The sequence below is a fragment of the Neorhizobium alkalisoli genome (genome assembly GCF_007829835.1).
Lineage (GTDB): Bacteria > Pseudomonadota > Alphaproteobacteria > Rhizobiales > Rhizobiaceae > Neorhizobium.
In genome coordinates, this window is the sequence record NZ_VIWP01000016.1 from 1 (window position 1) to 56,013 (window position 56,013).

56 protein-coding genes are annotated in these 56,013 nt (G+C 59.9%); 39 read left to right on the plus strand and 17 right to left on the minus strand.

All coding sequences use genetic code 11. From position 1 onward, the window contains the following. Positions 1-82: 82 nt before the first annotated feature. Together FHW37_RS30740 and FHW37_RS30745 are read left to right on the plus strand one after the other, a co-directional pair. Positions 83-331, plus strand: a complete 249-nt coding sequence (locus FHW37_RS30740; RefSeq protein WP_145643374.1) for a gamma-glutamylcyclotransferase family protein — start codon at positions 83-85, stop codon at positions 329-331. 203 nt (positions 332-534) lie between these two features. Further along, complete coding sequence (locus tag FHW37_RS30745; RefSeq protein WP_145643375.1) at positions 535-1,872, plus strand: LLM class flavin-dependent oxidoreductase; 1,338 nt, start codon at positions 535-537, stop codon at positions 1,870-1,872. Between the two features lie 35 nt (positions 1,873-1,907). Here the strand turns inward: FHW37_RS30745 and FHW37_RS30750 are convergent, their stop codons facing one another. The 3 genes from FHW37_RS30750 to FHW37_RS30760 are packed head-to-tail and all read right to left on the minus strand — an operon-like array spanning position 1,908 to position 3,809. Continuing rightward, positions 1,908-2,336 (minus strand): DUF6314 family protein, encoded by a 429-nt coding sequence (locus tag FHW37_RS30750; protein ID WP_145643376.1) that lies wholly within the window; start codon positions 2,334-2,336, stop codon positions 1,908-1,910. 43 nt (positions 2,337-2,379) lie between these two features. Further along, positions 2,380-3,024, minus strand: coding sequence for a pyridoxine/pyridoxamine 5'-phosphate oxidase (locus FHW37_RS30755; protein WP_145643377.1), 645 nt, complete (start codon positions 3,022-3,024; stop codon positions 2,380-2,382). Then, complete coding sequence (locus FHW37_RS30760; RefSeq protein ID WP_145643378.1) at positions 3,021-3,809, minus strand: class I SAM-dependent methyltransferase; 789 nt, start codon at positions 3,807-3,809, stop codon at positions 3,021-3,023. Before FHW37_RS30760 ends, FHW37_RS30755 begins: the two co-directional genes overlap by 4 nt. A 151-nt stretch (positions 3,810-3,960) precedes the next feature. On the opposite strand from FHW37_RS30760, the gene FHW37_RS30765 reads away from it, so the two are divergent. Then, positions 3,961-4,848 carry a LysR family transcriptional regulator gene (locus FHW37_RS30765; protein ID WP_145643379.1) on the plus strand — a complete coding sequence of 296 codons (888 nt, stop codon included), beginning with the start codon at positions 3,961-3,963 and terminating at the stop codon, positions 4,846-4,848. A 69-nt stretch (positions 4,849-4,917) separates the two neighbouring features. Here FHW37_RS30765 and FHW37_RS30770 read toward each other — a convergent pair whose 3' ends face one another. After that, a complete protein-coding gene (locus FHW37_RS30770) occupies positions 4,918-5,400 on the minus strand; it encodes a GAF domain-containing protein (RefSeq protein ID WP_145643380.1) in 483 nt (160 codons plus the stop codon). Positions 5,401-5,518: 118 nt separating this feature from the next. Between FHW37_RS30770 and FHW37_RS30775 the strand changes: the two genes are divergently transcribed. After that, complete coding sequence (locus tag FHW37_RS30775; protein WP_145643381.1) at positions 5,519-5,926, plus strand: NUDIX hydrolase; 408 nt, start codon at positions 5,519-5,521, stop codon at positions 5,924-5,926. Positions 5,927-6,282: 356 nt separating this feature from the next. Continuing rightward, the gene (locus FHW37_RS30780; RefSeq protein ID WP_145643382.1) at positions 6,283-7,659 is read left to right on the plus strand and encodes a PLP-dependent aminotransferase family protein; all 1,377 of its coding nucleotides are present in this window, start codon (positions 6,283-6,285) and stop codon (positions 7,657-7,659) included. On the opposite strand, the gene FHW37_RS30785 is transcribed toward FHW37_RS30780, so the two are convergent. After that, positions 7,654-8,526 carry a metallophosphoesterase family protein gene (locus tag FHW37_RS30785; protein ID WP_186458486.1) on the minus strand — a complete coding sequence of 291 codons (873 nt, stop codon included), beginning with the start codon at positions 8,524-8,526 and terminating at the stop codon, positions 7,654-7,656. The genes FHW37_RS30780 and FHW37_RS30785 overlap by 6 nt on opposite strands. A 224-nt stretch (positions 8,527-8,750) precedes the next feature. On the opposite strand from FHW37_RS30785, the gene FHW37_RS30790 reads away from it, so the two are divergent. From FHW37_RS30790 to FHW37_RS30835, 10 genes are all read left to right on the plus strand, one after another. Then, complete coding sequence (locus tag FHW37_RS30790) at positions 8,751-9,839, plus strand: hypothetical protein (protein ID WP_186458487.1); 1,089 nt, start codon at positions 8,751-8,753, stop codon at positions 9,837-9,839. Between the two features lie 53 nt (positions 9,840-9,892). Then, positions 9,893-11,227: a sugar ABC transporter substrate-binding protein gene (locus tag FHW37_RS30795; RefSeq protein ID WP_145643455.1), complete on the plus strand. Its 1,335-nt coding sequence runs from the start codon at positions 9,893-9,895 to the stop codon at positions 11,225-11,227. Positions 11,228-11,243: 16 nt separating this feature from the next. Next, complete coding sequence (locus FHW37_RS30800; RefSeq protein WP_186458488.1) at positions 11,244-12,173, plus strand: carbohydrate ABC transporter permease; 930 nt, start codon at positions 11,244-11,246, stop codon at positions 12,171-12,173. Next, positions 12,170-12,994, plus strand: coding sequence for a carbohydrate ABC transporter permease (locus FHW37_RS30805; RefSeq protein WP_145643386.1), 825 nt, complete (start codon positions 12,170-12,172; stop codon positions 12,992-12,994). Before FHW37_RS30800 ends, FHW37_RS30805 begins: the two co-directional genes overlap by 4 nt. Positions 12,995-12,999: 5 nt before the next feature. Beyond that, positions 13,000-14,148 (plus strand): ABC transporter ATP-binding protein, encoded by a 1,149-nt coding sequence (locus tag FHW37_RS30810; protein WP_145643387.1) that lies wholly within the window; start codon positions 13,000-13,002, stop codon positions 14,146-14,148. Between the two features lie 149 nt (positions 14,149-14,297). Further along, positions 14,298-15,449, plus strand: a complete 1,152-nt coding sequence (locus FHW37_RS30815; RefSeq protein WP_145643388.1) for an ABC transporter ATP-binding protein — start codon at positions 14,298-14,300, stop codon at positions 15,447-15,449. Continuing rightward, positions 15,446-16,339: a carbohydrate ABC transporter permease gene (locus tag FHW37_RS30820; RefSeq protein WP_246691014.1), complete on the plus strand. Its 894-nt coding sequence runs from the start codon at positions 15,446-15,448 to the stop codon at positions 16,337-16,339. Before FHW37_RS30815 ends, FHW37_RS30820 begins: the two co-directional genes overlap by 4 nt. Then, the gene (locus tag FHW37_RS30825) at positions 16,336-17,169 is read left to right on the plus strand and encodes a carbohydrate ABC transporter permease (RefSeq protein ID WP_145643390.1); all 834 of its coding nucleotides are present in this window, start codon (positions 16,336-16,338) and stop codon (positions 17,167-17,169) included. The genes FHW37_RS30820 and FHW37_RS30825 overlap by 4 nt, the downstream gene beginning before the upstream one ends. A 24-nt stretch (positions 17,170-17,193) precedes the next feature. Beyond that, the gene (locus FHW37_RS30830) at positions 17,194-18,462 is read left to right on the plus strand and encodes an ABC transporter substrate-binding protein (protein ID WP_145643391.1); all 1,269 of its coding nucleotides are present in this window, start codon (positions 17,194-17,196) and stop codon (positions 18,460-18,462) included. 65 nt (positions 18,463-18,527) lie between these two features. After that, entirely contained in the window at positions 18,528-19,592 is a 1,065-nt protein-coding gene (locus FHW37_RS30835; protein WP_145643392.1) for a hypothetical protein, read from the plus strand. A 20-nt stretch (positions 19,593-19,612) separates the two neighbouring features. Here the strand turns inward: FHW37_RS30835 and FHW37_RS30840 are convergent, their stop codons facing one another. Genes FHW37_RS30840 through FHW37_RS30860 form a run of 5 tightly spaced genes read right to left on the minus strand, consistent with a single transcriptional unit; the run spans position 19,613 to position 25,380 of the window. Continuing rightward, complete coding sequence (locus FHW37_RS30840) at positions 19,613-20,464, minus strand: metallophosphoesterase (RefSeq protein WP_145643393.1); 852 nt, start codon at positions 20,462-20,464, stop codon at positions 19,613-19,615. 3 nt (positions 20,465-20,467) lie between these two features. Continuing rightward, complete coding sequence (locus FHW37_RS30845) at positions 20,468-21,289, minus strand: ABC transporter permease (RefSeq protein WP_145643394.1); 822 nt, start codon at positions 21,287-21,289, stop codon at positions 20,468-20,470. After that, on the minus strand, positions 21,286-22,221 hold the full coding sequence (locus tag FHW37_RS30850; RefSeq protein ID WP_145643395.1) for an ABC transporter permease: 936 nt from the start codon (positions 22,219-22,221) through the stop codon (positions 21,286-21,288). The genes FHW37_RS30845 and FHW37_RS30850 overlap by 4 nt, the downstream gene beginning before the upstream one ends. After that, the gene (locus FHW37_RS30855; RefSeq protein WP_186458489.1) at positions 22,218-23,831 is read right to left on the minus strand and encodes an ATP-binding cassette domain-containing protein; all 1,614 of its coding nucleotides are present in this window, start codon (positions 23,829-23,831) and stop codon (positions 22,218-22,220) included. The genes FHW37_RS30850 and FHW37_RS30855 overlap by 4 nt, the downstream gene beginning before the upstream one ends. Before the next feature lie 19 nt (positions 23,832-23,850). Beyond that, positions 23,851-25,380, minus strand: coding sequence for an ABC transporter substrate-binding protein (locus tag FHW37_RS30860; protein ID WP_145643397.1), 1,530 nt, complete (start codon positions 25,378-25,380; stop codon positions 23,851-23,853). Between the two features lie 147 nt (positions 25,381-25,527). On the opposite strand from FHW37_RS30860, the gene FHW37_RS30865 reads away from it, so the two are divergent. From FHW37_RS30865 to FHW37_RS30905, 9 genes are all read left to right on the plus strand, one after another. Then, complete coding sequence (locus FHW37_RS30865; protein WP_145643398.1) at positions 25,528-26,514, plus strand: LacI family DNA-binding transcriptional regulator; 987 nt, start codon at positions 25,528-25,530, stop codon at positions 26,512-26,514. Positions 26,515-26,980: 466 nt separating this feature from the next. Beyond that, positions 26,981-27,484: a helix-turn-helix domain-containing protein gene (locus tag FHW37_RS30870; RefSeq protein WP_246691015.1), complete on the plus strand. Its 504-nt coding sequence runs from the start codon at positions 26,981-26,983 to the stop codon at positions 27,482-27,484. Positions 27,485-27,547: 63 nt separating this feature from the next. Continuing rightward, complete coding sequence (locus tag FHW37_RS30875) at positions 27,548-27,976, plus strand: helix-turn-helix domain-containing protein (protein WP_145643456.1); 429 nt, start codon at positions 27,548-27,550, stop codon at positions 27,974-27,976. A gap of 4 nt (positions 27,977-27,980) precedes the next feature. Then, a complete protein-coding gene (locus tag FHW37_RS30880) occupies positions 27,981-29,810 on the plus strand; it encodes a hypothetical protein (protein ID WP_145643400.1) in 1,830 nt (609 codons plus the stop codon). A gap of 13 nt (positions 29,811-29,823) precedes the next feature. Continuing rightward, on the plus strand, positions 29,824-30,042 hold the full coding sequence (locus FHW37_RS30885; protein WP_145643401.1) for a hypothetical protein: 219 nt from the start codon (positions 29,824-29,826) through the stop codon (positions 30,040-30,042). Positions 30,043-30,051: 9 nt separating this feature from the next. Beyond that, positions 30,052-31,224: a YcaO-like family protein gene (locus tag FHW37_RS30890; protein ID WP_145643402.1), complete on the plus strand. Its 1,173-nt coding sequence runs from the start codon at positions 30,052-30,054 to the stop codon at positions 31,222-31,224. After that, positions 31,221-31,913 carry a TfuA-like protein gene (locus FHW37_RS30895; RefSeq protein WP_145643403.1) on the plus strand — a complete coding sequence of 231 codons (693 nt, stop codon included), beginning with the start codon at positions 31,221-31,223 and terminating at the stop codon, positions 31,911-31,913. Before FHW37_RS30890 ends, FHW37_RS30895 begins: the two co-directional genes overlap by 4 nt. Positions 31,914-32,030: 117 nt before the next feature. Further along, positions 32,031-32,258: a hypothetical protein gene (locus FHW37_RS30900; RefSeq protein ID WP_145643404.1), complete on the plus strand. Its 228-nt coding sequence runs from the start codon at positions 32,031-32,033 to the stop codon at positions 32,256-32,258. Between the two features lie 28 nt (positions 32,259-32,286). Next, positions 32,287-32,577, plus strand: coding sequence for a hypothetical protein (locus FHW37_RS30905; protein WP_186458490.1), 291 nt, complete (start codon positions 32,287-32,289; stop codon positions 32,575-32,577). Here the strand turns inward: FHW37_RS30905 and FHW37_RS34735 are convergent. Genes FHW37_RS34735 through FHW37_RS30925 form a run of 4 tightly spaced genes read right to left on the minus strand, consistent with a single transcriptional unit; the run spans position 32,574 to position 35,431 of the window. After that, entirely contained in the window at positions 32,574-32,873 is a 300-nt protein-coding gene (locus FHW37_RS34735; protein ID WP_186458491.1) for a glucokinase, read from the minus strand. The genes FHW37_RS30905 and FHW37_RS34735 overlap by 4 nt on opposite strands. Further along, positions 32,857-33,384: a flavin reductase family protein gene (locus tag FHW37_RS30915; RefSeq protein WP_145643407.1), complete on the minus strand. Its 528-nt coding sequence runs from the start codon at positions 33,382-33,384 to the stop codon at positions 32,857-32,859. Before FHW37_RS30915 ends, FHW37_RS34735 begins: the two co-directional genes overlap by 17 nt. Next, a complete protein-coding gene (locus FHW37_RS30920; protein WP_145643408.1) occupies positions 33,384-34,274 on the minus strand; it encodes an aldo/keto reductase in 891 nt (296 codons plus the stop codon). Before FHW37_RS30920 ends, FHW37_RS30915 begins: the two co-directional genes overlap by 1 nt. Continuing rightward, positions 34,274-35,431 (minus strand): LLM class flavin-dependent oxidoreductase, encoded by a 1,158-nt coding sequence (locus FHW37_RS30925; RefSeq protein ID WP_145643409.1) that lies wholly within the window; start codon positions 35,429-35,431, stop codon positions 34,274-34,276. Before FHW37_RS30925 ends, FHW37_RS30920 begins: the two co-directional genes overlap by 1 nt. Positions 35,432-35,534: 103 nt before the next feature. Between FHW37_RS30925 and FHW37_RS30930 the strand changes: the two genes are divergently transcribed. From FHW37_RS30930 to FHW37_RS30955, 6 genes are all read left to right on the plus strand, one after another. Next, on the plus strand, positions 35,535-36,239 hold the full coding sequence (locus FHW37_RS30930; protein ID WP_145643410.1) for a GntR family transcriptional regulator: 705 nt from the start codon (positions 35,535-35,537) through the stop codon (positions 36,237-36,239). A 210-nt stretch (positions 36,240-36,449) separates the two neighbouring features. After that, positions 36,450-37,526 carry an ABC transporter ATP-binding protein gene (locus FHW37_RS30935; protein WP_145643411.1) on the plus strand — a complete coding sequence of 359 codons (1,077 nt, stop codon included), beginning with the start codon at positions 36,450-36,452 and terminating at the stop codon, positions 37,524-37,526. 59 nt (positions 37,527-37,585) lie between these two features. Then, positions 37,586-38,824, plus strand: coding sequence for an ABC transporter substrate-binding protein (locus tag FHW37_RS30940; protein WP_145643412.1), 1,239 nt, complete (start codon positions 37,586-37,588; stop codon positions 38,822-38,824). 117 nt (positions 38,825-38,941) lie between these two features. Then, positions 38,942-39,865, plus strand: a complete 924-nt coding sequence (locus FHW37_RS30945) for a carbohydrate ABC transporter permease (protein ID WP_145643457.1) — start codon at positions 38,942-38,944, stop codon at positions 39,863-39,865. A 3-nt stretch (positions 39,866-39,868) separates the two neighbouring features. After that, positions 39,869-40,723 carry a carbohydrate ABC transporter permease gene (locus FHW37_RS30950; protein ID WP_145643413.1) on the plus strand — a complete coding sequence of 285 codons (855 nt, stop codon included), beginning with the start codon at positions 39,869-39,871 and terminating at the stop codon, positions 40,721-40,723. Positions 40,724-40,728: 5 nt separating this feature from the next. Next, positions 40,729-42,717: an alpha-glucosidase gene (locus tag FHW37_RS30955; RefSeq protein ID WP_145643414.1), complete on the plus strand. Its 1,989-nt coding sequence runs from the start codon at positions 40,729-40,731 to the stop codon at positions 42,715-42,717. Between the two features lie 92 nt (positions 42,718-42,809). On the opposite strand, the gene FHW37_RS30960 is transcribed toward FHW37_RS30955, so the two are convergent. After that, positions 42,810-43,826: a YeiH family protein gene (locus FHW37_RS30960; protein WP_145643415.1), complete on the minus strand. Its 1,017-nt coding sequence runs from the start codon at positions 43,824-43,826 to the stop codon at positions 42,810-42,812. Between the two features lie 107 nt (positions 43,827-43,933). Between FHW37_RS30960 and FHW37_RS30965 the strand changes: the two genes are divergently transcribed. The 9 genes from FHW37_RS30965 to FHW37_RS31010 all read left to right on the plus strand — a co-directional run bounded on the left by FHW37_RS30965 (position 43,934) and on the right by FHW37_RS31010 (position 54,046). After that, positions 43,934-44,821 (plus strand): LysR family transcriptional regulator, encoded by an 888-nt coding sequence (locus tag FHW37_RS30965; protein ID WP_145643416.1) that lies wholly within the window; start codon positions 43,934-43,936, stop codon positions 44,819-44,821. Between the two features lie 403 nt (positions 44,822-45,224). After that, positions 45,225-46,718 (plus strand): DUF4153 domain-containing protein, encoded by a 1,494-nt coding sequence (locus FHW37_RS30970; RefSeq protein ID WP_145643417.1) that lies wholly within the window; start codon positions 45,225-45,227, stop codon positions 46,716-46,718. A gap of 42 nt (positions 46,719-46,760) precedes the next feature. Next, a complete protein-coding gene (locus FHW37_RS30975) occupies positions 46,761-47,465 on the plus strand; it encodes a response regulator transcription factor (RefSeq protein ID WP_145643418.1) in 705 nt (234 codons plus the stop codon). Between the two features lies 1 nt (position 47,466). Beyond that, positions 47,467-48,474, plus strand: a complete 1,008-nt coding sequence (locus FHW37_RS30980; protein ID WP_145643419.1) for a sensor histidine kinase — start codon at positions 47,467-47,469, stop codon at positions 48,472-48,474. 485 nt (positions 48,475-48,959) lie between these two features. Next, positions 48,960-50,042, plus strand: coding sequence for a hypothetical protein (locus FHW37_RS30990; protein WP_145643420.1), 1,083 nt, complete (start codon positions 48,960-48,962; stop codon positions 50,040-50,042). A 436-nt stretch (positions 50,043-50,478) separates the two neighbouring features. After that, on the plus strand, positions 50,479-51,459 hold the full coding sequence (locus tag FHW37_RS30995) for a LysR family transcriptional regulator (protein ID WP_145643458.1): 981 nt from the start codon (positions 50,479-50,481) through the stop codon (positions 51,457-51,459). Positions 51,460-51,602: 143 nt separating this feature from the next. Beyond that, complete coding sequence (locus FHW37_RS31000; RefSeq protein ID WP_145643421.1) at positions 51,603-52,358, plus strand: SDR family NAD(P)-dependent oxidoreductase; 756 nt, start codon at positions 51,603-51,605, stop codon at positions 52,356-52,358. Between the two features lie 58 nt (positions 52,359-52,416). Next, complete coding sequence (locus FHW37_RS31005; protein ID WP_145643422.1) at positions 52,417-53,418, plus strand: alcohol dehydrogenase catalytic domain-containing protein; 1,002 nt, start codon at positions 52,417-52,419, stop codon at positions 53,416-53,418. Between the two features lie 274 nt (positions 53,419-53,692). Beyond that, positions 53,693-54,046 (plus strand): putative quinol monooxygenase, encoded by a 354-nt coding sequence (locus FHW37_RS31010; protein WP_145643423.1) that lies wholly within the window; start codon positions 53,693-53,695, stop codon positions 54,044-54,046. A gap of 27 nt (positions 54,047-54,073) precedes the next feature. Here the strand turns inward: FHW37_RS31010 and FHW37_RS31015 are convergent, their stop codons facing one another. Together FHW37_RS31015 and FHW37_RS31020 are read right to left on the minus strand one after the other, a co-directional pair. Beyond that, positions 54,074-54,946, minus strand: a complete 873-nt coding sequence (locus FHW37_RS31015) for an AraC family transcriptional regulator (protein ID WP_348642854.1) — start codon at positions 54,944-54,946, stop codon at positions 54,074-54,076. A 182-nt stretch (positions 54,947-55,128) separates the two neighbouring features. Further along, positions 55,129-55,989: an AraC family transcriptional regulator gene (locus FHW37_RS31020; protein WP_246691017.1), complete on the minus strand. Its 861-nt coding sequence runs from the start codon at positions 55,987-55,989 to the stop codon at positions 55,129-55,131. Positions 55,990-56,013: the final 24 nt, after the last annotated feature.

A 56,013-nucleotide genomic window follows, 5' to 3' on the forward strand; every position in this document is an offset into this window, starting at 1 on the left:
GTCAGCGACAATCAGCGTGATAACTTGATCCCGACCGCGACCTAAGAATCTCATCCAGATTGTCGCCCGCGTCTTATCCTGATTGCCGCGCTATAGCTTCCGCAGAGAGCTGGTTGAGATTACCGACCCTGATGTTCTTGAAAGAAGCGGCGAACGATTTCATCCGATTGTGATGCCGTCCTCGAACAATGATGACGCAGTGACCGGCAAGGTTTTCAAAATCACCAGCGACGAGCTGGCCGCCGCCGATGCCTATGAGGTTTCCGACTATAAGAGGATCGAGGCCAGGCTCAGGTCCGGTGCAAAAGCCTGGGTCTATGTGAAGGCGTAACCGGGAATGCCGTCTGCCGGCGACCGTCCTCAAATCAACATGCGGCTATAGGCTCGCCCCGTGGGGTGTTGCATTTTTTGCAATCATCCATCCAATTATTGATGTTTGAAGTTCACGCTAGTGATCTGCATTGATGCATTCCGGGACGAGGATCGCCGTAACCACACGGTGCTCTCGATCAATGTGCAAGCGAGGAACCGGATATGTCTCAAAAGCAGCTTCGACTGGCCATGTTCCTCTTTCCCGGCTACCACCTCGGTGCATGGCGGCTGCCGAATGCGATCCCGGAGATCGATCTCGGTATCGACCATCTCGTTCGCGCAGCGCAGCTGGCCGAGACGGCCAAGCTCGATGCAATCTTCTTCGAGGATCAGGCCGCAGTCCGCCGCAGCAACGATATTCTCAACGGCGACAGCTACGGCGCGGCCAACCCGCGCTCCATCCACTTCGACCCGATGGTCGTGCTACCGGCACTGGCCATGGCAACCACGCACCTCGGTCTTGCCGCCACCTCCACCGCGACCTTCAACGAGCCCTATAACCTTGCCCGGCGGTTCTCATCGATCGATTTCATCAGCAAGGGCCGGGTCGGCTGGAACCTCGTGACGTCCTTCAACGAAGATGAGGCCCAGAATTTCGGCCTGGATACGCATCTTCAGCATGCCGACCGTTATGAGCGGGCAAGCGAGTTCGTCGATGTCGTGACGGGCCTGTGGGACGGATGGCACGCCGATGCGATTGTCCGCGACAAGGAGAGCGGTGTCTATTTTGACGTTTCCAAGATGCGGTTTCTGCAGCATGACGGCAAACATTTCAAAGTACGCGGCCCGCTGACTACCGGGCGCAGTCCACAGGGGCGACCGGTCATCTTCCAGGCGGGTTCATCCGAACCCGGACGTGTGCTTGCCGCTCGAACCGCCGACGTCGTCTTCACCCTGCAGTCGGATATGGCGAAGGCGCGCGCATTCCGAGACGACATTCGCCGCCGCGCCGTCGAGTTCGGTCGCAGCCCGGACAAGATCAAGATCCTTGTCGGCATGACTCCGATCGTCGGCGACACGGATGATGACGCGCGTGCGCTCGCGCGCCAGATGATGGATCTGATCCCTGAGGACATGGCGATCAGCAACCTGATCCCGCTCTCGGGCGGGTTCGACTTCCGCCAGCATGATCTCCATGGCCCCATGCCGGATCTGCCGGAATCGAATGCCGGCAAATCCCATCGCGCGGCGATCATGTCCGTTGCCCGCCGGAACGGGTTCTCGATCCTCGAAACCGCGCGCTATTTTGCCGAGGGCAGTTACCTGAAAATGGTCGGCGCACCGCAATCCATTGCAGATACAATGCAGGCATGGCTGGAGGCAGACGCATGCGACGGGTTCCTTGCAGTGCCGACGCATTTTCCAACGGGCGTGGAGGATTTCACCGGCCGTGTCGTGCCGGAACTCCAGCGGCGCGGAATTTTCCGCACCGAGTACACAGGCACGAAGCTGCGCGAGCACCTGGGCGTGGAACTTGAGGGCGAAATGGCAGGCCGATAGGACTGGACGGCTATGGGCTTTATCAGCTACCTCGCCTAGTCTCGGCGATATCGAGCGATGCTGCGGTAACTCTTTCTCGGTCCAACCACGTCCCAGCTTTCCATCCAGAAGGCGTGCGAGCTGAACAGCAACCGTCCCTGATAATCGTCTTCACCGCAAAGGTGCCGGACTCGCTGCAATGGGCTCGCACCAAGGCGAATGAACTCTCGACCATCCGGAAACTGAACGATGACCTCCGCATCTGCTAAGCTGATTTTGTAGGCGCGGCGGCTTCGAGATCTGTGGCCGTTGATCAGCGTTTCGCCATGCTCTTCAAAATGATCTGGGCCAATCACCGCCTCACCTTCGAATGTTATTCGTCCAAGGCCCAGCCGATCATGGATCGATCGCGTCACCTGCCACCGGCCGTAAAACGCCTCGATGAGGTTATTACACGCATTGGATATGAGGGGTATCTGGTTCATGATCACCCATTATAGCGGGATAGTCTTCGGCAACCAGGCAAGTTCATGGCCAAAGGCGCGTATGCGACCATACATCCTGCCGCAATGTATAGGAGACGCGGGAATGGCGCCTGTCTTCCGCGCCTTGCCAGAACTCGACCGCATGCGCGGCGACAACGAAGAGCGACCAATGATCGGCGATCATATCAGGCTGCTCGGCAATCCGGAGCGCCTGCTCGGCGAGCGCCCCGTCGAGATCCTTGACTGAAGTGAGCGGTTGGCTTTGTCGTCCGACCAAGACATTGGCGCGGGCATCGATAGAGCGAGCGAGAAAGTCGGCATCACGCTCACCTCGATCCGCCTTCGCCGCTACCCCGCGGATACGCACCTGTCTTCCGAGTGGAGACCAATAAAAGGTCAGAGCGACATTCGGGTTTTGCGCAATCTGCCTGCCCTTCGGTCCTGCATCCACTGTCGCAAAGTGCCAGCCGCGTGCGTCGACATTCTTCAGGATGAGCACGCGGGCATCAGGCGCACCATCCTCACCCACCGTTGAAACAACCATCGCATGCGGTTCACGGATCCCTGAATCAATTGCGTCCCGTAACCATGAGACGAACAATTCATTGGGATCATCCGGCAAAACCTCCGTGTCGAAAACTGGCAAGGGACCGGGAAGTGATGGCAGTTTCCGCAATTCCTCTTTCATGACTGGCTCTCCGGCTGCGCCACAATCAGGCGCAAGGAGCCCTCGAAAAAAGGCTGCGTGCGCAGGAAACCGTATCGGGCGTCCCAGGTACCGTCAGCCAGGTCCCGTCCGAGCTCGGCGACGAACCGCTCACCGACGCTTGCATCGACAAAGCTCCATGCCGAATTTGCAAGCCGGGCACCGGGTTCCAGGATGCGTTCCGGGCGGCCATAATAGGCTTCGCCAAAACCGTCGATACATTGCAGCGGTATCGGTACGGAGAGAATAGACACCTGCCCGCCAAGCGCGTTGCTGATTGCGCCCATCGATGGATAGCGGCGCGCTTCGACCGCAATCATCTGCGGCGCATATTCATTGAGCCAGCAGAGGGAGAGTGCATCGGGATCGCAGGACAGGATGACGACAGGTCCGCGGGTAACACGGCGCATCTCGGCAAGCCCGGCTTCGAGATCCGACCATTGATGAACCGAGAAGGTCGCCATGCTCGCATCAAAGCTCTGGTCTGGAAAGGGAAGCTTTTCCGCAACTGCGTCGATGGCCACGGGAAGATGGGCCGGGCGTTGCGCACGCATGGAGGCCGACGGTTCGACAGCCGTCACCTCACGATCGACCGGTTCGTAGGAGCCGGCCCCTGCCCCGACATTCAGCACCGTCCTTGCATCACCCAGCGACCGGCGAATGAAATCGGCGATATGCGGATCGGGCTGACGATAGTTCGTGTATCCTAGCCCGATAAGGCCATAGTTCGCGTCGCCGGCACTGCCGTCCGTATGTCTCTCGCTCATCGCTTTGCTACCTCTGTGCATTTCATCAATAGATCACAGACCCATGCCATGTTCATGAATGACACGTTCCGCTCGCTCGACCTCGATAAGAACTATTTTGGTGCGGCATGAAAAACGATATGATCGAACACTCATTGTTCGGAATTCTCACATGGCAAGACAGATCCCATCACTGAACGCCTTGCGCGCCTTCGAGGCAGCCGGCCGTCACGGCCGCATGACGCTTGCGGCAGGCGAACTCAACGTCACCCACAGTGCGGTGAGCCGCCAGATCCAGCATCTGGAAGCTTTGCTGGGTGTGCCCTTGTTCGAAGGTCCGAAGAACAGGCTCCGGTTGACGGAAGCCGGAACCACATTGCTTGCCGGTCTCGGGACGGCATTTGACCAGATCGATGCATCGGTGCGGGCCGTCGCCGATACGACCGAGGGGCCGCTTGATGTCTCCTGCCCCGGAACATTCACGATGCGCTGGCTTATTCCGCGCCTTTACCGCTTCCAGCATGACCACCCCGAGATCGAGGTACGGTTGACGGCATCGTCAAAGCCAGTGGATTTCGGGCGCGATGGCTTTGATGTGGCGATCCGCGTCGGCGACCCTCCCTGGCCCACCGGCGCCGAGATCATACCGTTGTTTCCGGAACAGATCGGCCCGGTCCTTGCCACCAGCCTGTCCGACGAGCGAGGCGGACGGGTCGACGGCCTCCCCACCCTGCACACCCGAACGCGACCGGAGGCGTGGAACGATTGGCTTTCCCGTTCGCGGTGGCCGTTTTCCTCGGGGCCAAAGGTCGACTACGAGCACTTCTATTTCATGCTCGAGGCCGCCAAGGGCGGGCTGGGCGTGAGTGCGGCACCATGGCCTTATGTCGTTGATGACATCAAAGCGGGCCGGTTGGTGGCCCCCTTCGGATTCGTCGACAGCGGCCACCATTACGTGGCTCTCAGGCGGGCACGGCGAAACCAGAAAGCCAGCCTGTTTTGCAGGTGGCTGGCCGCAGAGGCGCAGGATTTTCAGGCGTCGCATCCGGCACCGCGTTGACAGCAAACGCATCAAAGGGACAGGCCTACCCATCGCTGACGGCACGTTCCTACAGGCATCCGATGACGGTCAGAAGGATGCGGCGAAAATTTCCGCGAGCCGCTCAATCCCGGCCTGATCGTCCATATCGAAACGTGACGGCCGGGGGCTGTCGAGGTCGATAACGCCAATCACCTCGCCGTGACGGAAGATTGGGACCACCAGCTCCGAACGAGAGGCTGCATCACAGGCAATATGGCCGGGAAAGGCATGGACATCCTCGACCAGGATCGAGGCCTTGCGCTCAACGGCCGTGCCGCACACACCACGGCCGACCGGAATGCGAACGCAGGCGGGCTTTCCTTGGAACGGTCCTAAGACAAGTTGCTCGCCTTTCAGGAGATAAAGGCCCGCCCAGTTCAGGTCCGGCATCATTTGATAGATCAAGGCTGACAGATTGGCCGCATTGGCGATCATGTCCGTTTCGCCGTCAAAAAGGCCTTCCGCCTGCTGGGCCAGCTGCCGGTGAAACTCCACCTTGTCTGCAGTGTCGATCGTCGATGCCTCAAACATGCTTGCTCCTCCGCTATGGGCCTCCAGCCTATCTAGTTTGTCGAGGCTGCTATGCCAATCGCCTCATGCACCTCATTTCGATTGCCGCGTCCTGGCGAATCCGATCTTGATCGCCTTCATGGAAAAGACCATCCCTATCGTTGCCGCCCTCATTCTTCGCCCGGACGGGCTGGCGCTTGTCGTTCGCAAGCGCGGAACCACCGCCTTTATGCAGGCCGGCGGAAAGATCGAGCCCGGCGAGACGGCCGAGGCCGCCCTCGCCCGAGAACTCTACGAGGAGCTGACGCTGACCGTTCCCGTCGATGCATTCATTGCCATGGGACAGTTCGAAGCACCCGCCGCAAACGAGCCGGGACACAAGGTCGTGGCCGATGTGTTTCGCATCGATCTCGACGATCGGCCGATCGCGCCGGCCGCCGAAATCGAGGAAATTCGCTGGATCCTTCCGGCTGAACCGGGGAATGTCGTTTTGGCTCCTTTGACGGCGAATGAAATCTTCCCGGCCTATCTCGCCGGTGTAAACTAAAAGACGGGCAGTAGCTTTGGCGCCATTGTCTAATTTCATATTCCTGTTTTGCGCTTAGATTGTTGGTTGGGGAGGCCTAAACGGATCGAGGCCTGCAGATTTCTCCGCTTTTGAAGGAATGTGAACCATCGCTCGCGCAGCATCCTAGCCATGTAACTGTTTAGGCTGGCACTTGATACACAAGTGGGATGTCGCACCTCCTGATGCATCATGATGATGCTTCGGCATGCTCCATGTAAACAACACAAGCTACGCAATCAGTTTATCGGCGCTGTCATCCTCCTGAAACACGCCTTCACTAAGTCACGCCATCGTCCTCAGTGTGCGAACCGCTGACTATTGCGAAGGGGCACTAGATGTCGTTTCAGGTCGATCGTGGAACCGCCCGGCCTCTTGCCGAACAGATTTGCAGGTCCATCGAGGCGCGCATCTTAAATGGCTCGTACGGACCGGGGCAACGCCTGCCCTCGACGCGCCAACTCGCCCTGGAACTCGGCGTTTCTCGCAGCACGGTTTCGGATGCCTTCGACATGCTGATGGCCGAAGGCCTGATCATCGGCGTTACTGGCTCGGGCACGTTCGTCAATTCGGTCCGTTATCTCGAACAACGCCGCAGTCTTTCCAAGGATGTCGCCCCCATTGCAGAACTACCGGCAGCGGCACGTACCGTCGTCAATGCCTTATCCTGGGGGCCAACTCTCGATTATTTCCCGTTTGATGTCTGGCAAAAGATCGGCACGGAGCAGGCGGCGCGGGTCCGTGAACTGCTGAGCGAAGGCGATCCATCCGGCTTTGCGCCGCTCAGGGCGCAGATCGCCACCTATCTGAAACGGCGGCGCGGGCTTGTCTGCGATCCCGACCAGATCGTCATCACCTCCGGCATGACGCAAGGGCTCGACCTCGTCGCGCGGACGCTGCTGCGCAGCGGCGATATTGCGCTGATGGAAGACCCGGCAGAAATGCGGGTGCGCACGACATTGACCCTTGCCGGAGCCAATGTGATGCCGCTTGCCGTTGACGATGAAGGCCTGCGGATCGACGCGGCGCCTGAGCGATTCCGGTTGGTTCACCTGTCGCCCGTCCGGCAATTCCCCTCCGGCGTGATGCTGAGCAGCGACCGGGAGAAGGACATCCGGCGGCGCGTCGAGATAAACGGCGCGCATATCGTGGAAATGGACAATACGGCGCTTCTGCCCGAGCCGCGCGCGCCGATCTTTGCCGACGAGGCGAGCCGCGACCACACGATCTACCTTTCCACCTGGAGCTGGACGATGTTCCGCTCTCTGCGGATCGGTTATATCGTCGCCGAGCCCGCGATGATCGAGCGACTGGTCGCAACCCGTGCGGCCATGGATTTCCGGCCGCCGCTGATCGAGCAATATATGCTGGAACAGTTCATGCGCGAGGGACATCTCGACCGCTATATCGACCGGATGCGCGCCGTGCTTTCGGTGCGCCAGCAGTCGCTGATGGGCTCCTGGCCGGCGGCCATGCCGGAAGGCGTCATCCTGTCGCCGGAACCGGGCGGCCTCGGCCATATGCTGACTTTGCCGGGTGGAACCGATGTGGAGCGCCTGCTGCGGCAGGCAGCGGCGCGCGGACTGGAGCCGCGCAATATCTCGGCATGGTTTGCCGACCCGCAGCGCCGCGCGCTTTTGCTCGGCTTTGCCTATGCCGGCGAGTTCACCACGATCAAGGGCATGCGCGACCTCGCCGACATCCTGAAATCATGACACGGCTGCGGCCGCCATGGCCTTCTTGCGCATCTCGTGAAAATTGCCATGCGGCTGCGGCCAGCGCTGGGCCGTCGAGGCCGCATCGATCTCGAAACCGAAACGCTGGCGGCCGAAGGCCGACCAGCGCAGCATGTCGCCCAGTTCCAGCACGCCCCAGGCTTCGGCGGCTTCTGGCACGGTGGTGAAGGTTTCGGTCAGCGACTGCAGCGTCACATGCGGAACGCCGTCGACAAAGGTGACCGTATTCCAGTGCACATGGCCGGAAATGCAGATGAGCGGCATTTTGGCTGTGCGCAGCACGGCCTGGATCTCGGGCGTTTCCGGATAGGCGGCAATGCCGGGATTGTTGTCGAAATAATAATTGCTGGTCTGCGACTGGCCGCCAAGCGGCACATGCGTCGCGATCACCGTCGGCTTGGCGAGATCCTTCAATTGGTTCGCCAGCCAGTCGAGATCGCCCTCGGCAAGCCGGAAGGTCGAATGGCTCTCGAGCCGGTGGATATGGGTATCGGCCCGCCACAGGATCACCTGCCATTCGCCGAGATCGACGACCTGATGGCCGAGGCTTTGGCCCAAGATTTCCTCATTGTCCGAAACGCCGAGGAAATCGCGATCGTGATTACCGTTGAGATGAAAGACCGGCACGTCGATCGCCTTGAAACCTTCGGCCACTTCGCGCTCCAGAACGAGGTCGCGCTCTCGGTTTTCATCGGAAATACGGTCACCGAGATCGATGACGATATCGGGCTGGTTTTCGCGCACGAAATCGGCGAACCGTGCAAGCAGGGGCAGGCCGAGCGAGCTCTTTTTCGTCATCACGTCCCGCCCGTGATGAATATCGGCGATGAAAGCAATCCTGGTCATCCGCATCTCCTGAACCACGTTCCGGCCAAGACATTAGCGCCGCGGCGACGCATGTCCGAAGGGCCACTTCGATCATGCGGCCATGCCAATTGTCACATAATGGCGGCTGCACGGAGGTTTTGTGACAATTGGCCGGGTGACGGCCGAAAAGTGGCCCTGTCGGGGAATGGTGCGCCGGTTTTAGAACGGCGATGGCGGACCTCTCACACGACACAGGACAAGACATGCAGCCGCTCTCGACACAGATCGTTGGAAGCTACGTTAAGCCGCAATGGCTGGTGCGGCACGGGCACGAGCATCACCATGACGGCAGCTGGTGGCGGCCGGAGCCCGGCGTGCTGGCGGATGCGATGGACGATGCCGTGCTTCTGGCGATCGCCGAACAGGAGCGCGCCGGCCTCGATGTCGTCACCGACGGCGAGATCCGCCGCCAGCATTACGACCGGCATTTTGTCACCGGGATCGGCGGCATCAGCCTTGAGACCATCCGCGACAAGGAATTCACCAGCGAACTCAAGAGCAAGACCGCCCGCACTGATCTCGGTGATCTCTGGCAGAATTTCCGCCTGTCGCCGACGATCACCGGCCCGCTGGAATGGGTTTCCTCTCCCGCGATCGACGAACTGCGTTTCCTCAAAAAGTACGCGCGCCGGCGTGTAAAAGCTCCGATCGTCGGCCCGATGACGCTTTATGACCGCCTGGCCGATGACCATTACGAGCGCCCCGAGGACGGTATCATGGCGCTTGCCGGCGTTTTGAACCGCGAGCTGAAGGAACTGGAGGCAGAGGGCACGGACCTGTTGATGGTCGCCGACCCCGCCTTGCATTTCAAGCTCAGCCGCTCGCGCGAAATCGGCAAGGCAGTGATCGAACGCCTGCTCGAAGGGGTAATGACCCCGGTCGTCCTGCATGTCTGTTACGGCTATGCGAAATATTCGACCTCCAAGACCATCAATCCATCTTATCCCGAAGTGCTGCGCCTCCTGTCGGAGACGCCGATCCAGGCGATGAGCATCGAATACGAACAGCCCGGCCATACACCCGATCTGCTGAAGGAGGCCGGCGACAAGCATGTTCATCTCGGCCTGATCGGTATGGGCACCCATGAGATCGAGACGCCCGAGCATATTGCCGAGCGCCTGCGCGCGGCACTGAAGGTCGTGCCGCCGGAGCGGCTGCATCCCTCGACGGATTGCGGCATGTGGTTCCTGCCCCGCGCCGTCGCCCGCGGCAAGATCGAGGCTCTCGTCAAAGGCACGAATATCGTGCGCCGCGAGCTCGGGCTCGACATTCCCGAATACGCAATCCGCTGACACCGCCAGACCGATCCGACGACCTCAGGTGACGATCACAAGGGACGAGACCGATGACCAGATCCGCACTCCATGCCGAACCGAACCGCCGCGATCTCCTGAAAGGCCTTTCCGCAGGCGTCGCTGCAGCGGCCCTTGGCGGCCTTTCGCCGGCTTTTGCGCAGAGCAATCCCTATGCCGGCCTGAAGGGCGAGCCACTGGAACTGCTGATCTGGGATGGCGGCGCTTTCGTCGACAATATGATGGCAAGCGTCCAGGCAAAATGGAGCGCGGTCGGCGGCGGCACGCTGAAATTCCGCAAGGTGCCTTTCGGTGATCTCGATCGTGCCGTCCGTTCCGCCAATCAAGGTGGTGCCGGACCGGATGTTTTTCTCGCCAACGCGCCCAATGTCATCACCTACAAGAAGCTCGGCCTGATCGAACCGGTCACCGACATGTTCAGCAAGGAGGATCTCGAGGATTTCTTCCCGACGGTCAGGCTCGGCAGCGAGATCGATGGCGAATTCTATGGGCCTTCCACCAACGAGAACGGCCAGGCGCTTTATTACGACCGCCAGCTGACCGACCGCTACGGCATAAAGCTGCCGGAAACCCTGGCCGATGCCTGGACATGGGACGAATGGCTGCGCGTCTTCAAGGAGATCCAGGCGGGCGAGCGCAAGCGCCGCGGCAATGAGCAGTTCTTCGCGCTTTATCCGAACATGGGCAATACCGGCCTGTTCTTCTCCGGCATCTTTCCACGCAGCGCCGGCGGGAAGGGCTCGAATGCCTGGAAGATGGTCAGCGACGACGGGCTGAAGAGCAGCGGCTACCTGAATTCCGCGGAAGCGCTGCAGGGCCTGCAGCTCATCCAGGACATTCACCACAAGCACGCGATTGCGCCGGTCTCGACGCAGAAGGACATGTTCTACAATGATCAGGTCGCCTTTTTCTGCGGCGTGCCGCTCTATCTGGCGCCGATCAAAAAGGCCCGGCCGGATATCGATCTCGCCACAGCCCCGGTTCCCTTTATCAAGACGCCGATCATCCATACCGGCTCCTTCGCCTGGCTTGTCAATCGCCAGACGGCAAAGATGGGCGATGCGAAACTCTTCGTGAAATTCATGGGCTCGCCCGAAGGCAATGACGTCGTCGCTCGCGGCTGGACCTCGCCGCCGATCCGCAAGTCGATGGTCGCCGACCGGCCGGAATTCAAGACGAAGCCGATGGCGCTGTTCATCGACAGCATCACCGAATGGTCGGTGCCGCGCCCCAAGGTTCCAGGCTTTTCCGAACTCGACACGATGTGGAGCCGGCTCGAAGCCGATATCGTCAGCGGCGGCGACGTGAAGGCGCTTGCCGACGATGCCGCGCGGCGCATCGACGCTCAGTTGCGGCGCTACGCCTGAAGGACATCGCGATCGCATGCCGCATCCCACAGCCGCTTCAGGGCGGGACATTTCCAGGCGAAACCGGTCCGCGGCCTTTCTCGAAGGCTGGGGGCCGGCGCTTGTCTTTCTCTGCCCCGCCCTCGTCATGCTCTGCCTGTTCAAGCTCTGGCCGATCGCCGAGGCGATCCATACCAGCACCGGCACGTTCGATCCCGGCGGTCAGCGGATCGACACGGCGGGCTTCGACAATTTTGGCTTCGCGCTGTCCGACAGCCGCTTCCAGTGGGGGCTGTGGCTCAGCCTCGCCGCAGCAATCGTCAAGGTGCCCGTACAGCTGGCGCTCGGCCTTGCGGCAGCGCTGATGCTGCGGGCCAATACCGGCGGCAATGCCCTGGTGCGAGCCATGGTCATCTCACCGATGTTTTTCGGCTTGCCGGTCACGACCTTCGTCTTCGCCTATCTGTTCGATGCCAATGTCGGCGCGATCAACGCCATCCTTTCCGGCATCGGCCTGCCGCGCGTCGCCTGGCTTTCGACGGAAGCGCCGGCCCAGCTGCTCGTGCTCGGGCTTTCGGTCTGGCGTGATGTCGGCGTTACCATGCTGGTCTTCCTCGCCGGGCTTTCCGCCATCCCGCCACAGATCGCAGCCGCCGCAAGACTTGACGGGGCGGGTCCGCTCGCCCTGTTCTTCACCATCACCCTGCCGCTTCTCGCCAGAAGCTTTCAGTTCGCCGTCGTGCTCGCCACGCTCGCCTCCTTCCAGATCCTGGTTCCGGTCCTGATGCTGACCAAGGGCGGCCCGACGGGCGCCACAGACCTTGCCAGTTTCCAGATCTACGAAACCGCCTTCAGCTATTTCGATCTCGGCACCGCCAGCTCCATGTCGCTTCTCCTTCTGGTCGGCCTGATCGTCGTCATTGCACTCGAATTGCGCTGGCTTGCCGTGAAATGGACCTATGAATGAACCGCTTTTCCAGCCTCACACTCCGGTTCCTCCTCGCGGCAATCTTCGTCGCGCCGATCCTGCTCGCGCTCGCGGCGTCGTTTCGCGACAATAGCGAGATGTATCGGCATGCCGGCAGCCTGTCGTTCTGGACTTTTCTGCCATCCGAGCCAACGCTCGACGCCTATCGCCGCGCCATTGCCCTGCCGCGCCTGCCGATGCAGCTTTTCAACACCGTTCTGCTTGGTTTCGTCATGGCGACGGGAACCGCGGTTTCCAGCCTGCTTGCCGGCTACGCGCTGTCGCGCTTTCGGTTCCGCGGCCGCGAGGCGCTTTTCCTTCTGATGCTGTTCACGCTGTTCATCCCCGTCGACGTCATCCTGCCGCCGCTCTTCTTCGTCATCCGCGATCTCGGCCTGATCGACAGTTTTTGGGGCCTTGCCCTGCCCTTCATCTTCTCGCCGGTCGGCGTCTATCTAATCCGCCAGGCGATCGAGGAAGTGCCGCGTGAACTCGATCATGCCGCCTCGCTCGACGGCGCCGGTCTCTGGGAAGTGCTGCGAACCGCGATCCTGCCCAATATCCGCGGCGCTGTGATCGCCTGCTGGCTGATGCATTTCGTCTTTGTCTGGGAATGGTATCTCTGGCCGCTCACCGCCATGCGCCGCGATGATGGCCAGCTTGCCCAGGTGGCGATCGCCGGCCTGATCGACCCCTTGCGCTCGACCGATTACGCGCTTGTCTTTGCCGCCGCCATCCTCACCATCGTGCCGGCTTTCATCGTTTTTGCCCTTCTTCAGCGCTTCCTGACGTCCAGCCAAGCAACAACAGGCGGAAAATGATCGCCATGCACAAGCTCGTCCTCCGCTCCGTCACCAAAAGTTATACCAAAGGCACCACGGTCCTAAAACCCTTCGACCTCGTCGCCCAGAGCGGCGAGCTGATCGTTCTGGTCGGGCCTTCGGGTTGTGGCAAGTCCACATTGCTGAAGCTGATCGCAGGGCTGGAAAAGCTCGATGACGGCCAGATCCTGCTCGGCGATCGCGACATTACCGATGCCGAGCCCCGCCAACGCAAGATCGCCATGGTGTTCCAGAACTATGCACTCTACCCGCACCTGACCGTGCGCGAAAACCTCGCCTATCCGCTGCGCCGCCAGAAGCTACGCATGCCCGCGATTACCGAAAAGGTCGCCATGGTCGCGCGGCAATTGCGGCTGGAGGAATTGCTGGATCGACGGCCGTCACAACTGTCCGGTGGCCAGAAACAGCGCGTCGCGATGGGCCGGGCGATCATCCGCGAACCCGATCTCTTCCTGCTGGACGAACCGCTCTCCAATCTCGATGCAGCGCTTCGCACCCATGTGCGCGGCGAGATCCGTGACCTGCAGCGGCGGCTCGGCACGACGATGATCTATGTCACCCACGATCAGGTCGAGGCGCAGACCCTGGCCGATCGCGTGGTGATCCTGCGCGATGGAGAGGTGCAACAGATAGGTCCACCACAGGAAATCTATGCACGCCCGGCCAATATATTCGCCGCCGCGTTTCTGGGCGCTGCTCCACCCAATTTTCTCGCCGGCCGTGTCATCAATGGCAGGATCGATGTCGGACAGGCATCGCTGCCGTTTAGTGATCTGCCCGGCGAATGCCGCACCGCGCTCGCCGGCCGCGAACAAGTCTATCTTGGACTGCGGCCCGAACTGCTTCGAGCAGCAGATGACCACTACGGCGACCATCTTGTCCTTCACGGTGCGGTCAGCAGCCGGGAGATCGTCGGCAATACGCAGAACGTCTATTTCCGTACGGATACAGCCTGCGCCGACATGACAAGACTTTCCGCTCTGGCGGGACGATATCTGACGGACGAGCTTGTCTGGACGACGGAAAATTCAAACACCGGCGACACGGTGAAACTTGCCATCCGGCCCGAAGACATCCTGTTCTTCGACGCGGAAGGACAGGCGATCGGCACCCACGGCAGCGACACGCTCTGACCTCATCGAAACCGGTCTTGCCGCCACGCCGCTGCACGACCGAATTGTGACAAGTGGCTGGGTGGAGCCGCTGGCAGTGGCTCTGTCTTGACGATTTCGGCCTGCCTAAGGTCGCGCCGGTTCCAAGGCAGGTTTCGGGCTTACGCGACATGGCATCCATCACGGTCAGCGACATCAGCAAGGCATTTTCGGGCCAGCCGATCCTGCGCGACGTGTCGCTCGACATCCGCGATGGTGAATTCCTGTCGCTGGTCGGCCCGTCCGGCTGCGGCAAGTCCACCCTGCTGCGGATCATCGCCGGCCTTGAGGAGCAGGACCATGGCTCGGTCGAAATCGGCGGCCGTTCCGTCGATGCAGAGCGGCCCGGGCGACGGGATGTCGCCATGGTCTTCCAGTCCTACGCGCTCTATCCGCATCTCTCCGTCTACGACAATATGGCAGCGCCGCTGCGGCAACGGTCGCTGACGCAGTTTCAGCGTGGCTTCGGGCTTGCGCGGCTTCTTCCGAAGGCACGCCGCAAAGAAGCGGAATTCCGCCGGGAGATCGAGGCTACCGCCACCATGCTCGGCATTTCCGGACTGCTGCAGCGAAAGCCGGCTCAGCTCTCCGGTGGCCAGCGGCAGCGGGTCGCCCTCGGGCGCGCCATCGTTCGCCACCCCAAAGCCTTCCTGATGGACGAGCCGCTCTCCAATCTCGACGCCAAGCTGCGCGACACGGTGCGGGCCGAAATCTCCGCCCTTCACCGACGCCTCGGCGCGACCTTCCTCTACGTCACCCACGATCAGGCCGAGGCGATGACCATGTCCGACCGCATCGCGATCATCATGGAAGGACAGGTCCTGCAGATCGGCGCACCATCCGACGTCTATCACGACCCAGCCGACCTGCGCGTGGCCCGCTTCATCGGCAGCCCAAGGATCAATGTTCTGGCCGGCGAAATCGATGGCTCCGGCCGTGCGGTGTTGCTTGGTCGCGCATTCGATCTCGATATCGCGCCTCCCGCTCACGGCAAGGTCCAGCTCGCCTTCCGGCCGCATGATGCAGGACTTTGCAATGCCGATACGGCGCAATTGGTCGGGACCATCAGCCATATCGAAAATCTCGGCTCGGATATTCTGATCCACCTTGCCCTGCCCGGCAGCGAAGAGCCCGTCATCATCCGGGAAAGCCACGAGACCGCAATACACCGCCGCCTCGGCGACAGCGTCGGCCTGAAGCTCGACTCGAAAAAGCTTCTTGTCTTTGACGAGACAACCGGCAAACGCCTACGCACCCCTGCACAGACGGAGACCGCATCGTGACGGCTCTCTCCGCCCAGAAGCGCGCCGAGGCCCGGATCGGGCTGGTGCTTGCCAGCCCCGCCATCCTGCTGCTTGTCCTGCTCGTCGTCCTGCCTGTTCTGGCCACGGCCGGCTTTTCGCTGACCGACTATCGGCTCGGCACGCAAACGATCGGCTTTGCCGGTCTCGACAATTACGGGACGCTCTGGAACGACCCGCGTTTCTGGCAGAGCGTCGGGAACACCGCGCTTTACACGCTGATCGTCGTGCCGGGGTCGGTTGGTCTCGGGCTTGGCGCCGCCCTTCTGATCGAAGGCCGCGGCTGGCTGCGTCCCTTCTACCGGGTCGCCTATTTCCTGCCCGTCGCCTCGACCTTCATCGCCATGGCGATCGTCTGGGAATTCCTGATGAACCCGTCGGTCGGCCTGTTCAACCAGATCCTTTTCGCCCTCGGCCTGCCCGGCATCAACTTCTTCGGCAATGCGCAGACGGCGCTGTTTTCCATGGCGGCGATCGGCATATGGGAACTGACCGGTTTCAACATGGTACTGTTCATGGCGGGCCTTGCCGCCATCCCGCGCGATCTCTACGACGCCTGCGCCGTCGATGGCGGCGAAAGCGGCTGGGACCGGTTTCGCATGGTGACCTGGCCGATGCTCGGCCCGACGACGTTTTTCGTCGCGATCATCACCATGATCCGCGCCGTCCGGGTCTTCGAAGTCGCCGCCGTCATCACCCAGGGGCGGCCGGAAGGCGCGACGGAAGTCCTTCTCTATTCGATCTACGTGCAGGCGTTCCAGTATTTCAACATCGGTTATGCCGCGGCACTGATCGTCGTTTTCCTGGTCGTTACGGCGCTCATCGCACTGGTCCAGGCCCGCTTCGGTGGCGGACGGGAGGCGAGCCGATGAGAGGACGCAGACTCTCGAGCATCATTGCTAGCGTCACCGCCCATGCCGTCCTCATGGCCGGCGCGGTCATCATGCTCACGCCCTTTCTCTGGATGGAGCTGACATCGCTGAAACCGCCACAGGAAATCTTCCGCCTTGGCCTGCACATCCTTCCGCGGGAATGGGGCGGTGCGGAAAACTATGGTCGCGTCTTCTCCGACACGCCGATGCTGCGTTTCCTCCTGAACGGCATCGTCGTCTGCGGCGCGATCGTCATCCTGCAGATCCTGATCGCCGTGCCGGCCGCCTATGCGCTCGCCAAAATCCCGTTTCGCGGCCGCGGCCTGTTCTTCGCGCTGATCCTGGTGAGCTTGCTCGTGCCGATCCAGGTGCCGTCACTGTTTCTCTATCTCGGTTTTGCCCGCGCGGGCCTGCTCGACAGCTATGCGAGCCTCGTCCTGCCCTTCATCATCTCGGCCTTCGCCATCTTTCTGCTGCGCCAGCATTTCCTGCAGTTTCCGCAGGAAGTGGTGGAAGCGGCGCGGCTCGACAAATTCGGTGAGTTCGAGATCGCCTGGCGCATCGTTCTGCCGTCTGCCCGGCCGGCGATCGGCGCCTTTGCCGTCTTCTCCATGGTCGCCCACTGGAATGATCTCTACTGGCCGCTCGTCGTCGTCACCGATCCCGAAATGGCGACCCCGCCGCTCGGCGTCGTCTTCTTTCGCAATCAGGAAAGCGGTTCGGATTTCGGTGCGCTGATGGCCGCCGCGACCGTGATCAGCGCCCCTCTCATCATCGCCTTCCTTGCCGCGCAAAAAACCTTCGTGCGCGGCCTTACCAGCATCCGATAAGCCCTCGAACCCAGGACTTGAGCCATGTCGCGCACTTCCCTCACACTCATCACAGCCTTTGCCCTTACCCTTGCCGGCGGCGTTGCATCCGCCTTCGCCAAGACCGAGATCGTCGTCGATTACGCATTCGGCGGCCGTACGAAAGTCTATCAGGGCATCGCCGATGCCTTCATGGCCGACCATCCCGATGTCAGCATCAAGCTGCGCGTGCCGAGCAACAATTACGAGGAAGGCCAGGAGGCGATCATCCGCCAGTCGATGGTCAACCAGCTGCCGGACGTGCATTTTTCCAGCTACAACCAATATCCGGATCTGGTGAAGCGCGGCCTCGTCGCCAATCTTTCCAAACTCAACGAAGGCCAGCCGGAATTCGAGGCGCAGGGTTATATCCCGGCCGCGATGAACCTCGTGAAGGTCAATGGCGATGTCTACGGCCTGCCTTTCCTCACCGGCACACCGATCCTGATCGCCAATGGCGAACTCGTCCGCAAGGCCGGCGGTGACTGCAAGAACCTGCCGACCGACTGGAAGGGTTATACGGATCTCGCCGCCCGCATCCACGCGCTCGATCCGCAGATCTGGGGCGGCATGATCACCACCAATGACGACTGGCAGTTCCAGTCGCTCGTCTACAGCGCCGGTGGCGGCATCCTGTCCAAGGACGGCAAGGATATCGGCTTCGACAACGAGACCGGCCTCAAGGTCATGCAGGCGATCGATGCCTTCGTGAAGGCGAGCGGCATGCAGCAGCAGACCTATACGTCGGCACCGCAGAGCTTTGCCGCCGGTCGCGTCGGCATGTTCGTCAACGCCGCCGAATATCTGTCGCTGCTGAGCGGCCAAGTGGCCAAGGATTTCGAATTCTGCACCGGCGTTTTCCCGGCCATCGATCCGGCAAAATCGAAGGGCACGCCGGTCGGCGGTGCGGCAGCGGTCATCCTCTCCAAGGATGCCGAGAAGCAGAAGATCGCCTTCGACTTCATCCGCTTCGCGACCGGCCCGAAGGGTCAGGCCATCCTCGTCGACGGCAAGGGCTATCCGCCGGTCAACACGGCCGCCTATAACATTCCGTCCGTCAAAGCCTTCTTCGACAAGAACCCGCTGCGCGCGCCCGATGTCGCCCAGGTGCCGAAGGGCATGCCCTGGGTGGTTTTCCCCGGCGACAACAGCGTCAAGATCGTCCGCACGATCCGCGACAATGTCGACCGTCTCCTGCAGCAGAACGTCACCCCGGAACAGGCGCTGAAGGACATGACGACCCAGGTCCGCGCCCTGATGCCGGCCGCGAAGTAGTCGACGCCGCAACGGGCCGCCGCACGCCGCGGCGGTCCCTCAAACCGCTTTCAAAGGACAAAACCATGCTTCGCCCGCTCTCCACCCAGATCGTCGGCTCCTATGCCAAGCCGCATTGGCTTGGCCGCCATGAACGCATCCACCATCTCGACGGCAGCTGGTGGCGGCCGGAGGCAGACGTGCTGGAGGAGGCAAAACAGGACGCAGCGCTTCTCGCCATCTACGAACAGGAACGCGCCGGGCTGGACATCGTCACCGATGGCGAGGCGCAGCGCGTCGCCTATGACCGGCATTTTCTCGCCAGCCTTTCCGGCATCGACATGATGGACGCGGAAAAGCAGGCCTATGTCTCCGAAGTCGAGACCCGCAAGCGCAATGCCGAGGTCGCCGAGATGATGGAGCATTTTCAGCTCAATCCGAAGATTGTCGGGCCGATCGAGTGGGTGCGATCGAGCGCCGCGAAAGATCTCGAATTTCTCGTCGCGCATGCCCGCCGGCCGGTGAAGGTCAATGTCGTTGGCCCGCTCACCCTGCTCGACCGGCTGGCCGACCATCATTACGGAAATCCGCGCGATGCGGCGATGGCGCTTGCAGGTGCGATCAACAAGGAAATGCTGGCGCTCGAAAAACTCGGGCCCGCCGTCATCCAGATCGATGAACCGGCCTTCCATTTCAAGCTCTCACGCGCCAGGGAATTCGGCGTCGAATTGCTGACCCGCCTTGTCGAAGGCCTGTCGACGCCGGTCATCGTGCATGCCTGCTATGGCTATTCGCTTTATGCAGAATCCAAGACGGCCAATCCGACCTATCACGAGGTCGCCGAAATCATCGCCGCGTCACCGGTCCAGGGCATGAGCCTCGAATACGAACAGCCCGGGCACGGCCCCGAACTCCTCAAACATACCGGCGACAAGCATGTGCTGATCGGCCTCGTCAATCTCGGCAGCCGCGAAATCGAGACTGCCGAGCACGTGGCGACGCGCCTGCGCGCCGCATTAGAGGTCGTCCCAGCCGAACGCCTGCATCCCTGCACGGATTGCGGCATGTGGTTCCTGCCGCGCGCGGTCGCCTACGGCAAGATCCGTGCTCTGGTCGAAGGAACAAAATTGGTGAAAGACCAGCTCGGCTGAATGAAGCGCTACAGTTTCGATCAATCCACCTTTTCGTAGGGCTGGTCGAGCTTGCGCGGAAAATAGCTCGCCGGAATTTCCGGATCGAACTCGACGTAATTGTGGAAATGTAGCGCGCAATTCAGGCCATCCGACAGGATCGCCGCATATTGTGCGGGCCCCTCGTAGCAGGGCTGCTGCCCAAGCCGCGGGCGCAGAAACTGGCCGGCGCGATGGGCATTGCCGACAATTGTTGCGCAAGGGTAGCCGCCCCAGCTTCCGGCGGTCTGGATATGGCAATGGCCGGCCAGGATCTGGATAATCTCGGCGCCGCTGCGCTTCAAGACGTCGAGCAGCTTCTGCGGCTCGCCGAGACGGTAGGTATCGACCGGCATCTGCAGGGCGACCGGGTTGTGATGCAGCAGCAGGATGACCTTGAGGCCGGCTGCGCGCGCCTCGTCGAGCCGGGCGGCGAGCCAATCGAGCCGTTTTTCACACAGACGGCTCTGCATTCCCGGCTCGGACGTGTCGAGCATGACGATCCTGTGGCCCTTGATATCAGCCACGCCTTCGATGAAGCCGTGCTCGTCAACCATCGGATCGACGGCATGCTGAAGATAGACATTGCGATTGTCGTGATTGCCGAGCATCACCCGCTGCCGCAGCGGCAGCTTTGCCCGCGCCACCTCAAAGGCCTGATAGGCTTCGACATCCGCCTTGTCGGCGATATCGCCCGCGAAAACGACGAGGTCTGCGTCTGCATGATAGGCCATGACATCGGCGAAAGCGCGCTCCAGCCGCTCAGCCGTATCGAGGCTGTTCTTCAGCTGTCCCTCGGGCAGGAGGTGAAGGTCGCTCATCACAACGAGCTTGAGAAGACGGTCGGAATACATAGGTCACTCCATTTCAATGCGGTCGCGGGCCCAATCACCGATCAGCGAGATCGCAATCGTGGCCACAAGGATGACGGCGCCGGGCACAAGGACGGTCCACGGCGCGTTGTAGAGCTGCTCGCGCCCCTGCCCGATCAGCACGCCCAGAGACGTATCCGGCGGCTGAATACCGATGCCGAGGAAGCTCAGCGTGGTTTCGAGAAGGATGGTCGAGGGAAAGTTGATCGACATGTTGACCACGATCACCGCCATGAAATTCGGCAGGATGGTGCGCAGGACGATACGGGCAGCCGATGCGCCCAGAACCTGCTGGGCCTGAACATAGGCCTGCCCCTTGGCCTGCAGGCAAAGCGCCCGGGCAAGGCGCGCATAGCGCTCCCAGCCATAGACCGTCATAACCAGAATGAACACGAGAAGGTTCGCCTGTGGCAGGATCGTCAGCAGAGCCAATGCCAGAATGAGATTGGGAATGGTCGCCTGGAAATCGATCATGATACCGATGACCGCCTCCACCCAGCCTTCGAACCAGGCAGAGAGAAGGCCGAGCGTCGTGCCGAGAATGGCGCCGCCGATCGTGCCGATCACAGCGACCGTCAGAGATACCTGGATGCCGCGCAGGACCATGGACAAAAGATCGCGCCCCAGACTGTCGGTGCCTAGCAGGTGGTCTGCCGAGCCGCCGATGAAGACCGGCGGTGCAAAACGGTTGAGGAGGTCCAGTTCATCCGTCGGATAAGGCGCAAGCACGCCGGCGAACACGGCACAGAATGCGAGGAGGATGACCGCGCCGAAGCTGATGCGGATGAGAGGAGGCATATGTTTCATGCTTTTACCCTCCGGCGGCGCTGGTCGCGAACGCGCGGATCGATCGCGCCGTAGGCGATGTCCGCCAGGAGATTGGCAAGGATCATGGTCGTGCCGGTCAGAAGCAGGATTGCCTGGACAACGGCAAAATCCCGGCTGGCGACGCTGTCGATCAGCAGCCGGCCGGTTCCCGGCCAGCCGAAGACACTCTCGGCAACGACCGCCGCCGTGAACAGGTGCCCGAATTCGAGCGCCGTGATGGTGACCAGCGGCACGGCAATATTCGGCAGCACATGGGCCCGTTTGATGCGTCCCGGCTGCAACCCGCCGGCACGTGCCGTATCGAGCATCGGATGGGACAGGATTTCCAGCATGGCCGAACGGGTGAAGCGGGCAAATATCGCCGCCATCGGCAATGCCATCGTCGCAACCGGCATCAGATAGGAGCGCCAGTCGACAATGCCGCTGGGCTCGATCCAGCCGAGATGGACGGAAAAAACATACATAAGCATCAGCCCGAGCAGGAAGTTCGGCACGGCGAGCGCCAGCACGGACAGCGTGATGGTCAGGCGATCGGCAGTGCTGCCGCGACGCATCGCGGCGAAGGCGCCCAGAGGCAGGCCCAAACCGATGGCAGCGAAGATGGTCGGCAACATCAGTGATACGGTCACGGGCATTCCGGCCATGATCTGTTCCAGCGCTGGCCGGCCGGTGGCATAGCTCATGCCGAAATCGCCGTGGAAAAGCCCGCGGACATAGATGAAGAATTGCTGCCAGAGCGGCAGATCAAGTCCCCATTTGCGCCGGAAGGCGTCAATCGCGGAGGCATCCACATCGGCGCTGAGATGGGACAGGGCAGGATCGCCGCTGATCGACAGGACGAAGAAGCTGAAGCCGATCAGCAGCAGCAGCGTCAGCAGCGCGCGCCCCGTGCGCAACAAGATCCAGTTCATGCGGACTCTCCCTGGAGTAGAGTACCGATGTCCCGTTCCGGCATTTTCGGGATCGCCGCCAGCAAAGCGCGGGTATAATCATGCTGCGGAGTGGCAAAAACCTCGGCCGTATCGCCTTCTTCGACGATCCTGCCGCCGCGCATGACGGCAACCCGGTCGCAGAGATGATGGATGACGGAAAGATCATGGCTGATGAACAGGATGGCAACGCCGGTTTGCGCACGCAGATCCATCAGCAGATCGAGGATATGAGCGCGCACCGAGACATCGAGCGCCGAAACGCTCTCGTCGCAGATCAGCACCTTGGGCGACAGGGCCAATGCCCTTGCAATGGTGGCGCGCTGGCGCTGTCCACCCGACAGCATCCGCGGCTTCTTTCGATGCAGCGCCGGATCGAGCCGCGCCTCCGCCAGACGTTTCCCGGCCATTACGGCCCGGTCCCTGCGCTGGCCGATATCGTGAATGTCGAGCGGTGTCCGCACCTGGTCGAGGATACGGCTCAAAGGGTCCATCGCACCCAGCGGATCCTGGAAGATATACTGTACGGCGCGTCGCCATTCGGCCTGCGGGCGGTGCCAGTCGACCGGCCTGCCGGCAAGTTCAACCGATCCGCCATCGGCATGGACGAGCCCGACCGCCGTCTTGGCGACAGTGCTCTTGCCGGAACCGCTTTCACCGACAAGACCGAGAATTTCGCCGGAACGCAACGACAAGGAAACGCCATCGACGGCATTGACGCGCTGACCGTTCGGCCGCTGATAGGTGACGCGAATATGCTTCAGTGACAGCGCGACCTCAGCTGGCTGCCGGAGCGATGCAGCAGACATCTCCCCCTCGCTCGGTGTTGCCGACATCAGCCGGCGACCACGGGTGGCGGGCGTCGGAATGGCGCGCAAAAGGTTCTGCGTATAACCGGCCTTGGGTGCCCGCAGCACATCCTGCGCCGTGCCGCGTTCGACGATCCGCCCGGCATTCATTACCATGACGCGGTCGCAATGCTCGGAGACGACTCCGAGATCATGCGTCACGAAAAGCACGCTCATTCCCTGCTTGTCGGTCAGCTGGCGCAATTTGCGCAGGATGCCGGCCTGGACCGTGACATCGAGCGCCGTCGTCGGCTCGTCGGCGATCAGGATTTTCGGGTGACGGGCAAGCGCACAGGCAAGCGCCACGCGCTGGCACTGCCCGCCCGACAGCTGATGCGGAAAGCTTTTCAGCAGGTTTTCGCCGTCCGGCAGACCGACCTGGCGCAGAAGATCGGCGCCATCGGCGCGTCCGCGCAGTTTGAGATGGCCCTCGACCGTCATCAGAGGATCGAGCGCACTCATCGGATCCTGGAAGATCATCGCGATTTCGACGCCGCGCAGCCGGGCAGGCGCTTGCGGATTGCTCAGGTCGAAGACCCTGTCGCCATAAGTCATCTGTCCCGTGACCTGCGCCCCTTCGGGCAGGAGCCCGATCAGCCCGCGACAGGTCAGGCTCTTTCCCGAGCCGCTCTCGCCGACCAGGCCAAGCCACTCACCACGATGGAGCTCAAAGCCGATATCGGCGCAGACGCGCTCGGTAAAGGCGATATCCATCCCCTGCACAGTCAGCAGGGGATGGATCATGTCAGTATGGCTCGACATCCTACTTGAAGCTTAGGCCGTCGGTGGTGAGATCCAGATATTCGTTGGGCAGAACCTTCAACGAGACCCGATCGCTGCGCTCGCCCATGAAGGCGGCGAGATCGTAAAGGACGGCGCCATTCGGCTCCTTGTCGAACTTGTCGAGCATCTTGCCGAAGATTTCGCGACGGCGGGCCGTGTCGATCGACGTCGCCAGTTCATCGCCCATGGCAACCATATCCGGATCGACCTTCCAGTATTTGCCGGTGGCATAGGTCGTGTCCTGACCGAAACGGCGCCAGAACTGGCCGAGCGGATCCGGATAATAAGCGGAGAAGGAGCCATCGACGATCATACGACGATCGTCATCGGCAAATACCTGCGCGCCGTTTTCCTTGATCTCAAGCTTGATATTGAGGCCGGCGGCCTTCCACATCGACTGCAGGATCTGCGCGGTCTCGATCTGCTTGGTGTAATAGTTGCGGGTGCGATAGACGATCTCGGCACCGTTATAGCCGGCTTCCTTCAGCAGGGCTTTCGCCTTCTGAAGATTGTATTCGGGCAGAGGGCGGTCAGCCAGATACATGTCGCCGAAGCTCGGCATCTGCCAGCCATGCGGAACCTCGGTGCGGCCGCCATAGAAGCTGTTGACCAGCTTGACGCGGTCGATCGACAGGTTGAGCGCCTCGCGGATGCGCGGATCGGCCAGAACGTCGTTGGTGCTGTCGTAGAACAGGCCGAGAATATTGAGGATCGGACCGCCGACGACCTTGGTGTTCTTGCCGGCATCGATCTGCTTGATATCGTCGGGGCCGACTTCGGTGATCAGATCGAACTGGCCGGAGACGAGACCGGCAACGCGGGTCGACAGTTCCGGCACGACGCTGAACGTCACTTCATCAGCCGCGGCCTTCGGTTCACCCCAATAGCCCTCGAACTTTTCCAGCACGACCTTGTCGCCGGGCTTGAAGGACTTCAGCTTGTAGGGACCGGTTCCGATCGCCTTGGCGGCAAAGTCCTGATAGCTGGCGGAGCTCTTCAGTGCTGCGGCCGAGATGATCTGCGACGGGAAATTGGCGAAACGCTGCAGGATGATCGCATCGTTCTTCTTCATGTGAATGCGCACCGTCAGCGGATCGACGATCTCGACATGATCGATGCCGCCAAGGAAGGCCTTGGATTCGACCGGGATATTGGGATCGAGACCGATGCGTACCGGCGAGAAGGTCGCGACGATATCGTCGGCGCTCAGCGTTTCGCCATTGTGGAACTTGACATTCGGGCGCAGCTTGAACTCGACGGTCTTGGCATCGATGATGGTCCAGGATGTCGCCAGTGCCGGCTTGAGCTTGCCGCCGTCGCGGAAGTCGGTTTTGACCAGCGTGTCATAAACGGAATAGATGACCCGCAGGCTGACATTCGAGTTTTCGCTGGCAGGATCGATGCTGGCAGGAACGGCCTGGACCGCTACCTTCAGATCGCTCGCCATGGCGCCGCCCGCCATCAAAATCACCAGGGTAGCAGCACCCGCGCGCAACGCATTCTTCAACATCGGCTCTTCTCTCAATTACAGATTTGCGCCGTTTCCGGACCGCAATTGTTAGCGTGAACATCATCACGATGGCCGTGTATCAAGCCATCTTAAAACTTTCATGACGAGAAATGTTCAGGTAAACATGCGCTAAAAAAGGGAACGATCATGGCACGCAGCATTACGGCAATGGAACTGGCGAAACTGGCAGGCGTATCGCACATCACTGTTTCACGCGCCTTCGATCCTTCGGCCTCGATCCGTGCCGAGACGCGCGAGAAGATCCAGCAATTGGCGCGCGAGCATGGTTATGTGCCGAACTCGATGGCCGCGGCACTGAAGCGCTCTCGCTCGGACCTCGTCGCGATCGTCGCGGCATCGCTGTCGCATTACGAATACGACCAGATCCGCCACCTGACCCGGGAATTGCAGGCGATCGGCCTGACCACGCTTCTGGTCAATTGCCAGGACAGCGCCAATGCCAGCGAATTCGTCGGCCGCGCCGCGTCCTATCGCGCCAGTTACGCGATCGTCTATGCCGATGCGATGCCGAATGAGGAGGTCAAGCGTTTCTTCGGTACGTCGCGGCTGATCCTGGTGAGAAACCAGCCGCATCTCGACGGCGACCACATCACGCTCAGGATCGACCCAAGCGCTGCGATCGATGCAGCTGCAGCCGATCTGGCATCCTCCGGACGGCGCAACATCCTGTGGCTGAACGGCGCGCTATCGAGCGCGATGAATGCCAGGCGGAAAGAGTTGTTCCGAACGTCGCTTTCGCGACATGGATTGACTTTCATCGGGGAAGCCCATGGCGATTACCGCTACAATCCGGCATTGCGGGAGATAGAAGTGGCGCTTCAGCAGCGGCCGTCAATCGATGCGGTCATATCGGCCAACGACGAAATGGCCTTCGCCGCCATCGACGCGGTGCGGCAATCGGGCCGACGCATTCCCGACGACGTTGCAGTCATCGGCCATGATGGCTTGGAGATGGCTTTTTGGTCAGCCTATCAGCTGAGCACGATCCAGCTCGACCATGAAGCCTATGCAACAGAGATCGTCAATTTGATCCGCAAAATGGAAGCGGGAGAAAAAGAGGTCCCGCACCAGGTGGAAATTCAGTGCGGATACCGGAAGGGCCAGACGACGTAGGTTGAAGGTCTTGGCGAGATTCCAATCTCCGACCCGCAGTATCGAAACTGCGCGAGATCAAACACCTAACAGCACGTGAAAACGGAATAATGCCGCCGAGATTCATCTGCGTCGCGGGGGCAATGCCAAGGCTTGCAACAAAAAGGCCGCAGCGAAACCGCACCGATCTTTTAACGTATCAAGCGAATTGGCCTCTTCTGTGGAAGGCTGAGCCCACCGAGACTTGTACATTCTGCACAATGGCCAAAGCGCAAATGATTTCCGCTGAGCTTGATAACGATGTGCCCGAAGGCAGAAGCCTTTCTGTGCGTTTACCGGCGTCATGGAAGCGCGGGTGGAAGGCCGGCGCTTTCTTTGCCCGCCCCATTACGCGACATGGATCCCGGCCAATGCGCTGCATGCCTGCCACAACCGAGAAAACGTCAAATTCGTCTCGATCTATATCGATCGCGCGCTTTGCGCCGGCATGCCGGAAACGGCATGTACGCTGGCGCTCAGCCCGTTGATCAAGGTAATCCTTGCCGATTTCGCCGGGCGCCGCATCACGGTACCCGAAACGGAAATGGACCGGCGCCTGGCACTCGTGCTGGTCGATCAGCTGATGCAAGCAGCACGGCGGGAAAGCTTTTTGCCGGTCGCGGACGACGATCTGCTGCAGCCGGTAATCGACGCATTGCAGGCCGATCCAAGTGATCGTCGCTCGCTTGCCGAATGGGCAAGATCACTGCAAACCACGGAAAAGACCCTGTCTCGTCGCTTTCAGGGCCAGCTTGGCATATCGTTCAATGAGTGGCGACAACGGCTCAAACTGGTCGCGTCACTGTCACTGCTTGAAGACGGCAAGTCGGTACAATCGATCGCAAGAAAACTGGGATATGGCAGTTCCTCGGCGTTTATTGCGATGTTCCGGCGGCAGACAGGAACAAGCCCGACAAATTTGCAATCCACAGCAGACAGGAGATTCTTGTAGATTACAAACGGAGTTGTAAGACCTTCAATATTGAGTAATTATAATATTCTTCTACAGCAGAGGATGTCTCGGTTGTCCAAAATCCCCGATGCTATCGATACATATGTTGGCTCCCGGATACGCCAGCGTCGCGTTATGGTTTCGATGAGCCAATCGGCTCTGGCCGATAAACTCGGAATTACATTTCAGCAGGTCCAGAAATACGAGAAGGGTGCGAACAGGGTCGGCGCCAGTCGCCTCCAGCGTATTGCATTCGTGCTGGACGTGCCGGTATCTTTCTTTTTCGAGGGAAGCCCGGACTCGGTGGAAAGTCACGACGAAACACCCGTCGTCGGCGGTCTCTTCTCATCACGTGAGATGATTTCGCTGGCCACAGCATTCTCGGCCATCGACGATCCGCATGTGCGCCAAAAAATCCTGGCATTGGTACGCTCCATCCAAGGCGGTGCCGAAAGCCCTGCTTCCGAAGGCGCTGCTCATAAAGACCTGTAACGACATGCGTTACGTCCTGACCACACTAGGCGGTGGCGACCTAAGTGATGGGAATGAGAACTCGATTCGAGTGCCGGCGCTCTCACTTGTGATGTGTGCGTATCTGTTCGATGCCGGGCGTTCGGTCGCTCGCAGAGATTTGGCACAGCTTCTGTGGCCCGGTAACCCGGACGCAGCATTGACGAACCTCCGGTCTACCCTGCTTCGCACGAACACCGTCGCGGCGGCGCACGGGGTTCCGCTTCTGATCGATCAGTCGTCAGCGGTGGCATTGAATGTTGAAGCTGTTTCCTGTGATTTGGAAATTATCACGCAACCAGCCGGCATAGCCCGGCTTCGGGCTCTCAACGACGCGGTTTCCAGGAAATTCTTTCCCGCCTATGGCGACAGACGTGATGCCATCGGTCAATGGGTGCGCGACATGCGTGCCAGGCTGGCTCAGGAACTGCGCTGCGAATTTCTCCGCAATAAGGCTACGGATGTCGCGGGCGCACGCGCCGAAATCAAGCGCGCTGCGGTGCTATTGCTGGAATGGGACCCCAATGACGAAGACGTGCGATTGGCGTTGGCGCAAGGCTCGTTCCAAGGCATGGGATCTCACACCGGGAATGTCTGGCCGAGACCTCGCGAGGCAGACCGCTTTGCCTCCTCAATAAGCCTAGAACAGCCAGGGCAGGCGCTGCCAAGACAGGCACCTCCAAGAATAGCTCTCTTGCCGCCAGAGCCGCTGGAAACGGTGGACAAAAGCGGATCGGTCGCCAACGCGCTGATCGAAGATCTGACGATCAGCCTGTGCGTCGACAGAACCGTCTCGGTCGTCGCCCCCTATACCGCCGCCAAGATCCGGAATGCCGATAACAAGGCGGCGCTTTTGGAACAGCACGATGTGATCTACGCTCTTGATACCAAGATGAGCGGCGACAGTCTCTTCGTGCAGCTTATCTTCATGCCTAGAGACGAGATCGTGTGGGCCAAGCGATTTCAGCTGGAAGAAGAAAAGATCGTCGCCGGGCGAAATGCCATGGCCGAGGCAATCCAGTCTTCAATCATCCAGAAGGTCGGGATGCTTGCCCCTCTCGATACCGATTTCCGGCAAAAACCTCGGGCTTATCTTTCCTACCTTGGTGGCCTGCGCAGCCTTTCCCACACGACGCTTCCGAATGTGCGAAAGGCAAGGCGGCTGTTTACCGAGGCACTTGAGCATGATCGAGGCTTCGCGGCGGCTCTTGCCGGCGTGTCCCGCACCTTGACCCTGGAATGGGTCTTGACGGCGCAAGGCGATGGAGAGCTGCTGGCTCGAGCCGAGAGGACTGCATTAAAAGCGATCAGCGAAGATTCACGTTTTGCTGGCGGCTTCAAGGAACTCGGCGTCACGCAGCTCTATATGGGCAAGATCGACGATAGCCTTTCTGCTTTGGCTGAGGCAGAGCAGGCGAGCCCGCATTATGCTGACGTACTCAGTAGCCATGCGGACAGCCTCAACCACGCCGGCAAGCCAAAGGAAGCGCTTGGAAAAGCCATGGCTGCGCTCGCGCTCAATCCGATTGCACCCGACACGTATTTCTGGACTGCAGCCGGGGCAAGTTTCTTCCTTGGCGAATATCAAAGAGCGCTGGCATATCTGGACCGGATGGATGACAGTCGTCCGGCCAGCAGGCTTGCTGCCGCGTGCTGGTCTCTGCTAGGAGACACGCCTAAGGCGAAAAATTCACGACTGCGCGTTTTGAGCGAAAACCCTGGTTTCGATCTTGAACGCTGGCTGTCGATGGTTCCGCTGAAGGAGAAATGGCAGATCGAACTCTATCGCGAAGGCCTCAGGAAGGCCGGTTTTTAGAAGGAACTCCATTATGACAAGCATTCTCGTAAAACTGACCGGTGACGACGACCTCTGGTTTGTCGACCTCGAAAAAGGGTCGGCTGTCCTCTACACCGAGCCTCTGTCCGGCAATATCCATCAGGCCGCAGAGTTCAGTGCCGCTGACGGCGCTGCGGTGACGAAAGGCGTTGACCTTGCAATCGCCATACATTCTGCAGTTCCGGCAGCATCCGGCCTGCTCGAAGGCTGAAGTCCTCGTGTGAACACGACTTTGCGGAAATGCCCCCCCGGCGAGACATTTGACAATGTCTCGCCCCATCTGTCGCGTCTTGGCATAACACGCGTGGCCCGTCAGACCGGTCTCGACCGGATCGGTATCCCCGTCTGGTGCGCCTATAATCCGAATGCCAAGGCAATCGTCATTGCCCAGGGCAAAGGAGCGGACGACGACACGGCACGGACGTCGGCGGTCATGGAGGCGGTAGAGCGTGCCGTCGCGACCGTCCCCACCTGCATCCAAAGCAAATTCAGCGCCTCCGCATTACAGAGCATGGGACAACGCTACGATTGTCTGAATGATCTGCTCGCGAGCGGCGCGCAGCCGATCGAAGATGACGAAACGCTGGTCTGGACCACGGCTCGCGATCTCGGCGACGACGGACAGGTATGGGTGCCATACGATGCGGTCCATCTTGATCGCACCGGGCTCTCACCGCGTTTCTGGCTCTCGTCAGACGGCTTGGCCTCGGGCAACGACTGGCACGAGGCGACCTTGCATGGTCTGCTTGAGCGGATTGAGCGCGATGCGACCACGTTGTGGAATATCGAAGGCATGCCGCAGCGACTGTCACGCAGGATAGACCCGCGTGATATCTCCGATGACGCTGTCGCCGGGATGCTTGATGCCCTGCATCGCGCCGGCTTCGACATCGCAATCTTCGACATCACGACCGATCTGGCCATTCCCTGTGCCGCGGCATTGCTGCGGCCTGCGGGGCAGGAGAAAGCGCCCCGGCATGTCGACGTCACTTTTGGCGCCGGCGCGGCGCTCGCCCTTTCGCAAGCCGTATATCGCGCAATCGCTGAAGCCGTACAGTCGCGCATGACCTTTATTGCCGGCGCCCGCGACGATCTGGTCCCGGGCATTTTTGCGAAGTTGGCAGATCCGGATCATCTCGCTGCTTTCAACGCACCCTTTGCCTCTGGTCGGCGCTACGCAAAAGGGTTGTCGGCCGAATCTTCGAAACAAGCCTTGGAGAACCTGGTAAAATCCCTGGCAGCATCCGGGATTACACGCCTTTATGCCGTTGATCTGACACCGGACTGGCTACCGGTCTCTGTCGTCAAGGTGCTGGCGCCGCAGCTCGAAAAACCTGAAGGTGATCGAAGAAACCCCTATGGCGCGCGAGCCCTGTCGAAAGCCTTGTCATGAAGGTCGTTTTTGTTGGACCGAGCCTTGCCGATGCACCCGACCTGGCACGTGGTGATCTGATTGTTCGCCCACCTGCATGCCAGGGCGACGTCATGAAATGTCTTGCCGAAGGCGCCACTGCAATTGGTCTGATCGACGGCCAGTTCGAACATGTGGCGCCTGTCTGGCACAAGGAATTGATATTCGCGCTGTCGATGGGAGTAAGCGTGTTTGGCGCAGCCAGCATGGGTGCGCTCAGAGCGGCCGAATGCCATCCGTTCGGGATGGTCGGTCTGGGGCGCATTTTCGAAGACTATCTCCACGGCAGACGCGACGATGATGCAGATGTGGCTCTGCTTTATGGGCCATCGGAATTGGGATATCCGCCCATTTCCGTACCGATCGTCAATGTGGATGCGACTTTGGAGACAGCACTGCAACGAGACGTGATCGACCCTTCAACCGCGCTTGCTCTCTCCGATGCCGCGCGGTCAATCTTCTTTAAGGACAGGACTTGGCAACGTATAGCAAGCGTTGCCGGGGTGTCAGCCGCAGATATGCGTGCTTGGCTGCGCATTGCATGGACAGACCAGAAACGCTGTGATGCGCTGCTGCTGATCGATACAATCAGGTCCGCTCCCCCACCGTCTTCCCGGCCAAGCTGGACGTTCAACAGCACCCCTCTGTGGCGAGAACTCTACGGTCAGTGACCGCAAGTGTGCGGACCATAAAGACACAGTCGAAGCGTGTGCAACGGATTTGCAACGCGCAGCTACCACCAGTCTATGTCACCTTAGCATCTCAAGACATACGAAGTGGGACAGCAAATGCGTGAGATGGAAATTGAAGGTATCGATCGGCAGGAGGAGATTGCTGCCCTGATCCGTATGGCGGGTTACGCGGCAAACGTCGCCTCCGAGATCGGCGCAGCAAATGCCGCGATCTATCTCGAGGCTGCCAGGGCAGCGCTGCTTACTCTCCTCGAAAGCGAAATTCCGAACCTTCCGAAAGAGCAGATCGAACTCTTGATCGGCCGACCGACCGGGAATTGCTGACACTGAGGTCCGCTGCCTGACGAGCCGTTTGGCAACGAACTTCAGCATCAATCACATCGCGCGCGATAAACTGCCTGAAACCTTGTGGAAACGGCGTATGAAGAAATACCGATTCATCATTCGTGATGCACGCAAACGGGTACTTGCAGACAGCAATATCGAAGAAGTGGATACGGAAACGGCATGCCAGGCCGTAAAGCTGGCGTTTTTACTGTTCACTTCAAAACATGGGTTCCAACCTGCCGCTTCGATCAGGCTTAATGACGAGCGCGGCGTCGAGCTTGCCAGCTTCAGCTTCGGGACCAACGGTCGACATTAACGTCTCGATCGGAATCGAACCAGCAGCCTACCTGTCACCCGGATCTCCTCCTTATCGATGGGCTCCGCATGCGCCAGTATTGCGGAGCGAGGTTTTTGCACGAGGCGAGGCAGGATTGCGCTTTCGTCTGCTCCCTCAAATGGCGAACAGGCATACGTCTCGACGCTTAAGACAGCACGCTCCTCGTAAGCGGCATCGTTCAGGATGGCGAAGCGCGCATTGCTTCCGCCGATGTCCCCGATCTGGATCGGAAAAGGCAGGTTCGGTAACGCTTTGGCTTCAGGACGCGGCGGCAAATCGGCCGAAGGCTCCGCGCGCGAAGCACAGCGGCTCGCCGTCCCGATGGGCTGCCCGCAGGACGCGGCCGACGATGATGGAATGGTCGCCCGCGTCGTAGATGGAGGCCTGCGCGCATTCGAAACGGCTGAGCGTACCGGGAATGATCGGGACGCCTTCCGGATTTTTCTCCCAGCCGAGCTCTTCGAAACCAAGCCCGCCGCGCGTGAAGCGGCCGCTGAGCGCACCCTGATCGGCGCCGAGGACATGGATGGCAAAATGCGTCGCGCCGGCAAAGAAGTCATGGCGCGACGAAGTCTTTGCCGGGGACCACAGGACGAGCGGCGGATCGAGAGAGACGGAGGAAAAGCTGTTGACGGTCATGCCGAGCGGGCCGTTTGGCGTATCGGCGGTGACGACCGTCACGCCAGTCGGAAAATTGCCGAGCGCATTGCGAAAGCTGCGTGCGCTTGCGGCATCGGGAACGAACTGGTGTTCCTGGCGAAGATCTGCGACATCAGGAGCAATCATCACGGTACCTCGTGGCCGATGGCATGGGTATAGAGTTCGAACCACGTCTGCCGGTCGAGAACGACCCGGCTCGCATCCGAAATCGAAGCAATGCGCTGGAGATTGTTGGTGCCGAGCACGGGCAGGATTTTTGCCGGGTGCGCGAGCAGCCATGCGACAGCGACGGCTGCCACATCGACACCCTGCTCTGCGGCGATCCGCGCCATCACGTCCGCGAGCGGACCGCTCTTGGTCATCAGCGAACCACCGCCGAGCGGCGACCAGGCCATGACTGGCATGTCGCGTTCCTGGAGGTAGGCAAGGTCACCATTGGTGAAAGCCGAAGTCGCGGCAAGGCTGAGTTCAATCTGGTTGGTGACGAGCACCGATTCCATGCGCGACTGCAGCAGCGAGAAATCCCAAGGCCGGAAATTCGATACGCCGACGCTGCGCACCTTGCCCGATTCCACCAGCGCATCCAGCGCTGCGCCGGTCTCGTCCGCGTCCATCATTGGATCGGGCCGATGAATGAGAAGCAGGTCGATCCGGTCGGTCGCCATATCCCTGAGCGATGCCTCGACCGAAGCATTGATGTGCTCGGCCGTGGTATCATAATGCTTGACGCGCGCTGCCGCATGCCGGCCAGCCGGGGCAACGATGCCGCATTTCGTGACGATCTCGACCTTGTCGCGCAGCGACGGCGTTTCGCGCAGGGCAGCGCCCAGAACCGCCTCCGCCGTGTAGCCGCCATAGATGTCGGCCTGATCGATGGTTGTGATGCCCTGTGCAAGGCAGGCCTCGATCTTGGCCTGCACGTGGCGGGCAGACGTATCCTTGTCATCGCCGACACGCCACATGCCGTAGACGATCCGGCTGAAGGACAGTTCCGGGGTGATTTCAATGCGATCCATTAGTGGCGCTCTCCATTTGCAAGAGGTGTGGCGGGCGGCGTTGCCGGTACACGTCCATGCGCATGCGGCAGGGAGCAGGTCTTGATCTGCGGCAGAACCTTGGTGCCGAAATGCTCCGCCTCGTCGAGATGCGGATAACCGGAGAAGATGAAGGCGCGAATGCCCATCTTCTGGTATTCTTCGATCGCGCTCAGAACCTGGTCGGTCGACCCGACCAGAGCCGCGCCGCAGCCCGAACGGGCGCGGCCGACGCCGGTCCAGATATTCGGCTCGATATACCCGAACTTGTCGGCGAGTTCACGGGCCCGGGCCTGATGCGCGACACCCAGCGATATGCTGTCATGGGCGCGATTGCGGATCAGCTGACCGTATTCGTCGTCGAGCTTGGAAACCAGATGCTGGGCATATTCCTGCGCTTCGGCCTCCGTATCGCGAACGATCATGTGGATGCGCAGACCGTAATCGAGCGTGCGACCATGCGCTTCGGCGCGGGCATGTACGGCGCGCATGCGCTCGGCGAGCTGATCCTTGGTTTCCGGCCACATCAGATAGACATCGCACTGGGCACCGCACAATTCCAGCGCGTCCGGAGAATAGCCACCGAAATAAAGCAGCGGCCCGCCATTCTGCTGGTAAGGTCGCGCCGGCTCGGTCGAGACGCCCTTGAACTGATAGATTTCGCCATCGTGATCGATCGTATCGCGGGTCCAGGCCTGACGCAGGATCTCGACCACCTCATGGCTGCGGCGATATCGGTAGGCGCTGTCGGCGACTTCGCCCGGAAAATCGGAACTGATGACGTTGAGCGTGAGACGGCCCTTGAGCATGTGATCAAGCGTCGCGACGGTGCGGGCAAGCATGATCGGCTGCATCTCGCCGCAGCGGATTGCCGCCAGAAAATTGATCTTCTCGGTTATCGGCGCGCAGCCGGCGACGAAGCTCAGCGTATCCTGCCCCACCTGGTAGGAGGACGGGCACAGGATGTTGCGAAAACCGAGCCCCTCGCTCTTGCGCACGATATCGGAGCAATGATCCCAGCTTGAGCGCAACGACCCGTCCGGGACGCCGAGATAAGCATAATCGTCAGAACACAGCGCAGAAAACCACGACACCTCGGCAGCATCGAGATCTCCAGAGGTCACAGGCACAACGGTCATAAAATTCCTCCTCACCAGCCATTTGCCTATTTAACTATCACCCGGAATACAGTAAATCAATGATGTATCAATTTTTTACGCCTCTCTCATAAAGGCCCTGCAAATGAAGAGTTCTCGCGGAAGTCTGCCCATGTATCTCCAGATTGCGGAGACGCTGGTGCGCGATATTTCGGCCGGTCGCCTGATCGACGGCGAGAAACTGCCGCCGGAACGCGATATGGCTGCCGATCTCGGGATCGCGGTCGGAACGCTACGCAAGACACTGGCAGAACTGCAGACGCGCGGACTGCTGGAACGGGTGCAGGGCTCGGGCAATTACATCCGCGCCATGACCGATCCGCAAAGTGTCTACGCGATGTTCAGGCTGGAACTGATCACCGGCGGCGGATTGCCGACGGCACAGATCCTGGAAGTCGGCCGTTATCCCAAGCCGGATGACCTGCCGCCCTTTGGCGCATCGCAGGAAGGTCACCGCATTCGCCGGCTGCGCCGCATTGCCGGCAAGATCGCCGCGATCGAGGAAATCTGGCTGGACGGTTCCTATGTCGAAACCATCGCCAGGGAAGATCTGTCGGAATCGCTGTATCTCTACTATCGGACGCGGCTTGGCCTCTGGATCGCCAAGGCGGAAGACCATATCGACCTCGGCCGCGTGCCGGAATGGGCGCCAGAGACATTCGGCCCGAAACCCGGCACAATTCTCCCCCATGTATTGCGCGTCAGTCATGCCCATGACGGCAAGACCGCAGAGGTTTCTCATACCTGGTACGACCATTCCGTGGCACGATATGTCAGCCGCCTTCGCTAGGCTGATACACGACGTCAAGTCCGACCGGCTACACGGGAAATTTCGCAAAATTAAAAGAATTATGTTTTTATACAACAAATTCAATGCAAAAATTTAAATTTCAAAAAAGATAAATAGAATTGATACACTATTGATTTCTATCAATCGGTGCGTATGCTTTGAACCATGAGGAAGCTCGGTGCGATGTTGCGCTGGGTTTGGGAGACATCGATGGCTTCAGTTAGTCTGAAAAAGCTCGACAAGAGCTATGGAGCACTGCGTATCGTCAAGGGCATCGACCTTGAGATCGCGGATGGCGAGTTCGTGGTTCTCGTGGGGCCTTCAGGGTGTGGCAAGTCAACGACCCTTCGCATGATTGCCGGCCTCGAAAACATCAGCGGCGGCGAAATCCTGATCGGCGACCGCGTCGTCAACAGACTGCCGCCGCGCGAACGCGACATCGCCATGGTGTTTCAGGACTATGCGCTCTATCCGCACAAGACGGTCCGCGAGAACATGGGCTTCAGCCTGAAGGTGCGCGGCATTGCCGGGACCGAGGCGAAGAAGCGGATCGACGAGGCAGCAGAGATCCTTGGAATCTCTCATCTGCTCGACCGGCGGCCGGGCCAGCTGTCAGGCGGCCAGCGCCAGCGTGTCGCCATGGGCCGCGCAATCGTGCGGCGCCCGCAGGTTTTCCTGTTCGACGAACCGCTTTCCAATCTGGATGCGAAGCTGCGTGGGCAGGTCCGCACCGAGATCAAGCGCCTGCATCAGCAGATCGGCACGACCATCGTCTACGTGACCCACGACCAGGTGGAAGCGATGACGCTTGCGGACCGGATCGTCATTCTGCGTGGCGGCGAGATCGAACAGGTCGGCACGCCCGACGATGTCTACAACCGTCCGCACAGCGTCTTCGTGGGAGGTTTTGTCGGCTCGCCGGCCATGAACTTCGCCGGCGCCTCGATCAGCGGCGAGCGGCTGGTGTTCCGTGACGGCAATTTCCTGCCGGCCGGCGCCCTGAAATCCGGCCACTCTGCCGCGATGGAAGGCCGCGAAATGATGGTCGGTATCCGGCCGGAGCACTTTGTCCCGGCAACCGCGTCCGACATCCAGATTTCGGTCAAGGTCCAGGTGGTCGAGCCGCTTGGCTCCGATACGCTGGTACATTTTGCGATGGGCCAGGAAGTGCTCACGGCCCGCATGCCGCCGGATATCCGCTTGCGTCCCGGCGAGGACCTGAAGCTCGGCGTCGATCCATCCAAGGTACATCTGTTCGACGCGGCATCGCAAAAGGCGGTCGCATGAACTCTAGGCGCGGCGGAGGACCAGGCCGCGCAGACTTTATAACAACAGGGAGGGTTATTATGAACAGCAAGTCACTCAAGGGCTTGGCGCTATGCGCCAGCATTCTCGGTTTTTCGATCCCGGCTCATGCCGCCGACACGGAGCTGAAGATCTTCGTCTCGAGCCAGCATCATCCGGAAGTCTGGCGCAAGACTTTCGACCAATACGAGGCCCGCACACCGGGCGTGAAGATCACGATCGAGCCCGGCGGCAATACGTCGGAAGCGCAGGCGCAATATCTCAACACCGTCATGTCGGCCAAGGATACGACGCTCGACGTCCTGATGCTCGACGTGATCCGGCCGGCGCAATATGCGGCCGCCGGATGGACGAGCGAGTTCCAGGCCAAGGATATCGAAAAGTTTCTGCCGACCTATACCGAGGCCAATACCGTCGACAAGAAGGTGGTCGCAGTGCCGGCCTTCGCCGATGCCATGTTCCTCTATTATCGCAAGGACCTGCTCGACAAATACGGTGTCCAGCCACCAAAGACCTGGGATGAACTGGCCGCAGCGGCCAAGAAGATCACCGAGGGAGAAGGCCGGCCGGATCTGCAGGGCCTGTCCTTCCAGGGCAAGGCGATCGAAGGCGCCGTCTGCACCTTCCTTCTGCCCTACTGGAGCCAGGGCAAGACCCTGGTCGAAAACGGCAAGCTGAATTTCGACCACGCAGCAGCCGTCAAATCGCTTTCGCTGTGGAAGAGCTTCGTCGATAACGGCGTTGCCAAGAAGAACATTTCGGAAGTGGCGACGGATGATACCCGCAAGGAGTTCCAGGCAGGCAACGTCGTATTCGCCATCAACTGGTCCTATGGCTGGTCAAGCTTCCAGGGCAAGGATTCCGCAGTTGTCGGCAAGGTTGATGTAGCCCGGCTGCCGGCCGTTGCCGGTGGTGATCAGGCAACTTGCCTTGGCGGCTGGGAATTCGGCGTATCGGCTTATTCCAAGCATCAGGAAGAAGCCAAGAAGTTCGTCGGCTATATTTCGAGCCCTGAAGTGTCGAAATACATGGCGGTCAACGGCGCCCTGCTGCCGACCTATGCCGACCTCTACACCGACGCGGACGTGGTCAAGGCCGCGCCCTGGTTCGCCAATGCGCTTCCGGTCGTCGAGACGGCAAAGGCCCGCCCCGTCACCCCGCGCTATAACGAGGTGAGCGAGACGATCCGCACCACGGTCAACGCGGTTCTGGCCGGCGTCACCTCCCCTGAAGAGGGCGCAACCCAGATCGAGGCCCGCCTGAAGCGCATTCTCAGGTAAGCCGAGCGCCCATCTAGGACCTAATCCCGCGCCCGATCGCTTCGGCCGTGGCGCGGGACAGGGCGAGAGCCCTGAGCCATTATACATCCAGGATCCGGAGCACCCATTGTGAGCATCATGACCATGCCGATCTCCGAAAGAGACGAAACGCATCTGCCGAAATGGACCAAATGGCTCGATCTCAGCGATCGCGCCCTCGCCGTCCTGCTCCTGGCTCCGGCCGCGCTTCTTTTGTCGCTGATCATCGTCTATCCCGTAGCACGGCTGATCTATACGAGCTTCTTCAGCCTGTCGCTGACATCAGGCCTGCCGGCGGAGTTCATCGGGCTGGAAAACTTCGCCCTTATGATCGACGATCCGGTGTTCTGGGAAACGCTCTGGAATACGGTGCTCATCACGATCATCACGGTTCCCGGCGCGCTGATCGTGGGTATGGCGCTGGCGCTTCTCGCCAATCTTCCTTTTGCCACCCAATGGCCCGTCAGGCTTTCGCTGCTCATTCCGTGGGCGCTGCCATTGTCTTTCGCCGGCCTGATCTTCGCATGGTTCTTCCATTCGCAATATGGCGTCGTCAACGATGTGCTCGTTCGACTCGGCTTCGAGGGCATTATCTGGTTCAATTCGCCCAACTGGGCGTTTGCGGCGATCTGCCTGACGATCATCTGGAAAACGTCGTCCTTCATGGCACTGATGATCCTGGCCGGCCTGCAAACCATCCCGCGCTCGCTCTATGAGGCAGCGGATGTCGATGGCGCGGGCCGCATAAGGCAGTTCTTCGAAATCACCCTTCCGCTGCTCAAGCCGTCAATCGTCGTGGCGCTGATTTTCCGGACAATCACCGCCCTGCAGACCTTCGACATTCCCTTCATGATGACGGCGGGCGGGCCGGGAACATCGACCGCGACGCTTGCCATGTACATTCACCAGAACACGGTGTCCTTCCTCGATCTGGGTTACGGCTCGGCGCTCGCCGTCGTCATGTTCGCCCTGTCGATGGCCGTCACCGCCGTCTATCTCCGCATCATTCGGGCAAAGGACTAAGCCATGACAGCCGTCACCAGTCGTAGTCCCGTCTCCTTTCTGAGCGGCAAGCCGCTGCGGCTGATCGCTGCGGCAATCCTGCTCGTCAACGGCATGTTTCCGGCGCTCTGGATCCTGTTCACGTCGCTGAAGACGGAAAGCGAACTGACCAGAACACCGATTTCCTGGTTTCCGCATGAGCCGACGTTTGCCAATTACATGCGCGCCTTTTCCGACCAGCCGCTTCACCTGTTCCTGTTCAACAGTTTCATGGTGGCGCTTTTGTCGACGGCGTTGACGCTGTTCGTTTCGGTGCTGGCCGCCTATGCGCTGGCAAGGCTCGAGCTGCGGTTCCGGGGCCTCATCCTGTCGGTCATCGTCGCCGTCTCCACATTTCCGCTGGTGACATTGCTGGTGCCGCTGTTCGAGATCATGCGGTCGCTCGGTTTCCTCAACACATGGGTCGCGCTCGTGCTTCCCTACACCGTCCTGTCTCTGCCGATCTGCACATTGATGCTGATCTCGTTTTTCGAGGCGATCCCGCGCGACCTCGAAAATGCTGCGATGATCGACGGCTGCACCCGTATCGGAGCGCTGTTCAAGGTGGTCGTGCCGCTTTGCGCGCCGGGCGTCTTCACGGCGGGCATTCTTGCCTTCGTCAACGCATGGGACGAATTCCTGCTCGCGTTGTCGTTCAATTCCAACCCGTCTTTGCGAACGCTTCCGGTCGGCATCCAGCTTTACCAGGGTGAATTCGCGTTCCCATGGCCTGTCATATCGGCAGCACTTGTGGTCGGGATCGTGCCGGTCGCAATCCTGATCGTCATCTTCCAGGAACGCGTTGTCTCGGGCCTGACGGCGGGCGGCATAAAAGGGTGAAATACGTGAATCTCGTTGAAACGAAGCCAGGGTTCGACCTGACGCTGGACGGCCGTGCCTTGCTCTCTCACAGGCCGGAAGCCCCCTGTATCTTTGCCGGAAAAGGCAAGGAGCGCATGGACATGTATCGCGGCAATTTCGACATCGAGGATTATGTGGTCGAGCGTATCCCGCTGACCCATGCCGAGGTCGTCGGCGACCGTATCCTCCTGTCGGATCATCCTGGCCAGGCGCCGCGGCTGGCGCTGACGGTCGATGGAAACGGCCTCAGGTTCGAGGCCCTGGATGCCTCGATCAACCGACTCTGGCTGCGCATTCCCGCCATCGCGGACGAAACCGTCTGGGGTGGTGGCGAGCAGATGTCCTATTTCGACATGCGCGGCCGCCGCTTTCCCCTATGGACCTCCGAGCCGGGTGTCGGCCGCGATCCGACAAGCGAAATCACCTTCCAGGCGAACAAGGCCCGTGCGGGCGGCGACTATTTCAACACCAATTACCCACAACCGACCTATCTCTCCTCGCAGCGTTATGCGCTGCATGTCGAGACGACGGCTTATTCGGTATTCGATTTCCGCAATAATGATTTCCATGAAATCGAGATCTGGGCGATTCCGGACCAGATCGAGTTATTTGCCGCCGACAGCTTTGCCGAAATCGTGACCGCGCTTTCGACGCGCTTCGGTCGCCAGCCGCCGCTGCCCGAATGGATCTATAACGGCGCCATCATCGGCCTGAAGGACGGAGAAAATTCGTTTTCGCGGCTCGCGGTCTATCGCGAGGCCGGCGTGCGGATTTCGGGCCTCTGGTGCGAGGATTGGGTCGGATTGCGCAATACGTCCTTCGGTGCCCGGCTGTTCTGGGACTGGCAGGCGAACGAGGCCCGTTATCCTGGCCTGCGGCAGAAGATTGCCGAATTGAACGACGACGGCATCCGCTTCCTGGGCTATGTGAACCCCTACCTCTGTGTCGATGGCCCCCTGTTCAAGATCGCCGAGGCCGAGGGCTATTTCGCGACCGACGGCGAGGGCCGGACAGCGCTGGTGGATTTCGGCGAGTTCGACTGCGGCGTCATCGACTTCACCAACCCGGCCGCATCCGAATGGTTTGCCGAGGAGATCATCGGCAAGCGGATGCTGGATTATGGCCTGTCCGGATGGATGGCCGACTTCGGTGAATACCTGCCGATCGACGTGCATCTCGCCAACAGCGTCGATGCCAAGCTGATGCACAACCAGTGGCCGACGCTCTGGGCAGAAGTCAATGCCAAGGCAGTCGCGGGACGCGGCAAGTCGGGCGATGCCCTGTTCTTCATGCGCGCGGGCTTTACCGGGGTCCAGAAGCATTGCCCGCTTCTTTGGGGCGGAGACCAGTCGGTTGATTTTTCCCGCCACGACGGTCTGGTGACGGTCATCTGCGGCGCGTTGTCGTCGGGCCTTGTCGGCAACGCCTATCACCATTCGGATATCGGCGGTTATACGAGCCTGTTCGGCAATGTCCGCACGCCGGAACTCCTGATGCGCTGGGCCGAAATGGCGGCGTTTACGCCGGTCATGCGCAGCCATGAGGGCAACCGGCCCCGCGACAACCTGCAGATCGATCAGGAAGCCGAGGTCCTTGAGCATTTTGCGCGCATGACCCGGATCTACGTGCATCTGGCACCCTATCTGAAAACCCTGTCTGAAGCGGCGGCTTCGACCGGCCTGCCAGTGCAGCGGCCGCTTTTCCTGCAATATCAGGATGACCGCGCCACATACACGATCCAGGACAGCTACCTTTATGGCGCTGACATGCTCGTGGCACCGGTCTGGCAGGCCGCGCAGACACGGCGCGAGGTCTATCTGCCGAAGGGCGACAACTGGATCCATGTCTGGACCGGCCGCGCCTATGGCGGCGGCGAGACTGTGGAAATCGACGCCCCACTCGGTCATCCGCCCGTCTTCTACCGGGCGGAAAGCGCGCATGCCGCGCTGTTTAAGGGCATCAACACGATCTGATATTGTGACCGCGGTGTAACGGTCCCGCTCGAAGGAGCAGGACCGTTACAATGGGCAGCCGTTCCGATAGGTCGATCCCCGTGCCGAGACACTCAGGTGTGAAGTGCCGAAATCACCACAAAATAGCTGACGACCACCAGCAGGAGCAGCGAGATCGACGATGCGAGGATGACCCGCCCGCCGGCACTGGCGACGGTGCGAACATTCACCGAAAGCCCGAGCCCGGCCATAGCGACAACGGTCAGTGCGCTGGATGCCGTGAGCAGGGCCTGGACGGCATCCGGCGGTATAAAACCGCAGGATCTGATGATCACGACGAGTACGAAGCCGATGATGAACCACGGGACGAGACTGAAAATGGAAAGCTTCTTGCCCGCCCGCCGCGCCTCTCGTCCACGCAGAATACCCAGCGTGAAGATGACCGGTCCAAGCATCAGGACGCGAAGAAGCTTGATGATCGTTCCGGTCTGCACCGCGACCAGGCCCGCCGGCGCGGCAGCGGCAAGCACCTGCGGAACGGCATAGACCGTCAGTCCGGCAAGTGCGCCGTATTGCGCAGCGCCAAGCCCGGCATAAAAATAGAGGAGCGGAAGAAGAAGGACCGCCGCGATGCCGAGAACGGCCGTGAAGGCGAGCGCCGAAGCAACCTCGTCGGAATCCGCTTCGATAATGGGGGCGACCGCAACGATCGCCGAATTGCCGCAAATGGAGTTACCGCAGGCAATCAACACTGCAAGCCGGGACGGCAGTCCGAGCAGGCGGGATATCGCAAAGCTCCCATAGATCGACAGTATCACGATAGCGACCACGGAAATGATCAGGATCGCCCCGGCATTCATGATCGTCGCGATACTGATCGATGCCCCAAGCAGAACGATAGCGATTTCGAGCAGGGTCTTGGAGCTGAAACTGATGCCCGGCTTCCACGATGCCCTATCGGAAAAAACGGTGCGGACAATGATGCCGATGATGATGGCAAAGACCAGAGCTTCCAGAAAACCACTTCCCAGCAGCGTATGCTGGATGCGCTCCACCACATAGGCCGCGCCGGCGACCAGAAGACAAATGGCGAGACCCGGCATAATCCGGCGGGCTTGGGAAAGAGGCATGATGGACCTGTCGTGATCGTGTTTTCACGACAGATTTTCCAACTAATCAAATCGACTTCCATCGAATATTCTTCTACGTTTCATTCGGAAAAACAGAACAAATTCCCATGACATTCGAACAGCTCGCCATTTTCGTCGCAGTCGCCGAACGCGAACACCTGACTCGGGCCGCCGCGTCGATCAACCTGACGCCGTCGGCTGTGAGTGCGACGATCCGCAATATCGAACAGCATTACGGCGTCGAACTGTTCCATCGGATCGGCAGGCGTATCGAGCTGACCGATGCCGGGCGGATATTCCTTGATGAAGCCCGCAAGCTTCTGGCGCGCTCGCGTGCCGTTGAACTCGTGCTCAGTGAACTCGGCGGCATGCAGCGCGGCTCGCTCAGCGTTTTCGCCAGCCAGACGATCGCAAGCTACTGGCTGCCGCAAAGGTTGATGCAGTTTCACAGCGCCTATCCCGGCATAGAGCTGACCCTGACCATCGGAAACACGCGCACGGTGGCGGATGCGGTCATCAGTGGCGAGGCCGATCTGGGCTTTGTCGAGGGAGAGCTTGACGAGCCGGCACTCGCAGCCTCGGTCGTCGCCCATGACGAACTCGTCGTCGTCGTCGGGCCCTCGCATCCCTGGGCGGGAAAAGCCTTGCTCTCGCCTGAAGACATACGGCATGCCAGATGGGTGATGCGCGAAGTCGGGTCCGGTACGCGCTCCGTATTCGAGGAAACCCTGACGCTTATTGGCATCGACCCCGCCACGCTCGACGTCGTCCTCGTCCTGCCCTCCAATGAAGCAATTCTGAGCGCCCTTCTCGGGGGCTGTTGCGCAGCGGCAGTATCGAGACTGGCAGCAGAACAATATTTTAGCAGCGGCCGGCTATGCGAAGTCGATTTGCAAGGGCCTGCCCGCGAATTTCGCCTGCTCAAGCACAAGGAACGCCATGCAAGCAAGGCCGCGATGAAGCTTGTTGAAATTTGCCATGAAGGTAGGCCGTGACATACACGCCTACGGGCCGCATCTATTCGCTCGCCTGTTCTGATAGCACGGTAATTTTAAGCCGGTGCTGTTTCTAAAGGTCAGTTATTTCGACAAGGCGAAATGCCGCTTTGCTAAATGCCTGATACGACGAGCTGGGTCGATCACCGACGCTTTGTTTTGGCGGGCGATAATCCTGAATAGCTCCTCATGGTCTGCACAGAATCTGCAAATGCCAGCGGCATTCTGTCGGCATGAAAAAGCATCTCATCCCAGACTGCCTCGCCCTTCCCCGACTGCCTTACCGTCTCCTCAGAGATAGTTGGTGGCTGGAGGAAGATGTTGCTTCCGATTGCAATGCGCCGCCGCCAATCCGCCTCGTCGATCTGGTGGCTTTCAAGCCACATCGCCAGGAGGTTGCGGCATGCAATTGACCACGGCCGAAAGACCCGTTGCAAACCGCTCACGTCGTCACAAAACGCGGATATATCTCCTCCTCGCGATGATCGCGGTTACGGATTTTTTGATTTTCAAGCAAGCACCCGGCCTCAACCTCTTTATCCTGTCGATTTTACTCACTGCTGCTGTCCTGATCGCAGGTCGCAAGCCGCCTCGCCTGCCCTACGTCGCGACTTGTTTTGGCATCTCGGCACTCGCAGCCGCGCCATTGCTGGAAGCGCCGACATTGGCTGGCTTCGTCGTCTCAATGATGGTCGTCGTCCTCAATACCCTTGCTCATGCGCGGCTGCTCCCCAAAAATCCAAGCGCAGTTCCATTCGCACTCTTACGCTTCATGCCGGCCATATTCCTGAGGCTGCCCCAGAGCTGCAGGCGATATCTCGCGTCCCGTTCCGGCCGCTCGATTTTCGGCGTGACGCAAAGATCCCTCGCCGGCTGGATATTTCCACTGGGCATGGGGGTCGTCTTTCTTTTTCTCTTCAGCACCGCCAATCCGTTGATCGAGATGGGCTTGCACAATATCGATCTCAGCGCCCTCCGAAATCTCCTGGATATCGGTCGAATCGCGTTCTGGCTGATCGCCGCAGCCGGCATCTGGGCGCTGATGCGGCCATGCCTTATCCGCAAATCCAAGCTTTGCATTTCCCGGAATGCCGGATCCGAGAGTGATATCGACAGCTTTCTCGATCATTCGATGCTCGTTCGGTGCCTTTCCATCTTCAATCTGCTTTTTGCGCTGCAGACCATCCTGGATCTCATATATCTCTGGGGAGGCGTCACCCTGCCGGCTGGGATGAGCCACGCCGAATATGCCCATCGCGGCGCCTATCCGCTGGTCGCAACGGCTTTGCTTGCCGCTGCCTTTGTGTTGATGTCGATGCGTCGCGATGGCCCCGGAGATCGCAGCCGGCGGATCCGGATCCTCGTCGTCGCCTGGATCCTTCAAAACGTTCTCCTCTGCCTGTCCTCCATCCTCCGGCTCGACCTTTATATAGAAGCCTATTCGTTGACGGGGCTCAGGCTTGCAGCAGGCATCTGGATGGGTCTCGTCGCCGCGGGTCTTGTCCTCATTCTTTTAAGAATAATGCTGCGGCGCTCCAATCAATGGCTGATCGCCATGAACCTTGCCACCCTGTCGACCGTTCTTTATCTCGTAGCATTCATTGACTTTTCCGGCTTCATTGCCCGTTTCAATGTCGAGAACAGTATGCGTCCAGGTCATCAGGGCGAGCCACTGGACCTCCATTATCTCACCTCCCTTGGCGCATCAGCCATTCCAGCACTGGATCTCTACATGGCCAATGTTCCGGCCAATAGTTCAGAGCATCAGATGGCGGAATACGGGAGGCTGAAGCTGGTCAGCGAATTTGCCGCTCGGTCCCGGGACTGGCGCAGTTGGACCTATCGGAAACAGAGAATGGAAACCTATCTGCAATCGACTGCTTTGATCAAGCAATGAAACCGCGATATCTACTGCGGCATGGAATTTACGGGAGATCGAATGGCGCCCTGCATCCTTGTCGTCGATGACGAGCCAAACATTCGTGACGTGATCTGTTTTGCATTGGAGCGCGCAGACATGACCACAGCCACGGCTGGAAATGGTATTCAGGCGATGATGACCTACCGCGCGAAAAGGATCGACCTCATCGTTCTCGATATCGAAATGCCGGACATGGATGGCCTCGAAGTGTGCCGGCAGATCCGCAAGACCTCCTCGGTTCCGATCCTCTTTCTTTCTGCACGGGACGAAGAAATCGATCGGATACTGGGTCTCGAGATCGGCGGCGACGACTATGTCACAAAACCCTTCAGTCCCCGCGAACTGGTTGCCCGAGTCAAAACCATCCTCAAACGGACCGGCACCTCTGGCGGCAGCGAGGGACGCGAAGAGACTATTGCTGTGGGTGATCTGCGCCTCGATCGAGCTGGCAGGACGGTAACCTTTGGCGACACCCCCGTGACGCCAACAAGCCTCGAATTCGCAATTATCGAAACACTGATGGCGCGCCCCGAAATGGTGTTCAGCCGCGAGCAGTTGATGGTGGCGGCCTACGGTCCAGGGACCTATGTCGCCGACCGCACGATCGACAGCCACATCCGCAATATCAGGGCAAAATTCGCCACGATCGGTGCTGATGGACTGATCACCACAGTACATGGTGTCGGATTCAAGCTGCGCGCCAACCATGAGCGAGGGACCTGATATGCCGGCCCCAAAGGTAAAAACGAAATGGCGGCCACCGATCGCGCTGATCGTCTATTCCGTCTTGCTGTCGATTATGATGTTACCGATCGTCAGCTTTGTCTGGTTTCGGGCGACCGACAATACATCCTTGACGACATCCGCTGGGGCCGCTCCCCTCCTTGGCGTGTTTCTCGTCACTCTGGCGGTCGCCTATGTGCTCAATCGCAATATCGCCGGCCCTATCAATGCGCTGATTGGAAGGACAAATGAAATCAGCCAAGGCGGCCGCGCCGCCATCCAGCCACTTGACAGCTATGGCACGCGTGAAATCGCGACCTTGTCACAGAGTTTTTTAAATCTTGCCGGCAAACTGGTCGATCGCGACGAATACGTGCGTTCATTTGCCGGACATGTCTCCCATGAGCTCAAGTCGCCATTGACCTCGATCCGCGGGGCCGCCGAACTCTTGCGCGAGGATATCACCGAGCAACCCATGACCGACGCAGAGCGTCTGCGGTTTCTTGAGAACATCATCGCCGATGCCAAGCGGCTGGAGCTGTTATTGGCAAGACTGAGGGAACTTGCCCAGGCAGAAACACCGCTCCCAACAGACCGCACTTGCGCAGATGACATTTGCAACGTCCTCAAGGACCGTTTTCCAAAGCAGAGCGTCACGGCTTCCGGGCAATCCGCGGTACGCTTCGCGCTCTCGAGCGAGGCTGCCATTGTGGTCTTCAGCAATCTTGCGGAAAATGCATTCCAGAATGGCGCGACACATCTCGACGTTGCAGCCACAGTCGATGGGCGCTCGATGAACATCTTGGTGAGTGACAACGGCAATGGAATTTCTGAAGCGAACCGCAACCTGGTGTTCCAGCCGTTTTTCTCCCCCCGACGCCAGGAAGGAGGCACCGGCATGGGGCTTGAGATCGCTCGCTCGATGCTGAGCTCTCACGGAGCGACCATCGCCTTGCTAGACGCTCCGCATCGCGGTGCTGCGTTCCTTGTCACCGCTTCATTGGCGTAACACAGGTTCCGAACCAAAAGCCTGGGCGCTACGCAGTCGAAAATGCTCGATGGGATGTTGAGTCAAATCGATCCAGTGAGCTCGACTGGCTCTTTTTCCGGCGCTGGCGTCTCAACGAAGGATGGTTAACAGCGTCAGAAACAGAAAGAGCGCTCGAAATCTTCCACGACAGTCTCGCAATCAGGATGAGGCGTGCTGTCGTCAAACAGCTCTATGATGGTTTGGTCCTGGCCGAATATGGAGTGAAGCGAACAGCGAACTCATATGTCTAACGGAAATATTCTCTCGTCGAAGGGCTGCTGGAGATCGGCAATACGCCGAAAGCTGACGCAGCGATCCCGTTCCTGGCGATGAGGACAGATAATACTATTATCACAATTGCTTGTCGTTCCATTGGCCGTTGGCATCGCTGTCAGCAAGCCCGTAAATTTGGAACAATTGGATTCACGTGATTTTAAAAAGCGCTGTGGACTAAGTTCATTCTAATGGGTCACAACTGGCTAATCTTCTCAACGATCATCCTGACATACGGCGTTGGCTTCGTTGGCACTGTATCCGCGCATGCCTGGATAGGATTGGGCATTCGTTTCCTGATCTGCCTTGGAATAGTCGTCGGCCTCCTGTTTTGGGCCGGCAGCGGTGGAGGCCTGGTCGTCTTCATCTTCTCCTTCCCGATACTCCTCTTCGCTGCGGGAGCCGTTTCAGGGGTCACAACCCGTGCCGCTCTACTGAGACTGCGATGGGGTGCCAGAAGCGGCAAGGGGATACTCGTCATCCTTACGGGTCTTTCAGCCCTACCGGCCGGCACAGCAGCTTATGGCGTCTATCGGCAGTGGGAGTCGAGGGCACTCTATGCAGCCTTGCCGACAGCGGATTCACTTCCGGCCATTCCGGCCTGCGATCCGTTCCGCCAGACAGGACCAATGATCGGGGCCGTCATAACTGAGCCCCGCCGCGATGCGAGCTCTCGCACCATCCCTTTCAACGATACTCGCGTTCTCTATCCTGCCGTCTACAGAGATCCCTATCCACCACGCTCTCCGAAAAGCGACGAGAAGGTGTCCTGGATCAGTTTCAAAATGTATGTAGAGGGCGCCCGCCCTGTGCCGCCGGAAGACAGTAAGGGCGCGGACGGAAAGTGGATCCCACTGAACAAGCGGCAACCGTCGATCCGCTTCCATTTTCGGTCGCGCGCTCCAATCGCGGAACATGCAATACGCATGCTCAACATCACAAGCGGCAATACCACAAGGCTCGATGATGTCCCTGATATTCGATTAGCCCCTTCCTCCCACGACGGTCTCTCGCTCGTCGTTTCCCCGCAACCCAGATCCATCGATCGTTCTAAAAAGAGTTTCGTCGCCATTCGTGACGGATTGATTGATGAATTGGTGCAATGCTCCGGCAATGGGACATTCCCGCAATGCACCTTCACACTGGACGAAAGCGGCATAACGCTCGAAGGAACCTTTGCAGAGACGAGTTTTGTCGACTGGCCCCTCATCCGAAAAGACGTGAAGAACTTCGCCAGCTGCAGCGTCGCAGCTGCAAGGCAGGGAGCGGGTTGATACCTCGGCTGTTTTCTCGGACTGGCTCGTGCTGATATCACCCGCAGACGAGAGCAGAAAGCCTTAGGGCGAACTTGGCTATTATGTCTTGTCGTGGCTGATATTCCGACGAGAGCATTATAGTTTCTGGCGCGGTGTGTTTTTGCTCATTCCGGGAAGTTATTTTTGGTTGCGGGGGCCTGAACGCAGGGAGACTTGCGAATTTTCCGGGTCTTAAACCATAACGAACCGCCGACCCGTTCAAGTACATCTCGCTGCAAATACCGGAGTTCTAATAACCGACCGTGGGCCTCGCCCGACTACGAAAAAATTGCATGCGGCTCATCTCGCGAACGGCGTAGCAAAAAGATGCAGTTCTGCACAGGAACCTGCATGGGCACCGGATTAAGTATCCTGTATCTCTTCGTTCAAGACAATGACGAATAGGTTTCTGCATTTGGACCAGCTTCTCGCCATACGCACATTCGTTCGAGTGGCCGAAGCAGGATCATTCGCCAAGGCAGCGGACACCATGAACCTTCCGCGCTCATCGGTCAGCAAATTGATCCAGGATCTGGAGGCGCATCTCGGCACCAAGCTGGTCGAGCGGACGACACGATCGGTGACGATGACGAACGAAGGCGTGGCCTATCATGAGCGGGCGCTGCATCTGCTGGCCGATCTCGACGAGATGGACAGCACGGTCAAAGGTGCGCGTGCCACGCCAAAGGGCCGCCTGCGTGTCGATATCGGCTCGGTTTTGGCGAACAGGATCCTCATCCCGGCGTTCGATGATTTCCGAACCCGCTATCCCGAGATAGAATTGCTTCTCGGCGTCAACGACAGGGCGGCCGATCTGATCGGCGAAGGAATAGACTGCGTCATTCGCGGCGGGGCGCTGGCCGATTCCTCGCTGAAGGCGCGCCGCCTTTGCGAGCTAGATTACGTCGTCTGCGCCGCCCCCGCCTATCTGGAGGGTCGGAGCCCGCCGCGGCATCCGGACGAGATCGCCGGCCACCAGGTTGTCAGCTATTTCTCGGCCACCTCGGGCAAGCGTTTCCCGTTGCGCTTCGTTCGCGGCGCCGAGCGGCTGGAAGTCCAGCCGGTCGACGGTATCTCGGTCAACGAGAGCACGGCACATCTGACCGCACTCCTGTCGGGGCTGGGTATCGGGCAGAGTTTCGGCTATCTGGCAAGACCGCATTTCGCCGACGGGACGCTGGTCGAACTGCTGACGGACTGGAAGCCGGATCATCACGTCCTGCATCTCGTCTATCCTGCAGACCGGTTCCCGAACCCCAGACTGCGTGCCTTCACGGAATGGGCCACGCAACTTTTCGCGGCCTGCGATGCGCGCCGTCCCGAAGGCCATTCCCATTCATCATCCACCCTGATGGATAATCTCTCCACGCCGGGCAACTTCTCGCCCGGACGCTGAAGACCTAACTTCATCTCATCGGACGGCGACGAAGCGGCTGAGACAGCCGCCATCGCCACCCACACCGAACAGTTTCGACATGATCAACAGCCCATGCGCGTGGGGCTGAGCCCTTTCGCATGCGCAAGAACAAGGAGATTTCCATGACCAACAGACTGGCAAACAAGATCGCACTCGTGACCGGCGCCACCAGCGGCATCGGCCTTGCAACGGCAAAGCTCTTCGCTTCCGAAGGCGCCAAGGTCTATATCACCGGCCGCCGCAAGGATGTACTCGACAAGGCTGTTGCCGAGATCGGCCACGGCGCCGTCGGTGTCCAGGCCGACTCGGCCAGGAACGAAGACCTCGACAACCTCTTTGCAAAGGTGAAATCGGAACAGGGCCGTCTCGACGTCCTCTTCGTCAACGCCGGCGGCGGCGCAATGCTTCCCCTCGGTCAGATCACCGAAGAGCATTTCGATGACACGTTCGACCGTAACGTCAAGGCGGTCGTCTTCACCGTCCAGAAGGCGCTGCCCCTGCTGGGCCAAGGCTCCTCCGTCATCCTGACGAGCTCGGTGACAGGCATCGAAGGCAACGCCAATTTCAGCATCTACTCCGCCTCCAAGGCTGCGGTGCGCAATCTGGCACGGTCTTGGATCCTCGATCTCAAGGGCACCGGCATCCGCGTCAACGTCGTCTCGCCCGGCCCGATCCATACGGCGGGCCTGGTCGAGCTGGCTGGCGATGACAAGGTACAGCAGCAGGGCCTCCTCGACTATCTCGCATCGACCGTTCCGCTCGGCCGCGTCGGCGAGCCGGAAGAAATCGGCAAGGCCGTTCTTTTCCTGGCAACCGAGGAGTCGAGCTTCGTCAACGGCGCCGAACTCTTCGTCGATGGCGGCAAGGCCCAGATCTGACGATGCCGGGGGCGGCCCGGCACCGCCCCCAACAAAGTCCAATCAAGGAGATCCGAAAATGCGCGCCGCCGTCTGTTTCAAGCACGGAAAGCCCGAAGATGTGCTTCAGGCGATCGAGCGTCCCGAACCCGGCCGGCCGGGCAAGGGAGACGTTCTGATCCGTGTCCTTCTTCGTCCTGTTCACCATGGAGACCTGCTGGGTATCGCCGGGCGATATCAACCCGGTGCTGTCGTTCCCAAAGACGGCGTGCCGGTGGGCTTCGAGGGTTATGGTATTGTCGAAGAGGCGGGCGCAGGCGTAGACCTTGCAGCCGGAGAGCGTGTAGCGTTCTTTCCCGGCCGCGGCGCCTGGAGCGAGAAGGCGATCGTGCCTGCTGAGTACGTCACAGTGATCCCCAACACTGTCACGGACGAGGCGGCCGCCCAGCTTCACGTCAACCCACTGACAACAGCCTTGCTCTTACGCGCAGTTGAGGCTTCCGGCGCAAGACCCGGTCATGACGTGGTTGTCTTGACGGCTGCAGGGTCCGCAGTCGCCCGCCTGACAATCGGGCTGCTCATCGAGCGCGGATATGACGTGATTGCCATCGTTCGGCGCGAGGCCGGCGTCAACGAACTCAACGTCGTCTTTCCGGACTTGCCGGTATTGTCCACCGAGAGCGTCGACTGGGCGGACAGGGTCTCTGTTGCAGCCGATGGCCGACCGATCAGGGTCGTGCTCGATCCGGTCGGGGGCGAGATCGCCAGCCGTGTCGTGGGATTGCTTTCGCAGGGCGGCCATCTCATTTCCTATGGCGATCTGTCCGGCCAGCCCATCACGGTCCCGGCTCTTTATTTCTCGACGCGCGACATTCGCTTATCCGGCGTCACCGTCGGACGCTGGGCAGGACTGCCTGCCGAGATCAGGAAGGCGGATCTGCAATTGGCTCTCGGATTGGCGGCTGGCAAGCCGGAACTCTTCCCCATCGAGAGGATCTACGATCTGTCCGAAGTGGCGCAGGCTGCGGCGCGCGTGAAGACCACGGGCAAGACCGGCACAGTGCTGCTGGCGACACGATAGCATCCTGTCAAAGGCCGGTTGGCGCATGGCTCGCCCGGCATCCTCCCGTATCACCAGCATCATGAGCGATCGCGAAAGGGATCACAGCCCGTCGCCTCACCATCTACCGATGGCATCACAGGTGCTCTGCAATTTGGCGCAAGAAGCTGCAATCGCGGGCAGGAATTTCCATCGTCGCAGGTCATCACCGGCGGTTACCTTCGATCATCGGCCGCGGTGTCCGCGGCCGAAATTCACCAAGAGATTCACAACAAATTCAAGAGGAGACACCATCATGGCCGATCACGACAAGACCCTTCCGACCGGCGTCGTCGTCAGCGCTTATTACCGGGTCCATCCCGATGACCGTCAGACGTTCATCGACGCCGTCATCCCGGATATGGAGGCCGCCGCAAAGATCAAGGGCTGCATCTTCTATGCCTTTGCCCAGGATCTCACCGATCCGAATACCTTTCATCTCGTCGAGGGCTATTCCGATGAGAAGGCCTATGATGAGCACGAGAATTCAGCAACCTTCCTGAAGGCGCTCGCGCATGTGGTGAAGAATGTCCGCATTCTTGATCGGCAGGGCGTTCGTTACGACGTCGCCAAACAGCATATCGACGATCCGCGCGGTCGGGTCTCCTGAGAGATTTTCGCTCGAGACGTCGCGACATCACCGCATGGCGTTGTCGCGACGCCATGCGCCAGGCGTCTGCCCCGATCGCTTCTTGAAGGTGCGGATCAGATGCATGGAATCGTTGAAACCGGTGGCTTCCGCGATCGTTTCGAGTGGAGTTTGCGAATCGAGAAGCAGCCGCTGGACGAGTTTGACCCTCTCCTCAAGCTGCCACTGGTAGGGTGAAACACCCGTCGATGCCTTGAATGCCCGGCAGAAATGCCATTGCGATTGCCCGATCAGGCTGGCGAGTTCCTTGAGTTCGATCTGTCGCGGAAGCTGGTCTCGCATGTATTCCGTGACGCGTTTGACCTGCCAGGGCGCCAGCCTTCCGCCTTCCTCGACCTGCTTTCGCGGTGCCGAAAGAAGCGCGAAGACCCCCGCCGTCAGGCTGTCGCCCAGCAATGTCGAGGCGCTGTCATCCATCGGGATGTCGATCAGCATCCTGACCAGTGCCAGAACGCGATGATCGGTGAACCGCAACTGCGGTTCCTCGAATGGTTGGACCATAAAATCCTCTTCGAAACGTTCGCGCAGCCGTGGAATGTCGAAGATCAGAATTCCATATCGGCAATAACGCAGATCCTGCGCAAAGCCCCACAGATGCATGCCGCACGGAATGAGCGCCATGTGATTGGCAGCATGCTCGCGCGCGCAGGCCTGGTTCTGCTTCAGCCGCGGTTCGGTCAGCCCGCCCACCTCTTCCAGGTTCACGGTAAAGCGCGTGTCATTCTCGTAAAGCAGGGAATGCAGGACGCCGCCATTGGCGTGTTCGTGGACGTCCTCCACCGTGACCCCGTTCCAGGTCTGCGATCGCCGCTCGATGCTGATGACGTTTTCTGGCAGATCGCTTTCGAAAATTACGGGCATGCCGATCATACTCGACGTTTGAGGAAGGCGGGTGGCCTTGGGGTGGTGAAGTCATATCGAGACAACACCCTAATGGCCCGCATCGTTCAAACAATGGACGGGAAGTTGCTGCGGCGCGATTTGCGTAAGAACGTTCAAATCTGAAGACAAAATCCAGCCGGGGCAGCCGTGTCATTGACCGGTCAGGAGCGATGCGTCTTCCGCCAGATGCCGGGCGGCATGCCGAACTTCAGCCTGAATTGGCGAGAGAGATGCATGGAATCGGAAAATCCGGCCGAGGCCGCAATGCTCTCGACCGGTTCGTCGGTGCTCAGCAAAAGGTGCCGGGCCTTCTTCAATCGCGCATCGAGCTGCCATTGATAGGGCGACAATCCGGTCGAGGCCTTGAACATGCGCGAGAAATGCCACTGCGACATGCCCGCAAGACCAGCCAGCTCGCATAGCTCGATCTGCTTTGGAAGCTGATCCTGTATATAGCTGACAACCAGCGACAAGGCCCGATCGGAGAGCCCTGATCCGATCGGTTCCGTGCCTTCGCTCGAAAGCAAGGCGAAGACTGCCGATGTCAGACTGTCTCCCAGCAGGGTCATGGACTGGTCATCATCGGAGAGGCCGATCAGAATTCGCACCAGCTCATGTATCCGGCGATGGGTGAACCTGAGCCTTGGGGTCTCGAAGAATTTGGCCTGAAAATCATCCTTGAAACGCTGTTCGAGCGTGCCGAGGTCGAAAAGAAGCAGGGCGTACCGGCTATATTGCAATTCCTTGGTCGCATGGCCCCAGAGGGGCATGCCGCGCGGCACCAGCGTCATGTGATTGGGCTTGTGATCGAGCAAGCAGGCTTCGCCAGGTTTCAGGCGCGGTTCGGTGACGCCACCGACTTCGTCAAGCGCCAGGGCGATGCCCGTCTCTCCTTCATTGAGCAGAGGATGGAGGACTTCGCCCTTCGTGTATTCATGCACATCGACGATCGTCACGCCATTCCAGGACTGAAAACGCCGCTCTACGCGCACGACATTCTCGTGCAGCTCCTCGCCGCTCATGAGCCCTCCCGATACCGGCCTGCT

What these genes read in the sequence shown, in the direction of transcription:
- FHW37_RS30745 (WP_145643375.1), top strand. Translation starts at nt 535, where the DNA reads ATGTCTCAAAAGCAGCTTCGACTGGCCATGTTCCTCTTTCCCGGCTAC.
- FHW37_RS30750 (WP_145643376.1), bottom strand. Translation starts at nt 2,336, where the DNA reads ATGAACCAGATACCCCTCATATCCAATGCGTGTAATAACCTCATCGAG.
- FHW37_RS30755 (WP_145643377.1), bottom strand. Translation starts at nt 3,024, where the DNA reads ATGAAAGAGGAATTGCGGAAACTGCCATCACTTCCCGGTCCCTTGCCA.
- FHW37_RS30760 (WP_145643378.1), bottom strand. Translation starts at nt 3,809, where the DNA reads ATGAGCGAGAGACATACGGACGGCAGTGCCGGCGACGCGAACTATGGC.
- FHW37_RS30765 (WP_145643379.1), top strand. Translation starts at nt 3,961, where the DNA reads ATGGCAAGACAGATCCCATCACTGAACGCCTTGCGCGCCTTCGAGGCA.
- FHW37_RS30770 (WP_145643380.1), bottom strand. Translation starts at nt 5,400, where the DNA reads ATGTTTGAGGCATCGACGATCGACACTGCAGACAAGGTGGAGTTTCAC.
- FHW37_RS30775 (WP_145643381.1), top strand. Translation starts at nt 5,519, where the DNA reads ATGGAAAAGACCATCCCTATCGTTGCCGCCCTCATTCTTCGCCCGGAC.
- FHW37_RS30780 (WP_145643382.1), top strand. Translation starts at nt 6,283, where the DNA reads ATGTCGTTTCAGGTCGATCGTGGAACCGCCCGGCCTCTTGCCGAACAG.
- FHW37_RS30785 (WP_186458486.1), bottom strand. Translation starts at nt 8,526, where the DNA reads ATGACCAGGATTGCTTTCATCGCCGATATTCATCACGGGCGGGACGTG.
- FHW37_RS30790 (WP_186458487.1), top strand. Translation starts at nt 8,751, where the DNA reads ATGCAGCCGCTCTCGACACAGATCGTTGGAAGCTACGTTAAGCCGCAA.
- FHW37_RS30795 (WP_145643455.1), top strand. Translation starts at nt 9,893, where the DNA reads ATGACCAGATCCGCACTCCATGCCGAACCGAACCGCCGCGATCTCCTG.
- FHW37_RS30800 (WP_186458488.1), top strand. Translation starts at nt 11,244, where the DNA reads ATGCCGCATCCCACAGCCGCTTCAGGGCGGGACATTTCCAGGCGAAAC.
- FHW37_RS30805 (WP_145643386.1), top strand. Translation starts at nt 12,170, where the DNA reads ATGAACCGCTTTTCCAGCCTCACACTCCGGTTCCTCCTCGCGGCAATC.
- FHW37_RS30810 (WP_145643387.1), top strand. Translation starts at nt 13,000, where the DNA reads ATGCACAAGCTCGTCCTCCGCTCCGTCACCAAAAGTTATACCAAAGGC.
- FHW37_RS30815 (WP_145643388.1), top strand. Translation starts at nt 14,298, where the DNA reads ATGGCATCCATCACGGTCAGCGACATCAGCAAGGCATTTTCGGGCCAG.
- FHW37_RS30825 (WP_145643390.1), top strand. Translation starts at nt 16,336, where the DNA reads ATGAGAGGACGCAGACTCTCGAGCATCATTGCTAGCGTCACCGCCCAT.
- FHW37_RS30830 (WP_145643391.1), top strand. Translation starts at nt 17,194, where the DNA reads ATGTCGCGCACTTCCCTCACACTCATCACAGCCTTTGCCCTTACCCTT.
- FHW37_RS30835 (WP_145643392.1), top strand. Translation starts at nt 18,528, where the DNA reads ATGCTTCGCCCGCTCTCCACCCAGATCGTCGGCTCCTATGCCAAGCCG.
- FHW37_RS30840 (WP_145643393.1), bottom strand. Translation starts at nt 20,464, where the DNA reads ATGTATTCCGACCGTCTTCTCAAGCTCGTTGTGATGAGCGACCTTCAC.
- FHW37_RS30845 (WP_145643394.1), bottom strand. Translation starts at nt 21,289, where the DNA reads ATGAAACATATGCCTCCTCTCATCCGCATCAGCTTCGGCGCGGTCATC.
- FHW37_RS30850 (WP_145643395.1), bottom strand. Translation starts at nt 22,221, where the DNA reads ATGAACTGGATCTTGTTGCGCACGGGGCGCGCGCTGCTGACGCTGCTG.
- FHW37_RS30855 (WP_186458489.1), bottom strand. Translation starts at nt 23,831, where the DNA reads ATGATCCATCCCCTGCTGACTGTGCAGGGGATGGATATCGCCTTTACC.
- FHW37_RS30860 (WP_145643397.1), bottom strand. Translation starts at nt 25,380, where the DNA reads ATGTTGAAGAATGCGTTGCGCGCGGGTGCTGCTACCCTGGTGATTTTG.
- FHW37_RS30865 (WP_145643398.1), top strand. Translation starts at nt 25,528, where the DNA reads ATGGCACGCAGCATTACGGCAATGGAACTGGCGAAACTGGCAGGCGTA.
- FHW37_RS30870 (WP_246691015.1), top strand. Translation starts at nt 26,981, where the DNA reads ATGCCGGAAACGGCATGTACGCTGGCGCTCAGCCCGTTGATCAAGGTA.
- FHW37_RS30875 (WP_145643456.1), top strand. Translation starts at nt 27,548, where the DNA reads ATGTCTCGGTTGTCCAAAATCCCCGATGCTATCGATACATATGTTGGC.
- FHW37_RS30880 (WP_145643400.1), top strand. Translation starts at nt 27,981, where the DNA reads ATGCGTTACGTCCTGACCACACTAGGCGGTGGCGACCTAAGTGATGGG.
- FHW37_RS30885 (WP_145643401.1), top strand. Translation starts at nt 29,824, where the DNA reads ATGACAAGCATTCTCGTAAAACTGACCGGTGACGACGACCTCTGGTTT.
- FHW37_RS30895 (WP_145643403.1), top strand. Translation starts at nt 31,221, where the DNA reads ATGAAGGTCGTTTTTGTTGGACCGAGCCTTGCCGATGCACCCGACCTG.
- FHW37_RS30900 (WP_145643404.1), top strand. Translation starts at nt 32,031, where the DNA reads ATGCGTGAGATGGAAATTGAAGGTATCGATCGGCAGGAGGAGATTGCT.
- FHW37_RS30915 (WP_145643407.1), bottom strand. Translation starts at nt 33,384, where the DNA reads ATGATTGCTCCTGATGTCGCAGATCTTCGCCAGGAACACCAGTTCGTT.
- FHW37_RS30920 (WP_145643408.1), bottom strand. Translation starts at nt 34,274, where the DNA reads ATGGATCGCATTGAAATCACCCCGGAACTGTCCTTCAGCCGGATCGTC.
- FHW37_RS30925 (WP_145643409.1), bottom strand. Translation starts at nt 35,431, where the DNA reads ATGACCGTTGTGCCTGTGACCTCTGGAGATCTCGATGCTGCCGAGGTG.
- FHW37_RS30930 (WP_145643410.1), top strand. Translation starts at nt 35,535, where the DNA reads ATGAAGAGTTCTCGCGGAAGTCTGCCCATGTATCTCCAGATTGCGGAG.
- FHW37_RS30935 (WP_145643411.1), top strand. Translation starts at nt 36,450, where the DNA reads ATGGCTTCAGTTAGTCTGAAAAAGCTCGACAAGAGCTATGGAGCACTG.
- FHW37_RS30940 (WP_145643412.1), top strand. Translation starts at nt 37,586, where the DNA reads ATGAACAGCAAGTCACTCAAGGGCTTGGCGCTATGCGCCAGCATTCTC.
- FHW37_RS30945 (WP_145643457.1), top strand. Translation starts at nt 38,942, where the DNA reads ATGACCATGCCGATCTCCGAAAGAGACGAAACGCATCTGCCGAAATGG.
- FHW37_RS30950 (WP_145643413.1), top strand. Translation starts at nt 39,869, where the DNA reads ATGACAGCCGTCACCAGTCGTAGTCCCGTCTCCTTTCTGAGCGGCAAG.
- FHW37_RS30960 (WP_145643415.1), bottom strand. Translation starts at nt 43,826, where the DNA reads ATGCCTCTTTCCCAAGCCCGCCGGATTATGCCGGGTCTCGCCATTTGT.
- FHW37_RS30965 (WP_145643416.1), top strand. Translation starts at nt 43,934, where the DNA reads ATGACATTCGAACAGCTCGCCATTTTCGTCGCAGTCGCCGAACGCGAA.
- FHW37_RS30970 (WP_145643417.1), top strand. Translation starts at nt 45,225, where the DNA reads ATGCAATTGACCACGGCCGAAAGACCCGTTGCAAACCGCTCACGTCGT.
- FHW37_RS30975 (WP_145643418.1), top strand. Translation starts at nt 46,761, where the DNA reads ATGGCGCCCTGCATCCTTGTCGTCGATGACGAGCCAAACATTCGTGAC.
- FHW37_RS30980 (WP_145643419.1), top strand. Translation starts at nt 47,467, where the DNA reads ATGCCGGCCCCAAAGGTAAAAACGAAATGGCGGCCACCGATCGCGCTG.
- FHW37_RS30990 (WP_145643420.1), top strand. Translation starts at nt 48,960, where the DNA reads ATGGGTCACAACTGGCTAATCTTCTCAACGATCATCCTGACATACGGC.
- FHW37_RS31000 (WP_145643421.1), top strand. Translation starts at nt 51,603, where the DNA reads ATGACCAACAGACTGGCAAACAAGATCGCACTCGTGACCGGCGCCACC.
- FHW37_RS31005 (WP_145643422.1), top strand. Translation starts at nt 52,417, where the DNA reads ATGCGCGCCGCCGTCTGTTTCAAGCACGGAAAGCCCGAAGATGTGCTT.
- FHW37_RS31010 (WP_145643423.1), top strand. Translation starts at nt 53,693, where the DNA reads ATGGCCGATCACGACAAGACCCTTCCGACCGGCGTCGTCGTCAGCGCT.
- FHW37_RS31015 (WP_348642854.1), bottom strand. Translation starts at nt 54,946, where the DNA reads ATGCCCGTAATTTTCGAAAGCGATCTGCCAGAAAACGTCATCAGCATC.
- FHW37_RS31020 (WP_246691017.1), bottom strand. Translation starts at nt 55,989, where the DNA reads ATGAGCGGCGAGGAGCTGCACGAGAATGTCGTGCGCGTAGAGCGGCGT.